Origin of the sequence: Belnapia mucosa, assembly GCF_016775475.1 — a bacterium.
Lineage (GTDB): Bacteria > Pseudomonadota > Alphaproteobacteria > Acetobacterales > Acetobacteraceae > Belnapia > Belnapia mucosa.
The window spans coordinates 1-47534 of record NZ_JAEUXJ010000025.1; the positions used below are offsets into that span (position 1 = coordinate 1).

The 47534-nt window shown below is 66.8% G+C and carries 38 protein-coding genes and 3 pseudogenes; 18 read left to right on the top strand and 23 right to left on the bottom strand.

Translation table 11 applies throughout. The annotated features are described in order from the left end of the window. Both JMJ55_RS27330 and JMJ55_RS27335 read right to left on the bottom strand, forming a co-directional pair. Nucleotides 1-295, bottom strand: a 295-nt coding sequence (locus JMJ55_RS27330) for a transposase (RefSeq protein WP_202828782.1), incomplete at its 3' end; no start/stop codon positions are given. 69 nt (nucleotides 296-364) lie between these two features. After that, nucleotides 365-1321, bottom strand: a complete 957-nt coding sequence (locus tag JMJ55_RS27335) for a LysR family transcriptional regulator (protein WP_202828783.1) — start codon at nucleotides 1319-1321, stop codon at nucleotides 365-367. A 181-nt stretch (nucleotides 1322-1502) separates the two neighbouring features. Between JMJ55_RS27335 and JMJ55_RS27340 the strand changes: the two genes are divergently transcribed. Together JMJ55_RS27340 and JMJ55_RS27345 are read left to right on the top strand one after the other, a co-directional pair. Beyond that, nucleotides 1503-2501, top strand: coding sequence for a TauD/TfdA family dioxygenase (locus JMJ55_RS27340; RefSeq protein WP_236034125.1), 999 nt, complete (start codon nucleotides 1503-1505; stop codon nucleotides 2499-2501). Continuing rightward, nucleotides 2498-3511: a Bug family tripartite tricarboxylate transporter substrate binding protein gene (locus tag JMJ55_RS27345; RefSeq protein WP_202828784.1), complete on the top strand. Its 1014-nt coding sequence runs from the start codon at nucleotides 2498-2500 to the stop codon at nucleotides 3509-3511. Before JMJ55_RS27340 ends, JMJ55_RS27345 begins: the two co-directional genes overlap by 4 nt. A 219-nt stretch (nucleotides 3512-3730) precedes the next feature. Here the strand turns inward: JMJ55_RS27345 and JMJ55_RS27350 are convergent. After that, nucleotides 3731-4639, bottom strand: a pseudogene (locus tag JMJ55_RS27350) (integrase core domain-containing protein). Between the two features lie 81 nt (nucleotides 4640-4720). Here JMJ55_RS27350 and JMJ55_RS27355 point away from each other — a divergent pair. From JMJ55_RS27355 to JMJ55_RS27365, 3 genes and pseudogenes are all read left to right on the top strand, one after another. After that, nucleotides 4721-5299 (top strand): annotated as a pseudogene (locus JMJ55_RS27355) (IS630 family transposase); the annotation flags it as partial. Between the two features lie 97 nt (nucleotides 5300-5396). Next, nucleotides 5397-6164: an SDR family oxidoreductase gene (locus tag JMJ55_RS27360; protein WP_202828786.1), complete on the top strand. Its 768-nt coding sequence runs from the start codon at nucleotides 5397-5399 to the stop codon at nucleotides 6162-6164. 346 nt (nucleotides 6165-6510) lie between these two features. Then, a complete protein-coding gene (locus tag JMJ55_RS27365; protein ID WP_202828787.1) occupies nucleotides 6511-7482 on the top strand; it encodes a YihY/virulence factor BrkB family protein in 972 nt (323 codons plus the stop codon). A gap of 301 nt (nucleotides 7483-7783) precedes the next feature. On the opposite strand, the gene JMJ55_RS27370 is transcribed toward JMJ55_RS27365, so the two are convergent. From JMJ55_RS27370 to JMJ55_RS27395, 6 genes are all read right to left on the bottom strand, one after another. Continuing rightward, nucleotides 7784-8041 carry a GlsB/YeaQ/YmgE family stress response membrane protein gene (locus JMJ55_RS27370; protein ID WP_202828788.1) on the bottom strand — a complete coding sequence of 86 codons (258 nt, stop codon included), beginning with the start codon at nucleotides 8039-8041 and terminating at the stop codon, nucleotides 7784-7786. A 146-nt stretch (nucleotides 8042-8187) separates the two neighbouring features. Further along, on the bottom strand, nucleotides 8188-9207 hold the full coding sequence (locus JMJ55_RS27375) for a YsnF/AvaK domain-containing protein (RefSeq protein ID WP_202828789.1): 1020 nt from the start codon (nucleotides 9205-9207) through the stop codon (nucleotides 8188-8190). A 25-nt stretch (nucleotides 9208-9232) separates the two neighbouring features. Continuing rightward, nucleotides 9233-9709 carry a YsnF/AvaK domain-containing protein gene (locus tag JMJ55_RS27380; protein WP_202828790.1) on the bottom strand — a complete coding sequence of 159 codons (477 nt, stop codon included), beginning with the start codon at nucleotides 9707-9709 and terminating at the stop codon, nucleotides 9233-9235. After that, nucleotides 9699-10649, bottom strand: coding sequence for a hypothetical protein (locus JMJ55_RS27385; RefSeq protein ID WP_236034126.1), 951 nt, complete (start codon nucleotides 10647-10649; stop codon nucleotides 9699-9701). Before JMJ55_RS27385 ends, JMJ55_RS27380 begins: the two co-directional genes overlap by 11 nt. 146 nt (nucleotides 10650-10795) lie before the next feature. Continuing rightward, nucleotides 10796-10978 (bottom strand): CsbD family protein, encoded by a 183-nt coding sequence (locus JMJ55_RS27390; RefSeq protein WP_202828791.1) that lies wholly within the window; start codon nucleotides 10976-10978, stop codon nucleotides 10796-10798. A gap of 222 nt (nucleotides 10979-11200) precedes the next feature. Continuing rightward, a complete protein-coding gene (locus tag JMJ55_RS27395) occupies nucleotides 11201-12712 on the bottom strand; it encodes a helix-turn-helix transcriptional regulator (RefSeq protein ID WP_202828792.1) in 1512 nt (503 codons plus the stop codon). Between the two features lie 823 nt (nucleotides 12713-13535). Between JMJ55_RS27395 and JMJ55_RS27400 the strand changes: the two genes are divergently transcribed. Then, nucleotides 13536-14294, top strand: a complete 759-nt coding sequence (locus JMJ55_RS27400; RefSeq protein ID WP_202828793.1) for a bestrophin-like domain — start codon at nucleotides 13536-13538, stop codon at nucleotides 14292-14294. A 129-nt stretch (nucleotides 14295-14423) separates the two neighbouring features. Here the strand turns inward: JMJ55_RS27400 and JMJ55_RS27405 are convergent, their stop codons facing one another. Together JMJ55_RS27405 and JMJ55_RS27410 are read right to left on the bottom strand one after the other, a co-directional pair. Then, the gene (locus tag JMJ55_RS27405; RefSeq protein WP_202828794.1) at nucleotides 14424-15212 is read right to left on the bottom strand and encodes an IclR family transcriptional regulator; all 789 of its coding nucleotides are present in this window, start codon (nucleotides 15210-15212) and stop codon (nucleotides 14424-14426) included. Between the two features lie 57 nt (nucleotides 15213-15269). Continuing rightward, nucleotides 15270-16196, bottom strand: coding sequence for an NAD(P)-dependent oxidoreductase (locus JMJ55_RS27410; protein ID WP_202828795.1), 927 nt, complete (start codon nucleotides 16194-16196; stop codon nucleotides 15270-15272). A gap of 476 nt (nucleotides 16197-16672) precedes the next feature. Between JMJ55_RS27410 and JMJ55_RS27415 the strand changes: the two genes are divergently transcribed. The 7 genes and pseudogenes from JMJ55_RS27415 to JMJ55_RS31280 all read left to right on the top strand — a co-directional run bounded on the left by JMJ55_RS27415 (nucleotide 16673) and on the right by JMJ55_RS31280 (nucleotide 24678). After that, nucleotides 16673-18628, top strand: a complete 1956-nt coding sequence (locus JMJ55_RS27415) for an AMP-binding protein (RefSeq protein WP_202828796.1) — start codon at nucleotides 16673-16675, stop codon at nucleotides 18626-18628. Between the two features lie 63 nt (nucleotides 18629-18691). Then, complete coding sequence (locus JMJ55_RS27420; RefSeq protein ID WP_202828797.1) at nucleotides 18692-19906, top strand: ABC transporter substrate-binding protein; 1215 nt, start codon at nucleotides 18692-18694, stop codon at nucleotides 19904-19906. Next, nucleotides 19906-20691, top strand: coding sequence for a short-chain dehydrogenase/reductase (locus JMJ55_RS27425; protein ID WP_202828798.1), 786 nt, complete (start codon nucleotides 19906-19908; stop codon nucleotides 20689-20691). Before JMJ55_RS27420 ends, JMJ55_RS27425 begins: the two co-directional genes overlap by 1 nt. Nucleotides 20692-20723: 32 nt before the next feature. Beyond that, nucleotides 20724-22673, top strand: a complete 1950-nt coding sequence (locus tag JMJ55_RS27430) for an AMP-binding protein (protein ID WP_202828799.1) — start codon at nucleotides 20724-20726, stop codon at nucleotides 22671-22673. Beyond that, on the top strand, nucleotides 22670-23482 hold the full coding sequence (locus JMJ55_RS27435; RefSeq protein WP_236034127.1) for an enoyl-CoA hydratase/isomerase family protein: 813 nt from the start codon (nucleotides 22670-22672) through the stop codon (nucleotides 23480-23482). The genes JMJ55_RS27430 and JMJ55_RS27435 overlap by 4 nt, the downstream gene beginning before the upstream one ends. 136 nt (nucleotides 23483-23618) lie before the next feature. Continuing rightward, nucleotides 23619-24062 (top strand): annotated as a pseudogene (locus tag JMJ55_RS27440) (integrase core domain-containing protein); the annotation flags it as partial. A 487-nt stretch (nucleotides 24063-24549) separates the two neighbouring features. Continuing rightward, on the top strand, nucleotides 24550-24678 hold the full coding sequence (locus JMJ55_RS31280; RefSeq protein WP_328702787.1) for a hypothetical protein: 129 nt from the start codon (nucleotides 24550-24552) through the stop codon (nucleotides 24676-24678). A gap of 190 nt (nucleotides 24679-24868) precedes the next feature. Here JMJ55_RS31280 and JMJ55_RS27450 read toward each other — a convergent pair whose 3' ends face one another. From JMJ55_RS27450 to JMJ55_RS27470, 5 genes are all read right to left on the bottom strand, one after another. Continuing rightward, entirely contained in the window at nucleotides 24869-25840 is a 972-nt protein-coding gene (locus JMJ55_RS27450) for a lipopolysaccharide biosynthesis protein (protein WP_202828801.1), read from the bottom strand. Beyond that, nucleotides 25783-26178 (bottom strand): hypothetical protein, encoded by a 396-nt coding sequence (locus JMJ55_RS27455; RefSeq protein WP_202828802.1) that lies wholly within the window; start codon nucleotides 26176-26178, stop codon nucleotides 25783-25785. The genes JMJ55_RS27450 and JMJ55_RS27455 overlap by 58 nt, the downstream gene beginning before the upstream one ends. Nucleotides 26179-26300: 122 nt before the next feature. Further along, nucleotides 26301-27821: an O-antigen ligase family protein gene (locus JMJ55_RS27460; protein ID WP_202828803.1), complete on the bottom strand. Its 1521-nt coding sequence runs from the start codon at nucleotides 27819-27821 to the stop codon at nucleotides 26301-26303. Further along, the gene (locus JMJ55_RS27465) at nucleotides 27821-28990 is read right to left on the bottom strand and encodes a glycosyltransferase family 4 protein (RefSeq protein WP_202828804.1); all 1170 of its coding nucleotides are present in this window, start codon (nucleotides 28988-28990) and stop codon (nucleotides 27821-27823) included. Before JMJ55_RS27465 ends, JMJ55_RS27460 begins: the two co-directional genes overlap by 1 nt. Before the next feature lie 25 nt (nucleotides 28991-29015). Further along, nucleotides 29016-31160: a GumC family protein gene (locus tag JMJ55_RS27470; RefSeq protein WP_202828805.1), complete on the bottom strand. Its 2145-nt coding sequence runs from the start codon at nucleotides 31158-31160 to the stop codon at nucleotides 29016-29018. Between the two features lie 322 nt (nucleotides 31161-31482). Between JMJ55_RS27470 and JMJ55_RS27475 the strand changes: the two genes are divergently transcribed. Genes JMJ55_RS27475 through JMJ55_RS27490 form a run of 4 tightly spaced genes read left to right on the top strand, consistent with a single transcriptional unit; the run spans nucleotide 31483 to nucleotide 35476 of the window. After that, nucleotides 31483-32211 carry a nucleotidyltransferase family protein gene (locus tag JMJ55_RS27475; RefSeq protein ID WP_202828806.1) on the top strand — a complete coding sequence of 243 codons (729 nt, stop codon included), beginning with the start codon at nucleotides 31483-31485 and terminating at the stop codon, nucleotides 32209-32211. Nucleotides 32212-32214: 3 nt separating this feature from the next. Further along, on the top strand, nucleotides 32215-33384 hold the full coding sequence (locus tag JMJ55_RS27480; protein WP_202828807.1) for a DegT/DnrJ/EryC1/StrS family aminotransferase: 1170 nt from the start codon (nucleotides 32215-32217) through the stop codon (nucleotides 33382-33384). Between the two features lie 44 nt (nucleotides 33385-33428). Next, nucleotides 33429-34163, top strand: coding sequence for a sugar transferase (locus tag JMJ55_RS27485; RefSeq protein ID WP_268885435.1), 735 nt, complete (start codon nucleotides 33429-33431; stop codon nucleotides 34161-34163). 44 nt (nucleotides 34164-34207) lie between these two features. Then, nucleotides 34208-35476 (top strand): polysaccharide biosynthesis/export family protein, encoded by a 1269-nt coding sequence (locus JMJ55_RS27490; RefSeq protein WP_202828809.1) that lies wholly within the window; start codon nucleotides 34208-34210, stop codon nucleotides 35474-35476. Between the two features lie 37 nt (nucleotides 35477-35513). Here JMJ55_RS27490 and JMJ55_RS27495 read toward each other — a convergent pair whose 3' ends face one another. Next, a complete protein-coding gene (locus JMJ55_RS27495; RefSeq protein WP_202828810.1) occupies nucleotides 35514-36179 on the bottom strand; it encodes a helix-turn-helix transcriptional regulator in 666 nt (221 codons plus the stop codon). A gap of 56 nt (nucleotides 36180-36235) precedes the next feature. Here JMJ55_RS27495 and JMJ55_RS27500 point away from each other — a divergent pair, with 56 nt between their 5' ends. Then, complete coding sequence (locus JMJ55_RS27500; protein ID WP_202828811.1) at nucleotides 36236-36715, top strand: hypothetical protein; 480 nt, start codon at nucleotides 36236-36238, stop codon at nucleotides 36713-36715. Between the two features lie 664 nt (nucleotides 36716-37379). On the opposite strand, the gene JMJ55_RS27505 is transcribed toward JMJ55_RS27500, so the two are convergent. From JMJ55_RS27505 to JMJ55_RS27530, 6 genes are all read right to left on the bottom strand, one after another. Further along, a complete protein-coding gene (locus JMJ55_RS27505) occupies nucleotides 37380-38387 on the bottom strand; it encodes an SDR family NAD(P)-dependent oxidoreductase (protein WP_202828812.1) in 1008 nt (335 codons plus the stop codon). Then, nucleotides 38384-41047 (bottom strand): glycosyltransferase, encoded by a 2664-nt coding sequence (locus JMJ55_RS27510; RefSeq protein ID WP_202828813.1) that lies wholly within the window; start codon nucleotides 41045-41047, stop codon nucleotides 38384-38386. The genes JMJ55_RS27505 and JMJ55_RS27510 overlap by 4 nt, the downstream gene beginning before the upstream one ends. Next, a complete protein-coding gene (locus JMJ55_RS31995) occupies nucleotides 41022-42101 on the bottom strand; it encodes a glycosyltransferase (RefSeq protein WP_202828814.1) in 1080 nt (359 codons plus the stop codon). The genes JMJ55_RS27510 and JMJ55_RS31995 overlap by 26 nt, the downstream gene beginning before the upstream one ends. A gap of 34 nt (nucleotides 42102-42135) precedes the next feature. Continuing rightward, the gene (locus JMJ55_RS27520) at nucleotides 42136-43329 is read right to left on the bottom strand and encodes a glycosyltransferase (RefSeq protein WP_202828815.1); all 1194 of its coding nucleotides are present in this window, start codon (nucleotides 43327-43329) and stop codon (nucleotides 42136-42138) included. Continuing rightward, a complete protein-coding gene (gene asnB, locus JMJ55_RS27525; RefSeq protein WP_202828816.1) occupies nucleotides 43329-45299 on the bottom strand; it encodes an asparagine synthase (glutamine-hydrolyzing) in 1971 nt (656 codons plus the stop codon). Before asnB ends, JMJ55_RS27520 begins: the two co-directional genes overlap by 1 nt. A gap of 354 nt (nucleotides 45300-45653) precedes the next feature. Further along, complete coding sequence (locus tag JMJ55_RS27530; protein ID WP_202828817.1) at nucleotides 45654-47267, bottom strand: right-handed parallel beta-helix repeat-containing protein; 1614 nt, start codon at nucleotides 47265-47267, stop codon at nucleotides 45654-45656. Nucleotides 47268-47534 lie beyond the last annotated feature (267 nt).

Below are 47534 nucleotides of genomic sequence, written 5' to 3' on the forward strand. Positions count from 1 at the left end.
GGCCTTCGGCTGCGCGCGCGAGGGCGCGAAGCCGGTCGTGCAGGCATCGGAGCGTTCCGTCCAGCCGCCAGCGCCGGCAATGCGCGAAGACCGTCGGCCAGGGCGGGAATGGGGATGGGAGCATGCGCCAGGCACAGCCAGAGCGGACCAGATAGAAGATCGCCTCGAGCATCAGCCGGCGAGGCCATTGGAGCGGCCGTCCTCCCGTCGCCGGCGGTGGAAGCAGAGGCTCCAAGGCTGCCCACTCGGCGTCAGAGAGGTCCGTCGGATACCGGTGCTGACGGTGTTCGCGCATGGCTGCCTCGGGCTGGAAGATGAGCCACAGCAACGCGTTAGACCGCGATCCGCATTTCCATACAGTCAGTTAGCCTGGCAAGTTGTCGAACTCAGCCTCCCCCATCAAAATCTCGACATCATCGTTGCGCAGACGCCTGAGCTGCCGAAGCGCGGCAAGCAGAACCTCCCGCGCCGCTGGGGTGAAAGATCGCTCGGGGCGATAGGCCAGAGAGACGACGCGGTAAACCGTTGGCGCCAGAGGCAGGAACACCATCGGCATGCGCATCATCGGCATCGCCGCCAAGGCCGGGATGGCGGTAACGCCGACCCGGCTCTCCACCAAGCTCTGCAACGCGCCCACGGAGGAGACCTCATAGCGAAGTCCATGCAGGGCGTGAACGCCATGGGCGTCCTGCTCCAGCAGGCGGCGGATGCCGTTCTGTGCGCTCAGCCCCACCAGCGGGACGTCCCGCAGCACCTCCCAGGCCAGAGGGATGGCTTCTCGCGCCAGCCGATGCTCCTTCGGGCAAAGCAGTCCGAAGCGATCCCTCAGCAAGGGGCGGGTGGCAATGCCGGGGGCAGGCGCGGGCAGCGTGGTAATGGCAAAGTCGAGCTCGGCCGCCTGGAGCCTGCGGGCGGCCCCTTCCGTGTTTTCCTCATGGAGCTGCACGGAAATTCCTGGAAAGCGCCGCGCCAGTTCATGCAGCGCCGGCGCAAGCACATGGCTGATGAAGGAGGCAGTCGCGGCAGCGACCACATGGCCCCGCTGACGGTCAGCAATGGCGCGCAGGTCGTCGAAGCCGCGGTCCAGATCGTCGAGCAGCCGCTCGGCAAGTTGCAGGAGGCGCTCGCCATGCGGGGTCGGCTGCAGGCTGCGGGTGGTGCGGTCGAGCATGCGCAGGCCAAGCTCCGTTTCCAGGCTGCGAATGGCAACCGTGACGGCGGACTGCGTGACGTTCAGCACTTCGGCGGCGCGGGTGAAGCTGCGGGCATGGGCGACGGCGCAGAAGGCCCTAAGCTGGCGGAGGGTGACGTTGCGGCTCATTCATAAACATTATGAATGGTGTGGAAAAATGAAATAGACTTTTCGCGGACCGGCTTCGAACCTTCCTTGCAAGAGAGCTTCGGAGGAAAACATGTCCAGTTCCGTGCTGCGGGAGCCGCCCGCTACCATGGCTTTGCCGCCAGGACCTATCGGTGGCGCGGCGGCCTGGAAAGGCGCTGAGATGGCGCGCCGGACCGAATGGCTGCACCATTTCACTCCGGAGGAACTTCGCGAGCTGGATGCCGCCATACGCGCCCATGTAGCCTCCGGCGCGGAGATGGGCGCGATCACCAGGGCAGGCTTCCACATGCCTGTCCTCGCCGCCACCTTGCGCGGCGTCCTGCAGGATCTGCTGCACGGCCGAGGCTTCGTGCAGCTTCGTGGATTCCCGATCGAGAAATACTCCACCTCGGAGGCGGCCATCGCATACCTCATCATCGGGGCCCATCTCGGCAGCTTCCGCAGTCAGAACGCGAAGGGCCATCTCTTGGGCCACGTGTGCGACCTCGGCCTCGACATCCGCAAGCCGACGGTGCGCTATTACCAGACTAACAAGGAGCTGGAATTCCACACCGACAGCTCCGACCTCGTCGGCCTGCTCTGCCTCAAGACCTCAAAGTCCGGCGGCGAAAGCATGATCGTCAGCTCCGTCACCTTACATGACGAGATACGCCGCCGCCGTCCCGATCTCTACCCAGCCCTTTTCGATGCCTTCCCAACGGATCGGCGCGGCGAGATCCCGCCCGGCATGGAACCGTGGTTCGAGGTGCCAGTGTTCAACTGGCATGCGGGGGAGCTGACGACGATCTATTCCGGGCAGTATATTCGCTCGGCGCAGCAGAACTTCCCGCAGGCGCGCCGCCTGACGGCGCAGGAGCGTGAGGCGCTCGACCTGCTCGACAGCCTCACGCGCGACCCGGAGCTGCATCTGAAGATCGAGTTCCGGCCGGGCGACATGCAGTTCCTGCACAATCACCAGATCCTGCACAGCCGCACCGATTTTGAGGATTGGCCCGAGCCGGAGCGGCGCCGGCACCTGTTCCGCCTCTGGCTCGCGCCCGAAGGCGGCCGTGACCTACCACCCTCCTTCGCGCAGCGCTACGGTTCCCTCACGCCAGGCGACCGCGGCGGGATCATCACCCGCGACACCACGCTCAAATTCGTCCTTGAGCCGCAATGAGCACGCAAGCCACGCGACGGGCGTTGTTCGCCGGGCTCAGCACATTGCCGCTTGCCGATCGCGCATGGGCCGAAGCGCCCTGGCCTAACAGACCGGTGCGGCTGGTCGTGACCTTCTTGCCTGGCGGCATCCTGGATACCTTGGCTCGGCTGATCGCGCCCCCGCTGCAGCGGCGCCTCGGCCAGCCCTTCGTGGTCGAGAACCGCCCGGGCGCCGGAGGCAATGTCGGCACCGCGCTGGCGGCGCGGGCCAAGGGCGACTCCTACACCCTGCTGGTCGGCAGCAGCGGCCCGCTTGCGATCAGCCCGAGCATCGAGAGCAATCTCGGCTACAGCCCGCTTACCGATTTCACCCCTATCACTCTCCTCGCATCGACACCGCTGGTGCTGGTGGTGCCGGCGAACTCTCCCTGGCATAGCTTGCGGGACATGATCGCAGCGGTGAAGTCGTCGCAGGGCGAGTTCCTGTATCCCACCCCTGGCATAGGCTCGCCGCAGCTTCTGGCTGGGGAGGCACTCCGCCAGCGCGTGGGCTTCCGCGCGACGCCCGTGAGCTACAATGGCAGCGCGCCGGCCGTGCTCGCCATCATCGCGGGCGAGATGCCCTACACCTTCGAGAATCTCGTCCTCGTGGCACCGCATCTGGCGAAGGGGACGCTGCGGGCGCTGGCCGTGACAAGCGCCCAGCGGTCGCACATGTTGCCCGAGGTGCCAACGATGGAAGAGGCCGGCCTGCCCGGCTTCCAGGCCGGCGGGTGGTATGGCCTGCTGGCGCCCGCCGGCGTGTCGCAGGAGGTTGTCGATCGGTTGCACGCAGCGACGGTGGCTGTCCTGCACGAGCCCGATGTTGCGCCACGCATCCTCGAGATGGGCTCCCTCAACATCAGCAGCACGCCGGATCAGTTTCGGGAACACATACGCCAGGAAACGGAAAGATGGCGCCATGTGATGCTCGCTGCGAACGCTCCCCTGGATAGGGAGCCAGCCAACCGGCAATCCACCGGCCGGTGAAGACTTGTTGAAAGACCAAGGCTTATGCAGCCGGCCGAAGGGTGCAGCCACACTAGGTGAGTGACTGACCTGCCCCTGATCGGGTATCCAAGGGCCATGAAAGATCTGGCCCATGTGGTCCGACCCCCAGCTCTGGTCCGGGGTCTATGCAAGTTCTCAGGCCCGTGAGCTTGCCCCGACCTTGGACCAGCCGGCGTGGGAAAATCCGGCTTTGTTGTCTCAGGGCGGGTGAGCCCATCCTGCGGCGTTGGCCAGCTCCATCGGGGCTCTGTGGCCGATCGAGCTGTGTGGCCGGACCTCGTTGTGATCCACCCGCCACGCCTCACACTTCAGCCTGGCATCAGCCAAGCTGACGAACCAGTTGGCATTCAGGCATTCCACCTGGACCTTGCCACTGAAGCTCTCCGCAAAGGCGTTGTCGGTCGGCTTGCCCGGCCGGCTGAAGTCCAGCACCACGCCCCTGACATAGAGCCAGAGGTCGAGGTCGCGGCTGATGAACTCCGGGCCGTTATCGAGGCGGATCTGCCGCGGCAGCCCGTAGCGCGCCACCACCCGCTCGAGCGTCTCGACCACATCGGCGCCGCGGTAGCTCCGTCGCACGTCGATCGCTGGCGAGATCCGGCTGCCGTCGAATAGCTGGTCCGACAGGAAGTTCATCGCCCGGATCTTGTTCGGGGCACCGGCCACCGCCGGTCCTGCCGCAGCTTGGCCGAGACCTTCCGCCGTAGCTCCGCCTGCGTGCCCCGCCTGGAGCGGTGATGGCACGACGAACGCGGTGCTTTCAGCACCGCGCAGGCCCGTCGCGCGCTCACCTCCAGGCGCCCCGGAGATGGTCCACCGTCCTCCGGCAGCGCGCAGGCTTCATAGTTTGCGGTGGACGACGTCCTGCAGCATCTCCTTGTCGAGCGACAGATCCACCACCAGCCGCCGCAGCCGCTGGTTCTCCTCTTCGAGCTACTTCAGCCGCCGCATCTCGGACGGCATCAACCCGCCGCACTTCTTGCGCCAACGGTAGTAGGTCTGGATCGAAATCCCCGCTTTGCGGCATACCTCCTCCACCGCTGTCCTTTCCTCAGCCTGCCCCAAAATGAAAGCGATGTGCTGGTCGGTGAACTGGGACCGCTTCATGGCCTGTCTCCTCAGTCAGCGCCGCAGAACCTAACCAGGAATTTCTCCGCTCTCACCGGTCCAGGAATTTGGAGGCAGATCATCTATGTCGACCCACCCACCCATGCGGCCGTGCTGTCCATCGACGAAAAGAGCCAGATACAGACGCTCGACCGCACCCAGCCCGGCCTGCCGCTCAAGCCCGGCCGCTGCGGCACCATGACCCACGACTGCGTCCGGCACGGCACGACCACGCTGTTCGCCGCGCTGAACGTGCTCGACGGCACGGTGGGCAACCGCTGCGTGCAGTTCCATCGCCGCGAAGAATTCATCCACTTCCTCGATGCGGCCAAGCGCGAAATCCCGGCGGGGAAGCTGGTCCATGCTGTGGTCGACAACTACGCCACCCACAAGCATCCAAAGGTGAAGGCGTGGCTGGAGCGGCACCCGCGCTGGACGTTCCATGTCACCCCCACCTCCGGGTCGTGACTGAATGCGGTCGAGACCTTCTTCTCAGCGGTGACCCGCAAGCGCATTCGGCGCGGCAGCTTCCACTTGCTGGTCGACCTGCAGGCCGCCATTAAGCGCTACCTCGCCGAGCACAACGCCGATCCAAAGTCCTTCGTCTGGACCGTCACCCCCGCCGCCATCATCGGCAAGCTGGATGCATGCTCCGTGTGAGTCGCTGCACTAGCGGTGCCGGGTGGAACACAGGCAGGCTGCCATTGTGACTCACCGTTGACAAGGCTTACGGTGCTGTATTGGACGGGAGTGAGCCATGGCACAGGCAATGTTCGACCTTACCGGACGGCTTGCTTTGGTGACCGGCGCAAGCCGAGGCCTTGGTCTGGCAATGGCGCGCGGGTTAGCCGAAGCCGGCGCCAGAGTGGTGCTGAATGGCCGCGATGTTGGCCGCCTCACTGCGGCGGTAGCAGAACTGGCGACAGCAGGAATCGCTGTGGAGGCACTTGCCTTTGACGTGTGTGACCCGACGGCGGTCGAAGACGCGGTGGCCGACATTGAAGCACGCCTCGGCCCCATCCACATTCTGGTCAACAATGCCGGTATCAGCCGTCCCGGTCCGGCAGCTGCTCAGCTCGATGCGGCATGGCGCGAGGTCATAGCCACCAACCTCGACGCAGTGTTCTTCATGGCGCGAGCAGTAGGGCGGCGCATGGTCGAGCGCAGGGTAGGTAAGATCATCAATATCGGTTCGATGCTGGGCCTCACGGCGCGCCCAGGTACAGCACCCTACACGACCAGCAAGGCCGCCGTGCACGGGCTCACACGTGCACTTTGTGCCGACTGGGCAGGCTGCGGCGTGCAGGTCAACTGCATTGCTCCGGGCGCCTTCGAGACGGAAATGACCCGGCCCTTATATGAGAGCCCTGAGGTATCAGCCTACGTGCGTAGCCGAACTCCTGCCGGGCGCTGGGGCAGGCCCGCCGATTTGGTCGGCACGGCCGTGTTTCTTGCCGCACCGGCTTCCGATTTCGTCAACGGCCAAGTGATTGTCGTAGATGGTGGCATTCTCAGCGTCATTTGAAAGCATGCCATGACACCCTGAGACCGGACACCTAACACTACCTGGCAGTCTGAAGTCAGGCGGTGGCCTGAGCTTGCGTCTGCAGTGCGGGCATCAGATCGGGGTGACGAGGTCGGCGAACAGCCACGCCATGATGGCGCGGCGCAAAGCCGGCAGGCTCGGCGATGGTGGCGGTCCCGGAACCTGACCCGGCATTTTTCCCCGCCCCCGCCGGGCGTTGCTCGGCGAGGCGGAGATGCTGCAGCCAGGCAAAGGCGATACAGGTCCGAGCCGCTTACCCTGATGCCTGAGGCCCGATGCTGACGACCGCAACAGCTCATTCCGCCTATCATCCGTGTCAACCTGCATGCTGCTGCGTTCGGGCTGCATGGCAGAAGCTGTTGAGCGAAGCGTCGTGTCCTCCGCATCCATGATTCAGGTGCGGCAAGGCGACGGACATGGAGCGGCCACCCCCGCCTGCATCCCAGCCCGGGGCTGGCGGCAGGTGTTGCTCCGCTGCGTCCGGCGTGTGTTCGGGGGTCGCTTACTCGGCGAGGCGGCAGCGGTCGCGTTCTATACACTCCTAGCGGTGTTTCCTGCCCTCGCCGCGCTGGTGGCGCTATGCGGCCTTTTCGTGGATCCGGAACTCGTCGCACAAAAGCTCCAGGCTTTGGCTGGCATGCTGCCAGCCGGATCCGCAGAAGTGGCGCGGGACGCCTTGGGGCGGATGGCAACCGTGGGCGGTGGCAAGGCCGGCCTTGCCATTACCTTACTCGCTGCCGCGCTTTGGAGCGCCTCGGCCGCGGCAATGCAATTGTTTGGGGCACTGAACGTTGCTTATGGCGAGCGCGAGGATCGCGGCTTCATCCGGCTTGTTGGCATCGCGCTGCTGTTCGCGCTTGGGGCTGTGGCTTTCACCGCATTGGCTCTCGGCGGCGTCCTGGGCGTGCCGCTTGCGCTCGCCGCTAAGGCCGGGCCAGGCGGTGCCATGGACTGGCTGCTCCGCTTCCTGCGCTGGCCACTGCTACTTGTCGCGGTCTCGGTCGTCCTGGCGTTCGTCTATCGCCACGGTCCTTGCCGTGTTTGCCCTCGTTGGCACTGGGCTAGCTGGGGCAGTGCGTTGGCCGCGTTAGTATGGCTGCTTGGGTCAGCCGTGGTGTCATGGTACATGCAACAGGTTGGCCGTTACGATTGGCTTTACGGCTCGGTCGGGGCCGTACTCGGCTTCATGCTGTGGGCCTGGGTTTCCACCGCGGCTGTGCTGGTGGGCGCTGTGCTCAACGTTGAGCTCGAGCGGCAAGCCATGCCGGAGGCGGAGCCCAGGCCGCTGGTGTCGTAGGGTGGCCTGAGCGGCGGAGGATTTCTAGTGAACACGGCCAATTCCGTAACCGCTGAAGCTGAAAGGCTTGAGCGCGGTTGGATGGCGCTTGGGGCGCTATGACCCCCTTGCAGTTCTTTCTGGACGGTCTGCCTGTCGGGTGTGCTGCAAGCAATCCTTCCCGGAACTTAGATAGTAGTTCCGAGACGACAGCGCCGGCCCACACACGCCCGACGCAAATCCTATCGAGCGTGTGAGAGAACATACAGCCTTGGGCACACATACGTCACCTCAGGCTCTGACGAGGGTCCCGGACAGCCTGTCAGACGCTCCGCCGGCCGGTGACGGCATGGTAGACCCACAGCACAACAACTGCGCCGATCACCGCGACGATCATGCTATACAGGTTGAAGCCGGTGACGCCGGCGCCGCCGAACATGTTGAACAGGAAGCCGCCAACGAAGGCGCCAACGATGCCGAGCACGATATCAATGACGGCTCCTTGGCCACTACCAGCATACAGCTTGCTGGCCACGAAGCCGGCGATCAGTCCCAGAATAAGCCAACCGATGATAGACATTGACATTTCTCTCCGAGAAAATTTGGGAAAGGACGCATGGTCTCCGGGCGATGGGCTTGCGCTCGTTGCCCATGCGGGCGATGGCTTCGGAAGTTAACACGCGGAGTAGGGACGGCTCGCTCCGCCCCTACCCCATTCAGCATTCGTCAGCGCTTGCCGGGGTTGGCGCCGCTGACATTGGTGCCGAGCGTCTTGTCCACCGCACGGCTGGCCATCGTGCCGGGCGGATTGCCCGGCGCGTCATCGGGAGCGGCACCGACGACGCCGGCACCGCTTGCCACGCGGGCCGCGTCGGTGGTTGTGTCATCGATGTCGACTTCGGTCCGGCGGACGGTGTCCTGCACGGTCTCAGTTCGCTCACTGGCATCCTTGCGGATGACGACCTCGCCGGTGACGCGAGCCTCCTTGGCGATCACGGCCTCCTCGGCGGTCTCAGTGGCCTCGATGGTGCGGTCCTGGAACACGGCCTCGGCGCCGGTCACCGGCCGGTCGACCACGCGGCGCTCCACGTCCACATGCTCCTGGTGCAGCATCACCTGCTCGCTCACCGGCGTCTCAACCACATAGGAGCGCACCCGAACCCGGCCGCGCTCGACGTCGCGCTTGCCCACCCGCAGGCTTTCCTCGACGATCGGGATCGCCTCCTCGCCACCGACGCGGACGGTGCTGGCATCGGCGGCGGCTGTTGAAGTGGAAGCGGCAGTGGGCGTGGCGGAACCCGCGGCCATACCCGTGGCGGCGACACCGAGACCGCTTGCGGCCGGTATGCTGGCCACCCCGGCGTCTGAGGTGACGGCCTGGGGCCCGGTCCAACCTTCCTGGCGCCACTCGGCCTCACGGGTGTCGAGATCCACTGCGCCGTGGCTCTCCAGGACGTCCATGGCCTGCTCGAAGGTGCTGTCGTCAACCCTCGCCGACACCATGACAGCACCGCGGCGCACTCCCTCCGCGTAGGTCGTCCGGTCCTCGTCTGGGATAAAGAACTCCTTCAGCGAGGCCCAGAAGCCGGTGTTGTCGGACACGGCAGCGGTGCCGCCGGTCGTGGAGGCCGCCTCAGCGGCATGCATCTGAATGTCGGTGCTGGCGATGTTGAGCTGCTGCAGCTGCTGGACGGCAGCATCTCCGTGGGCGCGATCGTCGAACATGGCGGTAATGGTTCGCGACATGATGGTTTCTCCTCGGGCTGTTGCTTTACTGGTCTGTCCCGGCGGTCGGGGGCGCTGCCCCTGCCGTTGGCACCCTTTCGATCGTGGCGTGCTGGACCCGCCGTTCGACCAGCTGCTCAACGATTTCCTCATCGTCGACGAAACGCAGGTGGATCTCTTCCTTGAGGACGAGGCGCCGTTCGACGACCAGAATTTGCTCCACCACGGGGACGATGAGCACGTCGCCCTCCTGGCGGGTCTGAGGCGGCTCGCTCACCTCGTGGCCGATCTGCACGCGCTCGACTTCGGCGCGCCGTGTGCCGAGAGTGCTCCGCACTCGCTCTTCGACCGCTTCAGTGCGCAGCGAAACGCGCACCCGTCCGTTTTCGACCGAGCGCTTGCCGACGCGCAGAACCTCCTCGATGAGGGGCGCGACCTGCTCGATCGCGGCCCCGAGGGCAGAATCATCCGAGGGTGCAGCGGCGTCGCCGTTGCACCCCGGGATAATGTGCTCAGGCGACACGCCGGGTGTTCCGGAACGTCAGCAGGTCGCGGGTGCCACGACGGGCGCCGAGGACCGCAGCGATGGCACCCAGCAGCATGATGCCAAAGACCGAGAAGGCGGCGATCGACGTGCCAGAGGCAGCAGTGTCGGCGGCACGACGGGCCGTCTCCTCGGCCTGGCGCGCGGCTTGGGTTGCCTGCTGCTCGGCCTGTGCGACGCGTGCCTGAGCGTCTTGCGGGCTGATGTTGTATTCGGCTGCCACAAGCTGGTTCAGACGTTCACGATCCGCTTGCGACAGCTGCCCGTCGGTCACACGCCGGGTGGCGAGCTGTCCCATCTCGGCCTTGCGCTGGTCGGAGGTCATTGCGGCTGGATTGCCACCGGTTCCGCTCAACGCGCTCTGCACCCGGTCGGTCACGCTCTGGGCCATCGACTGGAGCGTCCCGGTGCTTGTGCGGCTGGCGGCTTGCTGGCCTGCCGCCGAGGCTGCAGAGCCAGCACCCGATGCCACGCTGCCCAGCAGGCTGGAGGCTCCAGAAGTGGCGGTGGAGGCGATGCCGGAAACGAGGTTGCCCAGCAACACGGCGGAGATCAGAAAGGTGGTGCCCCAGACGGCCAAGCCGTGCAGCGTGCCATCGGTGTTGTCGGCGGTGCCGGACAGGCGTGCGGCGACGTAACCGCCAACCGCGAGGCCGATCAGGTTGGACACCAGCAGCCAGATGGCTGCACCGATGCCGAAGGACGATGCGGAAGGTGTTTCACGTGCCGTGGCATCAACCGTTGTGGCGCCCACGCCGGCGCCCAGGGCGTTCAGCATCAGGCCAATGGTGAGCGCTACAACGGCGCCGGCGATTATCGCGCCCCATGAAATGCGCGAGGGCAGCGACGGTGCGCCCTCTGGAAGAAGCGCGGCGGTGGCCGCGTCGTCGTAGGCGCCTGTTGTGGTGCGGGCTTGCATGGGCGAAGTTCCTTTGTTCTAAAGTTTGGGACGAAGAGGTCACCGGCGTTCAGCGCCGCATCGTGGACCTCGACAAGACGCGCATATGGGATCGGTCCGGCAAACACCGGACCGCTTAATGATTTTACTGTATCGACTTCTAAGTTCTACTGGTCGTCGGCGCCCCGTAAGGCATCCTTGGCGCCGCCTGCAGTGTTCTGGACCTTTCCCTCGACTTTCTCCGTGGCGCCCTCGGCCTGGGTCTTGGTGTCGCCGGTCAGCTTACCGATGGCCTCCTTGATGGAGCCCTTTGCCTGCTTGGCCGCGCCCGCGATGCGATCGCTGTCCATCTCGCCGTTCCCCGATGCGCGCTTGGCTGAAGCCATGATCGGTGGCCATGGCGCTGCCGACATAACTGCGCTCCGTCGCCAGGAGTTCGGCGAGCGGCCGGGCAATCGGCAGAGCCGGCTGGTATGCCTGCACTACCCGGATAGGTGGGCAGTACTAGTGCCCAGCGATGAAGCCGCCCTACGGAGCTCGCCACATGCCGGGTTCGATACGATCCGCTGCTCTTAACCCGCCATACTGGTTGGTTGCGGGGTCTTGCGCGGCGGACCGCCGTCAAAGCCACGCTCGCGGGCCCAGATGACCAGGGCCGTCCGGCTGTTTACCCCGGTGCGGCGATAGAGCGAGGCCACGTGGTTGCGGACGGTATTGGGAGAGATCCGGAGCTTGCGCGCGATGGAGGGGTCCGCCATCCCGCGGCACACCAAGGTCAGCACCTCCCGCGCCCGCTGCGGCAGGTCGACCAGCTCGGCTGCGGCACCACTGGGCGCATCAAAGCGCCGCAGCTTGGCCAGCTTTTCCAGCACGACCTGGCTGAACCAGGAGGTGTCCTGCATCACTGCCTCGATGGCTGCGACGACCTCAGCCTCCGTGCGGCGGCGCTCGCCGGCATCCTGTGCGACAACCAAGACACAGGGTTGGTTTCCGAGGGTCACCGCAGCGGCCGATACGAGGCAGTCGAACACACCACCCTCCTTGGTCCGCAGCTTCACGTCGAGGTTTTGCACCGAGCCGTTTTGGTGAAGCTGCCGCTCCAGCTCCTTCCCCGCCACCTTGTCAAACCACAGCCCAATCTCGCCCGCCGTCTTCCCAACCAATTCCGGCTCCGCATAGCCGCTCTCCCGGGTAAAGGCGTCGTTGGCCAGCATGACGCGGCAGCCGGCGCGCGCGGCGATGAAAGTCGGCACGGGCGCCAGGCGGAATGCCGTGGCAAAGCTGGCCTCGCTCTGCGACAGGGCATCCTCGGTCAGCTTATGGCGTTCCAGGTCGACAAAGCTGAACAGCATGCAGGCTGCATCGCCCACCTCGATCGGCTGCCCGGCAACGATGACCCGCTTTTCGCCACCGCCGGACAGCTGCAGCACTGCTTCCATTTGCGGAATAGTGCGCCCGCTCTGCAGGCGCTCGATGGCAAGCTCGCGCCGGGCAGCACCTTCGAGCACGTCGATCTCATAGACCGAGCGGCCAAGCACCTGCTCCTCTGAGTAACCGGTCATTTCCAGGAAGCCACGGTTGACTTTGACGTGGCGGTGATCCGACAGGCGGAGGATTATGGCGGGCGCTGGATTGGCGGCGAAGGTCGTCTCGAAGCGATCCTCAGCATCGAAGCGCTCGCTTTCGTCATTCAGAATCAGCACCAAGCAGTCTGGCATCCCAGCGGTGTCGTTGAGCACCAGGCTGCGGATGCGGTGCGTCCACTGGGCCTCGTCCTGTCCGGCAGGCGCCACCTCGACGACCACCTCGTCGAAGGCTTCGCCGGCCAGCACCCGCTCCATCGGGTAATGACCATTCGGCAGATGGTGCCGGTTGCGGTAGCGCAGTTCGAACCGCTCGCGGTATTCCGAGACGGTGGCACCAAGCTCCGCGATCTCGCGCACGCCGTGCATTTTCAGGGCAGCTTTGTTGGCCCAGGCAATGTGCTGGTTGGGTTCGATAAGAATAACCCCGTCCTGAAGCGCTGCCAGGATAAGCCGCAGTTGTTGCTGGTCGGCGTGATCGTGTGCGGGCAGGTCTGACATGGAATCACTCCGAGCGTGCAGCGCTGTCGTTCGTGCCAAAGTCTCCGCATTGGCATGGTATTCGAGCGTCTGACTTCAGATACCGTTCTCCGTTAGCAAGGCTTGTTGCGCTATGAGGCTAAACATCGGTGATAGGAGGTCGCCGCCGGGGACTGGCTCGAACAAGCCACGGCGCGGGCCAGCGCCAGCTCTGCGACACAGACCAGCCCTCCCGCCCCCCAGGACAGGCGCGCGGCGCCGCCCAACTGGCTGCGCAGCGTCGCCTCGATAATGCGGGTGCCGAAGCCGCGCCGGCGGGCCGGCGAGGGCTGGGCCGCCACGTTCCTGCCAGCGCAGCCGCAGCAGCCCGGCCGCGGCATCCAGCGCCTAGGAGAGCGAGACCTTGCCGTCCGGGGTCGAGAGGGCGCCGTATTTATGCGATCGCGGTCTGGCGCGCGTTGCTGGCAGACCGTGATCCGCGCAGTATGGCGGTGTTCGGCAGTTCAGTGAGTGGCGGTTTGACCTCGGCATGACAGGGCAATCGGCAAGAACCACCCGAAGGGTGCTGCGCCGCGCGCGCCCGCGGTCGGTGTCGCCGGCATCGGAGAGGGGGGCGGCGGCCTGGGGCCGACCGGGATCCCCGGTGTGGAACACGGCGTCGACGGATTGGCCGGGTTCTCTGTGGCACAATGTGCCGAGGCGCCAGGACGGATCCGGCACCCGCCTGGCCATGCATTTTGTCAAAAGGTTCGGTTGCGAAGGCAAGGTGAGGAGCGTCGGTTCGGAGCCCGATTTCCAGACGGGTCCGCTGTTCAACCATCAATAGAGAGGGCCGCACCTTCCCATGCTTTCCAGCCTGATCGCGTCGGCGGTGTCGCTGTGCGTCCTCACCGGCGGGATCGCCGGACTGCTGCTGAGCCGCGTCCTCCCCGAGCATCACCTGTCCAAGGAAACTACCGACACGGTGCGGCTTGGCGCCGGCATGCTCTCCGTTCTAGCCGCACTTGTCCTGGGGCTGCTGGTGGCGACCGCAAGAGACTCTCTGGACGCCGCAGACCGGCTTGTCCGCGGCCTGTCTGCGGACCTGATCGAGACCGACCAGGCATTGGGTGCGTACGGCGCTGAGACAGCCCCGATCCGCGACCTGCTGCGCCGCTACGCCGCGGCTATGTTGAGGGACGGCTGGGCGCAGTCGGCCCGGGACCTGCTCGACGAGGGACAGCCGGCCGGCGCCGCGTTGCAACAGGTCCGCCGTGCGGTGCTCGCCCTGGAACCGCCGGACGCCGCGCGCGCCTGGCTTCGGGACCAGGCATTGGCTGGGAGCGGTGCGCTGCTGAAGGCCCGCTGGGAGTTGCTCGAGCGGCAGGACTTGCCAATACGACCGGCCTTCCTCGTGGTCTTAACGTTGTGGATCGCGTGCATCTTCGTCAGCTTCGGCCTGGGCGCGCCGTGCAATGCCACCGTGGTCGTCACCTTCGCCGTGTGCGCGGCGGCCATCGGCGCGTCGGTGTTTCTCGTCCTGGAAATGGAGGCGCCGTTTGACGGTCTCATCCAGGCCGCCAGGCACCCGGTGGAGGTCGCGCTCGCCCGCATCGGCCAGTAGGGGGAGCACGTTATCGTCCCGGTGTGCGCTTGGATTACGTTTCTTGGGCTTGATAACAAGGGCGCTAACTTGGAAGCACTACAGGAAAATAGAATGCATTTATACACCCGCATAAAGTACGATTATACATCACTGCTTGGTCTTCGGATAAAGGGACTTACTAGCAATGCTAGCAACCTCGAGCAAGTCCTGTCCGAAGCTATGCAATGTTTCCTCTGAGTATTGCCCAGCTATGCAAACGCCGCTCAGGCCAAACCGTGGTGCGCCGCTTGCGTCACAGATAACCGTTCCGATGCTGATGATTCCGTTATATAAATTGCTCTTGTCGATTGCCCATCCGCAATTGCGCGCGGCAGCCACCTCCGACCGATAGGTGTCGAAGCCAGGGCTGGATTGCCAGCGCAGAGGCTTGAACCGGCGGGACAGTTCGGCGGCCGGCAAGTCCAGGGCCGCGGCGATGCTCCGGCCAACTGCCCCGGCCAAGGCGGGCATGCGAAACCCGATGCTGATTTCCACGCGGATGGCGCTCTGGCTGTGCGCGCGGTCCACCAGGATGACGTGGTCATCCTCGGTGATGCGCCAGAGCAGGACGAGCATGCCATGCTTCAGGGCCAACCGTTCCATCTCTGGCCGGATCAGCGCGGTGGGGCTGGTACCGATCAGGCCCGCGGCCAGTTCTGCAATGGCCAGTCCGAGGGAATAGGTCTTTTCCGCATGGTGAAAGGCGACGTAACGCGCGCGGGTAAGGGTGCGCAGGATATTGAAGCATGTGCTGGTGCTCACCCCGCTGGCCCGTGCGACGGCGGCGACGCCCATCGGCTTCGTCGAGGCGGCGAGGCAGGCCAGAATCTGGACGGCATTGAAGACCGCACCGACATCCTTCGGCGATGCCTTCGAGGTATCCGACTCGTCGTCCATGGGGTTGGCTTCAGGCTTTCGAGCAGAGCTGTTCAATGAGGTCACTTGCCGCGGCTTTCACGCGTCACGGCTATCATGAGGCGCCGTTGGGCGACCGATCTCGGTACCGGCCCAGCCTTCCATCAGCCGCACGAGTTCGGTGATGTCGCTGGCGGCCATGCCGTGGCTTGCCGCGAAGCGCCAGACCCGTCCCACCTGCTCGATCGCCCACATCGGCACGCCGAGCGCCCGTGCCTCCTCCAACCCCAGCGCGACATCCTTGTCCATCACGGTCACCGTGGCGCCGAAGTCGAAGCGGCGGCTGATGGCGACAGGCAGCATGTCGCTGGTGACGAAGGATCGCCCGGTGCCGGCATTCACGACCGCGGCCAATGCCATGGGGTCGAGCCCGGCCTTCGTGCCCAGGGACATGGCCTCGAACACCGTGACCAGGTTGGACGCCGCCAGCAGGTTGTTCACCAGCTTCGCCACCTGTCCCTGGCCCGGCCGCTCACCCAGCACGAACAGCTCGCGCCCCATGCGGGCCAGCACCGGCTGCAGGGCCGCCACCGCCTCGCCGGGGCCGGCCAGCATGATGGCCAACGTGCCGGCCCGTGCCCCAGCGAGGCCGCCGGAGATCGGTGCGTCCAGCGGGAGGATGCCCTTCGCCGCCAGCCCCGCGGCAATGCGTTCCATCGCCGGGCGCCCGATGGTGGACATCTCGACGTAGTGGCGCACGGCCTTTCCCTCCGCGACGCCGTCGTGGCCCAAGGCGGCCGCCTCGCTCACCGTGCCGCCAGGTAGGCAGGCGAGCACGATCGTGGCGGCGTCCGCCACCTCTCGGGGGGAGTGGCATGCCCGTGCGCCGCGGGCGACGAAGGGCGCCATCGCCTCCGGCCGCGGATCGTGGACGAAGAGTTCGGTGCCGGGGCCGAGCAGGCGCTCCGCCAACGGCGCGCCCATCTGCCCAAGGCCAAGGAAGCCGAGCCTGGTCACCACGTCCATCGCCGCCTCACATCATCACCATGTTGCCGTCTACCGGCAGGATCTTGCCCCCTGCCGCCCAGGGGAGGTGGGCCGTCTTGCCTCCGTTCGGTCACCCAGGCGTCGTTCCGCGCAGGCAGCTCGGCCGTGTTCCGGCCGCTGCCGGTCATGGCTGCATCCTTGCTGACCGGCCTGCCTCTCGCTGTCTCTACCACGACCGCTGAACTCCTCTCCTTGCAACCAGCCGCCACGGCGAACCGCCGGCCGAAGTGGTGGAGCCGCCCGGGCATCCGCCGGACAGCGGATCGCCAATGGGCTTGCATCCAGCCGGCAGAATGGTATCCACTATTCTGAAAGGTGGCCAGCCTTGACTGCAGGCGAGCCGACCGATGCCGGGGGAGGACAACCAGTTGCGCACCTTGCTGTCCCAGCGCCTGAGCGGCGTCAGCCGCCGGCAAGACCCCAGCCACATCCTTGCGACGGGGAGGCGCTGAGCGATGGATGAGACGCACGCGCCCATCTGGCATCCCGGCCCAAGGGAGGCTTCCGGCTCTCATCTGGCCAGGCTCATCGCCAGCCTTGGGCTGACCTCGCTCGAGGAGCTGCTGGACCACGCCAACCGGCACCCGGATCGCTACTGGCGCAGCGCCATCGATGCCCTGGGCATCCGGTGGCGGCGGGATTACGCGGTCTTTCTCGACCTGGCCGACGGGGTGCAATTCCCCCGCTGGTTCGTGGGCGGCGAGCTGAACTGGCTGGACACGATATTTGCCCATGGCACGGCGGATGGGGCCGGCAGGCCTGCCGTCATTGCCACGGACGAAGCGGGCGGGACACGCCAGCTCTCCTATGCGGAGTTGCGGGCGCAGGTGGCACGCTTCGCCGCCGGGCTGGCCCGGCGCGGCGTGGGGCGCGGCGATCGTGTCGGCCTTCTGATGGAGAGCGGCATCGAGGCGGTCGTCTCCCTCCTGGCCCTGTCCTGGCTGGGCGCGGTCGCGGTGCCGCTGTTCAGCGGCTTCGGCGTCGATGCCATCGTCTCGCGGCTGTCGGCCTGCGAGGCGCGGGCGCTGATCGCCACGAGCGGCTTCGACCGCCGCGGACGTAGGATCGATGTCAGACCCCTGCTGCGGGAGGCGCAATCCCATCTGCCGCTCCTCGATCTGCTGATCCTCAAGGGATCGCTGCAGGAGGTGGAGGCCATGCCGCGGGCCATCGGCTGGAGCGAGGTCGGCGGTGATGCCGCGGAGGGAGGCATGGCCGGCGAGGAGCCCGCCGGCATGGCGCCGGATGACCCGATGATGGTGATCTACACCTCGGGCACGACCGGCAAGCCGAAGGGGGCGGTCCATACCCATGGCGGCTTCCCGCTCAAGATCGCGCATGACGCCGCGGTGCACTTCGATATCGGCACCGGGGACGTGTTCTTCTGGCCGGCCGATATGGGCTGGGTCGCCGGGCCGCTGACGATCGCCGCGGCGCTCATGCGCGGCGCGACGCTGGTCTGCTACGACGGGGCGCCCGACTTTCCGGACTGGTCGCGCCTGTCGCGCCTCGTCGCGGCCCATGGGGTAACGCATCTCGGTACATCGCCCACCCTGATCCGCGGTTTGGCGGGGAATGTGGCGCTGGCGACCGCGGCCCCGCTCGATACGGTGCGGCTGCTGATCACGGCGGGCGAGGTCATCGCGCCCGAGCACATGGTCTGGTACCAGCGCCATATGGGCCGCGGCATCTGCCCCGTCATCAACTACTCCGGCGGCACGGAAGTCTCCGGCGCCCTCGTCGCCAATGTCCTGCTGCGTCCCATCGTCCCGGCCGGCTTCAACTGCATCTCGCCCGGCATGCAGGTCGATGTGGTGGACGATGCGGGGCAGCCGGTCCGCGACCGGGTCGGCGAGCTGGCGATCCTGCAGCCCTTCGTCGGCATGACGCAATCCTTCTGGAAGGACCGCGAGCGGTATCTGGAGACCTATTGGGCGCAGGTGCCCGGGATCTGGATGCATGGCGACCTCGCCATGCGGACCGGCGAGGACATGGTCTTCCTGCTAGGGCGCTCGGACGACACGCTGAAGGTGGCAGGCAAACGGCTCGGCCCCGCCGAGGTCGAGGACGTGCTGCTGGAATTGCCCGAGATCGGCGAGGCCGCGGCCATTGGCGTCGAGGATGCGGCGAAGGGCCAGAAGCTCGTAGTCTTCATCGTCCCTGCGCCGGGCCAGCCATCCAGCCCGGCCCTGGCCGCCAAGGCGGCGGCGGCGGTGGAGAGCCGGCTGGGGCGGCCATTCAGGCCGGCCAGAGTGCACATCGTCGCCGACCTTCCCAAGACCAGAAGCCAGAAGGTCATGCGGCGCGTCATCCGGCGGATCTATTCGGGGGAAAGCCCGGGCGATCTCGGCTCGCTCGACAACCCACCCGCCATCGACCGGATCCGCGCCGCCGCGCAGGAGACCGGCTGACGCCCAGCGCCGACCCCGGTACCACGCACGACACGAACCAAGACGAAGAACGGGAGGAATGCCTTGAACCATCTGATGACCGGCGCCCTGGCGCGCCGTACCTTGCTGGGCACGGCCATGGCAGGCCTCGCGGCGCCGCCCGTGCTGCGGGCCCAGGCGCCGTCCGTCAAGCTCGGCATCCTGACCGATATGAGTTCGGTCTATGCGGACTACGCGGGCATCGGCTCGGTCGAGGCGGCGCGCCTCGCGGCTGCGGATTCGGGGTTCGGCGACCGCGTGCAGATCGTCTCCGCCGATCACCAGAACAAGCCGGATGTCGGCTCCAACACCGCGCGGTCCTGGTATGACAACCAGGGCGTCGATGCGATCTTCGACTGCCCGACCGGGTCGGTCGCCCTGGCGGTGAACTCCGTGGCCGGCCAGTCGCGCAAGCTCTGCATCTTCAGCACCGCCATCATCGACCGGCTGACGGAGGAGGACTGCAACGGGTACGGCCTGTCCTGGACCTGGGACATCTACTCGGTGGCGCGCAGCAGCGTGCAGCTCCAGATGAAGCGCGGCCTCGATACCTGGTTCATCATCCACCAGGACTACGCCTCGGGCCATGCGCTGGCCGCCACGGCCAGGGAGACGCTGCAGGCTGCGGGGGGAAAGGTGGTTGGGCAGGTGGCGCACCCGCTCGGCACGACGGATTTCTCCGCCTTCCTGCTGCAGGCCCAGGCCAGCCGCGCGAAATTCGTCATGTTCACCGCCGGCGGCTCGGACCTGATCAATGCGCTGAAGCAGGTGCGCGAGTTCGGGCTGGTCCAGCGCGGCCAGCAGATCGGCACCATGTTCACCGTGGTCACCGATGTGCACGGCATCGGCCTGGAGGCGCTGCAGGGCCTCAACTTCGTCACCGCCTTCTACTGGGACCGCGACGAGCAGACCCGCGCCTGGGCCAAGCGGTTCTTCGCGGTGCGCCAGAAGCAGCCCACCATGTTCCAGGCCGGCGTCTATTCCGCCGTTCTCCAGTACCTCAACGCGGTGAAGGCGACCGGCAGCACCAAGGCGGAGGATGTCCGCAGCCACTTGCGGGACAACCCGTTCGAGGACGTCTTCGCCCGCAATGCCCGCCTGCTGCCCAATGGCCGCATGGTCCACGACATGCTGACCGCCCGAATCAAGGCGCCCGCGGAGCAGCGCCACCCCTGGGACTACTACGAGATCCTGGGCGTCGTCCCCGGCGCGGAGGCCTTCCGCACCCTCGAACAGAGCGCGTGCCGGAAGACCTTCTGATGGATCTCGGACTGCGCGGCCGCCGCGCCCTGGTCACCGGCGCCTCCAAGGGCATCGGCTTCGCCTGCGCGGAGGTCCTGGCCGCCGAAGGCTGCGACATCACCCTGGTGGCCCGCAGCGCCGGCGACCTCAACGCCGCCGCTACGCGCCTGCGCGGCGCCGGCAATGTGGCGGTGAGCACCCGGGCGCTCGACCTCAGCGACAGCCGCAGCATCGATGCGCTGGCCGCCGAGTTCCCGGACACCGACATCCTCGTCAACAACGCAGGCGCGATCCCCGGCGGCACGCTCGACGAGGTCGACGAGGCGCGCTGGCGCGCGGCCTGGGACCTGAAGGTGTTCGGCTACATCCATATGTGCCGACGCTTCTATGCGGCGATGCGCGACCGCAGAACGGGCAGCGTGATCGTCAACGTCATCGGGGCCGCCGGCGAGAGCCCCGATGCCGATTACATCGCGGGCAGTGCGGGCAATGCCTCGCTCATGGCCTTCACCCGCGCCCTCGGCGGCAGGGCACCGGCGGACGGGCTGCGGGTGGTCGGCATCAACCCAGGCCCAATCCTCACGGACCGGCTGGAGGCCCTGCTGCGGCGTCGCGCGGCGGAGACGCTCGGTGACCCCGGCCGCTGGCGCGAGACCATGGCCGATATGCCCTTCGGCCGCGCCGGCCGGGTGGAGGAGGTCGCGGCCCTCGCCGCCTTCCTGGCCAGCGACCTGTCCGGCTACACGAGTGGTACCGTCGTCACCGTCGATGGCGGCATGGCAAGCCGCAGGAAGGCTTTCTGACGTGCCTTGTGCCGGAGCAGGAGGGTGCGCCCATGGATGAGACGGAAATCGCCTGGACTCCCTCCGAGGCGACATGCCGGGACGCCAACTGGACGGCGTTCATCGCCTATTGCGGCCTCCCGGACTATGCGGCGCTCCTTGCCCGCAGCTCGGCCGACCCGGAGTGGTACTGGCGGGCGCTGGCCGACTGGCTGGAATTCCGGTTCCGCCGCCCGGCCAGCCGCATGCTCGACCTGGCCGAGGGAATCGCGCATCCCCGCTGGTTCCTGGATGGTACAGCCAATCTTTACGACAGCGCCGTGACCGCGACGCTGGAGCGGGACCCTGACCGCCCAGCCGTCATCTGGCAGGCCGAGGCCGGCCAGGAGCAGGCGCGCAGCTACGCCGAGCTGGACCGCGACGCTTCGCGCCTCGCGGCGGGGCTGCGAGGCCTCGGCCTCGGCCCCGGCGACGTAGTCGCCATCTACCTGCCGATGCTGCCGGAGACCGCCGCCGCCTTCCTGGCCTGCGCTCGGCTCGGCTGCATCGCGCTGCCGCTCTTCTCCGGCTTCGGGCCCGAGGCCGTGGCACAGCGCCTGCGCCTCGGCGGGGCGCGCGCCGTGATCACTGCGGACGGCACGCAGCGGCGTGGCGAGCGGGTGGCCATGAAGCCGGTGATCGACGCGGCGCTGCACGGCGATGAGACAGTGCGGCATGTCGTCGTGCTGCAGCACACCGGCGCCGAGGTGGCGATGCAGGCGCCGCGCGACCGCTGGTGGCATGACCTCGCCTGCGACGAGGAGGCGCCGCCGCTGGAGCTGCCGGCGGAGCATCCGGTGCTGCTGATGTACACCTCCGGCACGACGGGCCTGCCGAAGGGCACGGTCCACACCCATGGCGGGCTCGGCATCAAGATCGGGCAGGATGCGCGCCTGACGCTGGACCTCAAACCGGGCGACCGGCTGCTCTGGCCTACGGATTTCGGCTGGTTCGGCGGCACGGTCACCATCCTTGGCAGCCTGATGGCGGGCGCGACGCTGGTGATCGCCGAAGGCAACCCGACCCATCCCGCGCCCGACCGGCTGTGGCGGCTGATCGACCGGCATCGCATCACCCATTTCGGCACGGCGCCGACCCTGGCGCGCATGCTGCGGCGGGATGCGGACGCCCTGCTGGAGCGGCACGACCTGTCCTCGCTCCGGGCCTTCCCCTCGAGCGGCGAGGCTTGGGACAAGGAATCCTGGCGATGGGTGATGGAGTGCGTCGGCGGCGGCCGCGCGCCGATCCTGAATTTCTCAGGTGGGACCGAGATGTGCGCCATCGTCGCCTCCAACATCCTGTTTCCGCAGAAGCCGGCGAGCTTCAACGGCCCCGTGCCGGGCACCGGCGGCGACATCGTGGGCCCCGACGGCCGGAGCCTGCCGCCGGGCGAGATCGGCGAGCTGGTGATGCGGGAAGCCTGCATCGGCACCACGCGGGGCCTGTGGCACGATCAGGAGCGTTTCCACGAGAGCTACTGGTCGCAGATCCCGGGCCTGTGGGTGCAGGGGGATCTGGCATCGCGCGATGCGGACGGGTTCTGGTTCCTGCATGGCCGATCCGACGACACGCTGAAGGTCGCGGGCAAGCGCATCGGCCCGACCGAGATCGAGGAGGCGCTGCTGGCCACCGGCACGGTGACGGAGGTGGCGGCGGTGGCCCTGCATGACGCGGTCACCGGGAATGCCGTGGTGTGCGTGGCCGTGCCGGCGCCAGGTCAGGCCGGGGATGCGGTGCAGGCGCGCCTCCTGGCCGAGGCTGTATCGGCCGCGCTGGGCCGGGCCTTCCGGCCGAAGCGCGTGCTGTTCATGCGGGAGCTGCCCCGCACACGCTCGATGAAGGTGCTGCGGCGCGTCGTGCGCGCAACGCTGGCGGGCCAGCCGCCGGGCGACCTGTCCAGCCTGGTGAACCCGGAGACGGTCGAGGAGCTGGCGCGCCACGCCGCAACAGGGACGGAGGGATGACGATGACCGTGACCTACGAGAATTACCAGCGGCTGCGGTTCGACCGTCCGCATCCGCGCGTGCTGCGCATCACGATGGACAATGGCCGCATGAACACGGCCGATTCCGTCATGCATGGCGAGCTGGTGCGGATCTGGCGTGACATCGATGCCGATGACAGCGTGAGCTGCGCCATCATCACCGGGGCGGGCAAGACCTTCTCCGCTGGTGGCGACTTCGAGATGGTGCGGGCGATCTCGGAGGATTTCGAGACCAGGACCCGGGTTTGGCGGGAAGCACGCGACATCGTCTACAACCTGATCAACTGCCGAAAACCCGTCGTCAGCGCCATGCGCGGCGTGGCGGTCGGCGCGGGGCTCGTCTGCGGCATCCTGGCCGATGTCTCGATCGCGACGAAGGACTGCCGGATCACCGACGGGCACACGCGGCTCGGCGTCGCCGCGGGCGACCATGCCGCGATCATCTGGCCGTTGCTCTGCGGCATGGCCAAGGCGAAATACTACCTGCTGACCTGCGATCTTCTTCAGGGGGAGGAGGCGGAGCGTATCGGCCTGATCTCTCTGGCCGTGGAGGATGCTGACCTCGACGGCAGGGCGGTGGAGGTCGCGTCGCGCCTGGCGGAGGGCGCGCAGGGAGCGATACGCTGGACCAAATACGCCCTGAACAACTGGCTCCGCATGGCGGGCCCAAGCTTCGATGCCTCGCTGGCCATGGAGTTCATGGGCTTCAGTGGGCCGGAGGTCAGAGAGGGCCTCTCTTCGCATATGGAAAAGCGGAAGCCGAGCTTTCCGACAGGGTCTGAAGTTTGATCACCGAAATCGGCTCAATCGGGGCTCTGCAACGATGTCTGAGTTGAACCGGTCTGGGTTCACAGGTCTTGTTTGGAACGAGCCTGGCACTACCTGGGCAGTCTGAAGCCAGGCGGTGGCCTGAGCTTGCGTCTGCACGCATGACGGGCGTCGGTTCCGCATGCTGACAGTGATCGACGAATACTTGCGGGAGTGCCTGGCGATCGTGGTGGCGCGGCGGCTCAGCTCGGATGACGTGCTGCAGGCATTGACGGATTTGTTCGCTGAGCGCGCCGCTCGGACACATCCGCTCCGACAACGGCCGGAGTTCATGGCGAAGGAAGTGTGCGGCTGGCTTGGTCGGATTGGCGTGAAGACACTGTTCATCGAACCTGGCAGCCCCTGGGAAAGCGGCTACAATGAATCCTTCAACGGCAAGCTGCGGGATGAGCTGCTGGACCGGGAGATATTCTATTCGCTGCGGGAGGCCGAGGTGCTGATCGAGCGCTGGCGGCGGCATTACAATACGATCAGGCCGCACAGCGCGCTGGGCTATCGGCCGCCGGCACCGGAAGCGGTGCTACCTTGGCCTATGGCCCCGCCTACGCTCCGGCGTGGCCAGGCGGCCGGGCCGGACCATGCGCTGGTCAACCCAAATTCGAGGCCATCATCACTTTATCCGCGGGACAAGGCTCAAGATCGAGCTGACCGACGATGAACTCACGGCCACTGGAATTGGCAACGCCCCGAATGATGCCAGGGCCTTTCTGCTGTGATGAAGTTGGATGCGGGAACACGCAGCCGACGACGCCATTACATTACGGTGATCGTTCGACCGCGGCGCACCATTGGCCTCTACGGGTTGAGGCCACTGTTCAAGTCTCCACCGCCGCTCCAGTCGTCGCCCCGCCCCCCCCTTCCGCCATGGTTGCCGCCGCGCTGAACCGGAGGAGGTTAGCAGTGGACTGGAGGCGTAGGACGCCGGTGCTGCTGCGCCCGGAGGGGCTTTACGGCACCAAACCGGCCACCGGCGGCAATAAGGCCCCAAGCTGAAGGCGATCCGCGATGCCCTACGGACGGCGAAGCAGGTGTGGCTCGCCACCGATTGCGACCGCGAGGGGCAGCAGATCGGTCAGGATACTCGCCGCCGCGGACCTGGGTTCGCAGGGCACGAGCTCCGGCCGTACCTGCGCCGCTGGGCCGCCGCCGGACGCTAGCGACAGCCCTCGCCCACTCGGGCGACACGGCGCGGCTCGGTCCTCCGTCGGCGCAGGGGATGGGCGACGCCGGAGCGTGACCTGCCTCAACCGGGCACGCCCTCGCGCATCCGCCAGAGGGCGCCGCGGACGAAGCGCCGTTCCGAGGGACCCAAGGCCAGGGCATAAGCCGCCACCAGATAAGCCAGGGTCACCAACGCGGCCGCCCCGGCGAGACCCATCCAGTTTGACGGGTGCAGGAGCCTGTCCACCACCGCGCTGGCGAGCCCCACGCCAGCGGTGCAGCCGGCAATGATGGCCAGCGACGCGAGGAAGCTCGTCGCCCGCAGCCCCAGGGTCCTGGCCGCGCAGGGCGCGAGGAACAGGACGTTCTGGGCACCCACATTGCGGTGGTTGCCGCCACCACCCCGGCGATGCCCCAATCGGCCCACGAGGTCAGCTCCACCGCCAGGGAAATGGCGAGGATGCCGGCGGCCAGTGTCACGACGTTCTGCAGCCTGACGCGGTTATGCGCCATCAGGACATAGGACAACGGTCGGCAGGCAAGGCTTACCGCGAGATGTCCCACAAGCAGGTTCAGCAAAAGGTCGAGGCTGGCGAATTCCGGCCCGAGCCACAGCCGGAGCATGGGCGAGCCAAGGCCGCACAGCAGTCCTATCGGCAAGGCGAGTGCGACACCGAGCAGCCGCACCGAACGGGCAACGAAGCGCTGCAAGGCCGCCTGGTCGCCCTCAATGTAGCGTGCCATGATAAGCGGACTGAGCACCGTCACGACCGTCTCGGTCATGCTGTTGATGACGACCAGGAGCAGCAAGGCCCCGAGCCGACCGGTGGCCTCCGCACCGAACAGCAGGTTCACCAGCAACAGATTGAGCTGAAGCATCAGCAGGTTGCCGGCCTGGTTCACGCTGGACCAGCCGCTGAACCCCGTCATTGCCACGACCTGCCGCCGATCCGCAAACCGAAGGCCGAAGCGCAGGCCTGGCGCCAGCCGCCACGCGACCAGAATGTCACTGGCGAGCTGCATGACCGCCGATACCACGAAGCCGAGCGCGACGTGCCAAAAGCTCGGCGACCAGAGGGCGAAGCAGAGGGCAACCACGCCTACCCGGCTGAGCGCCGTGAGCGCGCGGACCAGGTTGCGCAGTTCGAACCGGTGCATGACAAGGCTGATGGCACGAAGCTGCAGCCCAGGATACCGGTTAGCATGGTCGTTGCAACGCCACCGAAGACATACCGGGTCCCGGTTTCGAGGCCCGCCGGAAGATTGAAGAGGGCCGGCAGCAGGCCGGCGATGGCTAGGCACAGCAGCAGCAGCGCGGCCGAGGATACCAACGATAGGATGATGGCCGCGTTGAAGGTGCGATTGGCAGCGGCTCCGTCGCTGCGGTTCAGGTCCATCGCCAGGAAGCGGGTCACCGACGTATCCAGGCTCGCCGAGAGGATGGTCGTGTACATGACCAGCGTATTCGTCAGCGGGATCACATCGAAGGCTTCCAAGCCGAGATGCTGCAGCAGAAAGGGGGATGTATCAGAGCATCAGCGCCACGTTCATGACGGCAAAGCCAATGTCGAGGCGACGTTGAGGGCGAAGCGCCCGGACTCGCCCCCGCTCGCACGCCTTATCGGGAGGGGCGGCGCCTTGCAGCAGTCCGACCGAGGCCGGGCAGGCCATGGCCGGCCACGGCTGGCCAGGCGCTGGCAGGCGGTCGCGCGGGCGGGATCGCTGCCGGGTGGCGCCCGGGTTCCCAGGGGTCCTTCCGCGCCTTGCCAGACGGCGTCGGGGTGCGAGGTGCGGCGGCAGGTGCCGGCCCGAGCTGCGAAGGCATGATCAGCAGAGCAAGTATGGTGAAGAAGGTGAGATCGCTCTGCAGGCCACCACCCTTGATCCAGACCGTGAAGTATCCGATCGCGGCCACCAGGACCAACGGGTAGTAGCCGGCAAGGCCCTGGCCCGCGGCGGCCAGCCGGCCCCTGGCTGCGACGAATTGCAGCACCGCGCTGACGACGGTCGCGCCATAGAGCAGGATGCCGAGCAGCCCGGTATCCAGGCCCACTTCCAGGAATGGGTTGTGGCTCGGCAGGTCTACCCGATAGCGGAAGTCGCTGGTCACCGCAGCGATATAGGCATTCAACCTGGCCGGGCCGTTGCCCGTGCCCACGCCGGTCCAGAGGACCTCTTGCAGTATTCGGAAGCTGGCCTGCCAGATCGCGCCTCTGCCGCCAAGGTCGCCGGTTTCAAACCGCGTCATAACCGAGTCCAGCACGAAGGGAGCCACGGCGGCCAGGCCGCAGAGCAGCACCGACCCGACTATGCCCCAGGGGCGCACCGGCTTCCAGAACCAGAACAGGAAGAGGACCAGCAGCAGGGACAGCGAGCTTCCCCGCGACCCTGTGAGCGCCACCAGCACGAGCATGCTGACGATGAAGATCACGCTAAGGCCAAGGTAGTGGGTATACCCGGTACCGGACCGCCGCAGAACCGGCCAGATGACGCCCGGCAGCATGGCAATCAGGATTACTCCATACTGGTTCTCGTTGACGTTGTGGACCTTCAGCCGCTCACCGAATTCGAAGGTGGAGAAGAGCGCGGCGTAGAGGCCGCCGCCGATCATGATCCAGCCGACCAGGCGCAGCGCCCGCATGACCGAATCTAGCGAGCGGACGGTCCGCACCTCGTTGGTCAGGAGGAAGAGCAGGAGCCAGCCCGCGCTGTAGGCGACCAAGCTGCGCCGCGCCGCGACGGGGTCGGCCGCCCAGGCCACGGTAACGGCGCACCAGGCGATGTGGCAGCCTAGCAGGACACAGGTTGGATTCCAGATCACCGGCTCGCGCCTGCTCAGCGCCCGGAGCACCCAGGCTCCGAGCGCCAGCGCCAGCAGGCCGTTGACCACGATTGTGAACAGCAGGTCGAGTTCTGGGGCATAGAGGCCGTTCGGCAGGAGGCGCAGCATCAGCGCCAACTCGAGCGCCAGGATCGGCTGCGCCAGCAGAACGAGGCTGGCGGTGGCGCCACAGGCGAGCCCAATCAGCAGCAGCGGGCCGCGGGGTTCGTTCAGCATGAGCAGAGCGACGCCGGCCATGACGAGGCAGAGCGAGCCCAGCGCGATCGTGCCGACCTGCCGGGCGACCGGGCCCGTCATCAGGCGGTCCATCGGCCGCCGAGGTGCCCGCCGGCAGCCTCCAGCGCCAGGCGCAGGGCTTGGTGCACGGCACCTATGCTATGGCTGCTCCTTACATAGGCCAGCCCACGTTCCGCGAAGTCCCGTGCGGTCCCGGGCTCCGTAAGGCTCAGCACATCCTGCCGCAGTGCCGCCGCGCTGCCGCTTACCAGGCCGAGTTGCCAGTCGCGGATGACGGAGCCCGGGTCCACGTCCACCGACACGACGGGGATGCCCAGGCTCCACGCCTCCAACATCGTATTGGGAAAACCCTCGGCCTCCGAGGTATTCACGAGCACCTTGCTCGCAAGCATCAATTTGCCGACCTCCGCCGCATCCTGCGCGCCGAAATAGGTCAGGTTCGGCGCACGGCGCAGGCGGGTCTCAAGTTGCTGCCGCTGCCCGGCGCCCAGGGTCGCGTCGAAACCGCCGACGACGGCGAAGCTGTGGTCGGGAAGGGACTCTGCTAGGTCGAGGAACCGCTCCAGCCGCTTCTCCGGACGGATCTGGGCCACCCAGATGGCGTCGAAGAGCTTTGGCACCGCGGCATCCGGCAAACCCGGGCTTCGCCGGATCAGGTTCGGCACATACACAATGCGCCCGCGCAGGCCATGCCGGACTGCCTCCGACTGGTGGCGATGCTGCGCGGCGATGACATGCGCGCTGGCCAGCCCCAGGGCATAGAGTGGGCCATGGAACCAGGGCTTGTAGTCGTAGGTCCGCCAGGGCACGCAATGGCGATCATGGGCCAGGGCATAGATGAAGCGGGCCCCTGCCCGCTGCCGCCGCGCATGGAGGCCGATCACCCAGAGGAAGTCGTCGGGCAGCCGCGCGTAGCATATATCGGGGCGCAGCCGGCCCAGCAGGCGCCAGAATAGCGGGATGCTGCGCGGGTGGCGCCAGGCCGGCGCGGCATCCAGGCAGGTGACGCCGCCGACCATGCGCGGCCCGGGCGCATCCTCGCCGCGGCCGGTGCCATAGATGAGGGTGACCCGGTGGCCCAGTTGCGCCAGGGAGGCGGCGAGATGCGCGACCTGCGCCTCGGCGCCGCCGGAAGCATGCGTGCTGCCGCCAAGCACATCGAGGGCACGGCGCCCCGGGGCGTAGAAGCACCAGTGAAGCGCCCCCCGGTGCGACGGCTCGCCGTTCATCGCAGTGGACAGCCGGCACGGCCGATCATGCCGGAGTCCTGCCGCCGGTGAAGACGGGCGGTTCGTGCGGGATTTCCGGCGCCTCGGCCATGGACGCGGCATGTCGCTCCGCATCCGCGGACCACCCCGGCAGTGCCGCGCCGGAAGGGCGTGCCGCAGCGTGCCCACCCTGCCGCGCCAGGAATTCGCCGGCATCGCCGAAGCGGTAGAGCGCATACTTGCGCAGATCCACCCGCGTCAGCACCGTCCTGAGCTTCGTCTGCGTCGCACCGCCACGCCCGAGGAGCAGGAGCGTGTTCTCCACCACCTCGCGCCGGGTATGGCCCCAGCGGATCGCCAGCAGCACCTCGTCAACGAGCGCCGCCAGGAGCTGCGCCTCCGGCACCGTGAGGGCTGCAGGACCGTCGATGATGATGCAGCCATAGCTGGCGCGCAGCGGCTGGAGGAACTGGTCGCCCCGCCCACCGGCCAGGACGGCCAGCAGGTCCATGCCGTCCTTGCCGGGCGACAGGACGTCGAAGCCGAATTCCGGGTTGCGCCGGATCCTGTGGCCGGCGCCCTCCCTGGCCACTACGGCGTCGCAGCCACCGCAGTCGAGGTCGATCATTAATACGCGCTGGCCGAGCCGGGCAGCGCAGGCCGCGAGGGAGGTGGCGAGCAAGGTCCGGCCCTCGCCGGGAAGACTTGAGGTGACGAGCACCACCTTTGAACCATGATCGGCATGCGGCATCGGCAGCATGCCGACAAGGACCGAGCGGATCGCCCGCATGGTAGAGGGACGGGCAAGTCCCTGGGCAGGATCCGCCCCGCGGGTCCGCGGCATCTCCGGTACCAGTCCGACGCATTCGATGCCGCAGCTCTGCTCGACCTCACGGCAGCTGCGGAAGCTGCGGTCCATCCGCTCTCTCACCGCGGCGATGGCTGCACCAAGAAAAGCGAATGCCACGGTGCCGGGCACCAGCAGGAGGATGGGACTGATGGAGCTTGGCTGCCGCGGCGGCCGCGCGAGCGCGACGATGGTCACGGGCGGCGCCGTCAACTGCTGCTGCTCCTTCGCCTCAAGCTGGCCACGCAGAAGCTGCTCGGACCGTCTCAGCTCCCGCGCGATCCGCTGCTCCAGCGTATTCTGCGCTGTCAGCTCGTCCGACCGCCGCTCGAGGGCCTGCTGCAGCACGTCAAGCTGCGCCTCGATGGCCTCCGCCTGAAGCCGGCTGACCTCGGCCTCCTGATCGAGACGGCCGATCGCATCGGCGATGTCGGCCGCCAGCTGGGGCTCCGTGCGCCCCTCGACCGCGATGCCGAGTGCCTCGGCAAAGGACCGGGTGTCGCCGCCACTGCGTTGCAAGCCGCGTGCCCGGTCGAGTGCCGCCCGCCGGCGCGCGCTTTCGGATTGCGCCAGGTCCCGCTGCTGGCGCGCATCAGCGAGGGCCTCGAGTTCGTCGCTGCCGGAGGCGCCGCCGTTCCTAACCCGCTCCCGCTGCAACGTCTCCTGCATCGTCGCAAGCGACAGGTCGGTCGCCGAAAGCTGTTGGGCGAACCAGTCGATGCGCTGCCCGGACTGCTCGCGCAGCAGATCCCGCTGCCCGTTCACGTAGTCGTTAACGATCGCATTGACGACGACCGAAGCCTGTCGTGGATCCCGGTCGGTATAGCTTACGGCAATGACCGGGGAGGTGCGGCGCGGGAAGATGAGCAGCCGGCGCTTCAGCTGCTCCAGGCTCGGCAGGCCTGCGATACTGTGCGAGCAGGAGTCCGCTGGCTGGGCGGATTCGGTCTTGTTCGGCGCCGCCTGGAAGCCCAGAAGGTGCCGAAGTGCCGCGAGCCTGGCCGTCACCCAGGCGCGGGCCACCTCCGGCCAGTCGGGCTGCACATCCTGCGCCGGGCCGGATGACACGGCGAGCTTGTCGAGCACGCGGCAGAGATTCGCCTCGGAGCCAAGCATCGCCAGGTGGGCATCGATCACCGTGGCCTCCGGCGGTGTGGCATTCGCGGAAGATTGCATGCCGCGCGAGGCGACGGCGCCGTGGGTGATGATGATTTCCGCCGTGGCCGTGAAGCTCGGGGGGACGGCGAACGCCGCCAGCCCGACCAACAGCCCACCGAAGCAAGCCGTCACCAGGATCAGGCCCTTGCGCCGGCGCAAAATGCTCAGCAACTGCAGGTGGTTCACGCCGCGGGAGGGCTCGGCCGAGAGCATCGCGGCGCCGTCGAGCGGATCCCAGGTGTGGCCGGCAGGCCAGCGCGCGGCGGGTTGCTGCTTCATGGTCCAAGGTTCGTTCGGGATGGAGCCGGGTCCCGCAGTCTCGGTTGTCCCGTCCATTCGCCTAGGGTGCGCATTCACCGGGCCCTGTCTTGCCTGACAGAGGGACCATAGGCAGCGATTTTGGCAGTGTCGTCATGCGTTCGAATGATGCGACCTGGCGCCCTCAGCAGCATGATCGACTCGCGATGCGTCCAGACAAAGCGGCATGGCATGGGTTGAGGAGGAGCGCATGAAGGCGGTGATCCAATGCGGAGGCAAAGGGACTCGGCTACGCCCTTATACCTCCGTGCTACCGAAGCCATTGATGCCGATCGGGTCGCGGCCTGTCCTCGAGCTATTGCTGAAGTGGGTGCGTCGAAACGGCATCAGGGAAGTCTACATCACGACGGGCTACCTGGGGCATCTCATCCGGAGCTTCTGCGGCGACGGCCGCCAGTGGGACCTGCGGATCGTCTATACGCAGGAAATCGAGCCGCTCGGGACGATCGGTCCACTCGACCTGCTGCGCGACGAGCTTGATTGCACCTTCCTCGTGCTCAACGGCGACGTCCTGACCGACCTCAGCCTGAATGACTTCAGTGCCTCGCACCGCAACCATGGCGGCCTGCTGACGATCGCTACGACGACGCGTGAGACCAAGACCGATTACGGCCTGATCGAGGACCACCAGAACCGGGTCACCCAGTTCCGGGAGAAACCGACCCTGTTCCACTCGGTCAGCATGGGCGCCTATTGCATGGAGCCGGAGGCCCTGCGCTTCGTCCCCGGCGGGGTGCCGTTCGGCTTCGACGACCTGGTCTTCGCCATGATGAGCGAAGGTACGCCGGTGCATGCCTTTCGCCATCACGGCCTCTGGCTCGACATCGGCCGGGTGGAGGATTTCCATCGGGCGCAGGAGATCGACTGGGACGAGCAGGCGCCGTCTATTCAAATGACTGTCGACTCAATCAAGGCCTGACCGATGAGCCCGACCTTGTTGGAACGCATGTCGAATCGGGCGATGCTCGCGGTGGCGGAGCCGCAGCTCGGCGCTGAGGAGAAGGCGGCGCTGGCGGATGTCATCGACGCCGGCTGGATCACCATGGGCGAGCGCGTCTTCGCTTTCGAGCGCGCCTTCGCCCAGGCGCATGATGCCGCCGACGCGGTTGCGGTCAGCTCCTGCACCGGTGGCCTCCACCTCGCGTTGCAGGCACTGGGCCTCGGGCCGGGGGACGAGGTGCTGGTTCCGGCCCTCACCTTCGCCGCCACGGCCAACTGCGTGCTTTATGTCGGCGCCACGCCGGTCCTCGTCGATATCGAGTCGCTCGAGACTCCGCTGATGTCGATCGAGGATGCCAGGTTCCGCTGCACGCCCCGGACGCGGGCGGTGATCCTCGTGCATTATGCCGGTTATCTGGCCGACCGCGCCGCCTGGCAGGATTTCGCCACGGCGCGGGGACTGCTGCTAATCGAGGATGCAGCCCATGCCGCCGGCCTGCCTGAGGCGGGCACTTATGGAGCGGCCGCGGTCTTCAGCTTCTACGGCAACAAGAATATGACCACCGCCGAAGGCGGCATGGTTTTGGCCGCGGACGAAGAGCTGCGCGAGCGGATGCGGCAGATGCGCGGCCATGGCCTGACCAGCGGCACCTTCCAGCGGCACTCGGCGGCGCAGCCGGGATACGACGTCACCATGCTCGGCTTCAACTACCGCATGGACGAGCTTCGCGCCGCCATCGGCCTGGTCCAGCTCGGCAAGCTGCCGGCGTGGAACGAGCGGCGCCGGACGCTGACTGAAGTCTACCGGGCGCTCCTTGCGCGGCAGCTGCCGGAGGTGACGGTGCCCTTCGCGCAAGGCGGGATTTCCAGCCACCACATCATGCCGGTGCTGCTGCCCCGCGGCGTCGACCGGCCTCAGGTGATCGAAAGGCTGCGGGCCATGGGCGTACAGACCTCGATGCACTACCCTCCCCTGCACCGCCTCGCGCTCTACCGGGAGCGGTTTCCCGATCTCGCCCTGCCGATCGTCGAGGACTTCGCTGCGCGCGAATTGACGCTGCCACTGCACCCCGGATTGGACGAGGACGACCTTCGCTTCGTCACGGAGGCCTTGACCGAGGCGGTGCGCGGGGCCGCCAGGGGGGCCTCATGAGCGCGGCCCTGCGGCAGCAGGCACTGCCGCAGCCGCAGGCACGCATGGGGGATGTCCTGCGGCGTCTGCTGGATGTCACGCTCGGCAGCTTGGCGGTGCTGGTGCTGCTCCCAGTCTTTCTTCTGGTTGCCCTGGCCATCCTCGTCGAGGGAGGAAGGCCGGTGTTCTTTTCGCAGGTCAGGCTGGGCCAGTATGGCCGGCCCTTCCGGATGTTCAAGTTCCGAAAATTCCGCAACGACCTGGGCAGCGGCGGTGCGCCGCTGACACAGGAGAACGATCCCCGGCTGACCCATATCGGACGCGCGCTCCGGGCGACCAAGCTGGATGAGCTGCCGCAGCTTTGGAACGTGATACGCGGGGACATGTCGATCGTCGGCCCGCGGCCCGAAGTGCCGGACTTCGTCGATTGCTTCAGCGGGGAGCTGCTCCGGATCCTCAACCACCGTCCCGGCATCCTCGGGCCGAGCCAATACGTCCTGAGGAACGAAGCCAGCTTCTTCCCGGGGGAGGGCGACCTGCTCGCGCATTACCGGGCGGTGCTTTTCCCGATCAAGGGCCATATCGATCTGCAGTACTACGAGCAACGGACCTTCCTCCAGGATCTGCGCTGGATGGTGCTGACCGTCATCGGAGTGGTGCACTACGAACAGAGCCTGCCGGCGCGGCTGACGCATATCGATGGCGGCCCGAAGGAATTGCTGGGACGGCTCGACGCCAGCCTGCGGCACCGGACCGACGAGGGCGACCGGGCCGCTCTGGGCAATGGCGTGCGGATATGAGGGGCAGCCGCGGCCTGCCCGCCCTCTCCTCCCGATGCCTGGCCTTGGCCCTGGCGCTGACCTGCGGCATCGCGCCGGTTTCGGCGCAGGCGGAATACATGGTCGGGGTGGGCGATGTCCTCGATCTGCGGGTGACCGGCGTTCCGGATCTGTCGCGTCGCATGGCGGTCGACCCGGATGGCAGCGTCTTGCTGCCGGGTGCCGGCAGGATCCAGGTCGCCGGCCTGACGGCCATGGCCATGCGCTCCAGGATCGAGTTGGCGATGGCATCCCAGGTGTTCCGGCAGAAGGACCGCAATGACCGCCTTCGCCTGGTGGCGCTGAAGCCGGGCGACGTCGTCGTCGGCGTCGTCGAGTATCGTCCGGTCTATGTGGATGGCGACGTCCTCACCACCGGCCAGTATGCCTACCGCCCGTCAATGACCGTACGCCAGGTCGTGGCCCTTTCCGGCGGCTACAGCCTGCTGCGCGGCCGCCAGTCCGACCTGTTCCGCGACCGCTTCGAGCTGTTGAGCCATTATCGTGGCGTGGGTGCACAACTCGCGAAGGAACAGGTTCGCGCCGCGCGGCTGCAGGCGGAGCTGGAGAACCGCGAGGAGTTGCCGACGATCCACTTCGACGAACTGCCGATCTCTGAGGCCGACGGGCGGGAGATGGTGCGGGACGAGCTTGAGGCCCTGCGGGTGAGCCAGGCGGAATACCGGCAGGCCCAGGCGGTCCTCACCAGTGCCATCGACCGCATCACTGCCCATACCCGCGTCCTCGCCGATGCGCAGCAGCGGGAGGAGCAGGAGGTTCGCGCTAACCAAGCCGATTTCGAGCGCACTACGAAGCTGTTCGGTTCGGGCAGCCTGCCGAGCCAGCGCGTGACCGAGACACGCCATGCAGTCATGGAGGCCGCGGCCCGGCGCTTGGGGCTGCTGACCGAAATGATCAAGGCCCAGGCCGATGGCGACGAACTGCAGCGAAAGCTCGAGAAATTGGCCAACGACCGGCGCGTGCGGCTGCTCGAGGATATCGGCGCTTCCCGGGTGCGATTGGTCGAGTTCCGGGCGAAGCTGGAGGCGACCGGAGCGCACCTCGGCCGGGGCGCGGAAGCGCGGCAGTTCCAGCGGCTTGGCCAGACCGTGCAGCCCGAGCTCAGCGTCGTCCGCCAGAACGGGGCCCAGACGCTGCGTATCGAGGTGACCGAGGACACCGACCTGGAACCGGGCGACGTGCTCGATGTCCGCTTCCCGACCGCGCAGGCCCTGCTGCTGACGCCCACCGCGGCAGGTCAACGGAGCCTGCCCACGGGCGCCCCGACACCATGAGGCACGCGCCCCCACGCCCCAGCCTGAATTTGGCGCCTCAGCGCACCAGGGCGGCCCGGGCGAGCAGGGCGACCAGTTCCGGCTGACGGTGTGTCTGTGTCTTGCTGAACAGTGAGGCCAGCTGGGATCGGACTGTCGTGCGGCTGATCCGGGTCAGCGATGCAAGTTCGGCTGGCGCCGAGCCCTTGGCGATCCCCCTGGCAAGGAGGATTTCGGCCGGCGTGAGGTCGAAGAGCAGCTTCAGAACCTGCGGCTGCGGCAGCATTCTGCGGTTCATATCCATGATGGCGAGCAGGGTCCGGCCGGCAGGTAGATCGACCGGGAAGCGGTAGATGATCAGGAAACGCGTCTCGTCCTGATAGATCCGGTGCGGCGTATTCTGGCCCATCGGCTGGACGACCTCACGGGATCGGCCGATGAGAAATTGCAGTTTTTCGGAAACTGGTGCGGTGAGCTCGGGAGTCGCCTCGTCGCCCCGATGCTGTTCGGACTCATCGGTAAGGATGAATAAGGCGGCCTCATTTACCGCGGTGACTGCGCCACGAGCATCGAATATAACTCCACCGCAATGGAAATGTTGCAGAAGTGCGAGTACTATCTTGTCTGAGCAGCCTCCATCCATGTCGTGGTCGGAACTAGCCAGGTCCGCAACTGCCAACGGCGAGGGATTCGTCAGCGTCCTACCGAGATCGATACTGTTCATTAGTGCCCCCTCCCTGGCTTGCAGAGTTTTCATACGTTCGGAAGGTTATTCTAATTTTGCGAAAAACCCAATATTTAGCAAACCCATCCCAAGTACGTGATTTAATTACGCACAAAATGCTTACGGAGTATTTAATTCGACCTGTGATAGAATTTATCTTACAAATTACTCTCTCGTCGGCTCATATTTTATTGATGTGTCGTGTGAGATTAAATCCTGCGTTGCATCTGGACTGGGGCGGCAAACCGGCGTGCGATGATGAAGGTCACCGCAATTCAGATGTGCCCGGCAAAGAGATCCGGGGTGCGGTCGTAGACGATGTTGAGGGGCTGATGACGGCTGAGAACCACCTGATGCCGTTCGGCAGGAAGTGCCCCTCTCGCGTGCCGCCAGGCGAGACCGAGAAACGAATTATGCTAAAGCGCTACCGCGGCGAAGGGCTCGGCCTTAAGACAGCTGCCGCGGAAGAGATCCCCTTGGAAGCCAAGCATAGCGAGCTGTGCTTGTCGCAGACCGCAAACAGCTTCACGCCTTGACCAACTTGCCTCCATCAATGCCGCGCGTTCAAGCCATGGGGCCGAGCGGAGTAAACGGCTGTCCGTCACCGCTGCGGAGGGCAGCACCTCGTGGCCGCGGGCCAGTCGAGAGCGAGGCGCTGGCCGAGCCGCCGCCACAGCCCCAGCCGGGTCCGGCGCGCGAAGGTGCTGTGCAGGGTGGTGAAAGGAACGCCGGAGAGCCAGCCGGCGATGCGTCAATGCAGGCCGCCGAAGGTCAGGATCCGGATCAGTCCGATCAAGCGCCGCCGCAGGGTCAGGTCCGGCTTGCGGCCGCGGCGCTGCATGCCCACCCGCTCGCGACCCATGGCCTCCACTCGGTCTCAACCGCAAAGACGAAGACCTCGATGTCGGCCAGAGCGTTCCAGCCGTCCCCACGGCTGAAGTGGGGAACACGGTGGCCGGAAGGCGGAGGCAGGTCGGTTCTGCTGCATAGGCTGTTGCGTGACGTCGACCGAACCTGGTGACCCTCGGCCGGGATGGTGCAGCGTGGCCACCTTGCCGATGCGCCCCTGGCCTGCAAAGCCCCGTATATGCCCTGGCCGGATGACGCTCTGTTCTCTCGCTTTGGCGAACCGGGCGGACACGCACCACGTGCCATTTCCCGCGCCCGGCGTCTCTGGTGCGGCTCCGGCCTGGACAGGGCTCAGGTCATGAACTGGATTGTCGGACGGACGCGACCACGCTCCAGGCGGAGCCTCCACCACGCTACGGTCCGCTGCAGTCCCTCCTCCAGTGAGACGCGTGGTTGCCAAGCCGTGGCCAGGCGCAACCGCGACGCATCGGCCAGCAGGGCCCGGACCTCGGAATTTGCTGGCCGCATGCGCTGCGGATCTTGTACCAGCGGTTTCTCGCTACCGACCGTCCGCAGGATTGCGCGGATCAACTCGGCGACGGAAATCGTCTGCCCGCTGCCGGCATTGTAGGCCGTCCCGTAATTGACCTCGCCCTCGCGGCCCAAAGCCAGGAAAGCCGCCACTGTGTCGGCGACGAAGGTAAGATCCCGCCGCGGCGTTGTGTCGCCGACGAGGATGGCGTCGCATCGCGGGTCGAGCGCCTGCCGGATGATGCTGGGGATGATAGCGCGTTCGCTCTGCCGCGGGCCGAATGTGTTGAAGGGCCGCAGGGTGACGATCGGCAGGTCGAAGGATCGCGCGAAAGCTTCCGCCATCATGTCCGCTCCGATTTTGGAAGCCGAATACGGCGACTGGCCCTGCAAGGGGTGGGACTCCTCGATGGGAATAGTGATGGCCGTGCCGTAGACTTCGCTGGTGGAGGTATGGACGACGCGTTGGGTCTCCAGTTCGCGCGCGGCCTCCAGCACGTTGAGCGTGCCGAGGACATTGGTCTCCACATAGGATTGCGGCGTGGCGTAGGAGTGTGGGATGGCTATGAGGGCGGCCAGGTGGAAAACGATCGCCTGGCCCTTCATGATGCGGCGGACGAAGGCCGGGTCGCGGATGTCGCCGCGCAGGATTGTCATCCTGGCGCGGGTTTCGGCCGGCAGTTCATCCAACCAGCCCGCATTGTCCAGCGAGTAGTAGGCGCTGAGCGCCGTCACCCGGGCACCCTTCTCTACCAGCGCTTCCGCGAGGTGCGACCCGATGAAGCCATCGGCTCCTGTCACCAGGACGTCGATGTTCTCGTAGCTCATGGTACCGATTCCCCTGTCCGGCAAACCAATTCCCCCTTGGCAATGCGATCGAGGAGGCTGCCGAGTGTGCGGCGTTGCCCCTCGAGCACGGATTGGTCCTTGGTCCAGTTCCGCCAGGAGACGGCGACCGGGGCGACCGCCGCCGCTGCTTGGCCGATGCAGCCGGCCTGCCTAAGGAGGTGGATGTAGTCGTAGTCGTCCACACCGTCGCGCAGCCATTTCAATCGCATCGACGGCACCACACCGGTTTCGCCCGCCCGCCGGTCGGGATACAGCAGCATGCCTTCGCCCGGGAAATCATAACCATCCCGGTTGCGGTAGGTCTGCACGTCCTCCCAGGCATCGCTGGTCCAGCGGTCCACGCTCCAGTAGAGCAGGCCGGTCAGGTGCATCGACGCACTCATGAAGCCAGGCATGATCCGGTAATTGATTGGGGCAAAGTCAATCTGCCACTTCGGCGAATAGTCGTCCTGGACCAGGGCGTTGTAAGACCAGACGCGGTCGCCGCGCCGCATTACCTCGGCAACGCGGGCTTGCGCCGCGTCATACATCGTCGGCAGCAGGACCCAGATATCCACAGCGGAGCGCCCCTGGCCGCTGCCGTCGTCGTACAGTTCCGGCACCGGCGTCACAGTGACGAGGTTCAGCACGCCGGCGGCGTGAAGCGTGCGTGCCCAGGCCTTCAACGGCTCGCGGGCGGCAGGGCAGCGGTCGATCTCGTCGGCCGTGAAGTTGTAGAGTTGCAGGCCGGGCGCCCGCGCGGCCACTGCCTCCCGGACCGTTGCTGCGGATGGTGGTGGCGCCATGGCGCAGTCTTCGGCTGTCGCGCCGCTCCAGAGGCCGATGCTGGTCGACTTCAGCCCCCATCTTGCCATGAGCGTGGGCTGCTGGTGCGGGTCCACATCCAGCGAAACCAAGGGGTGCGGCATCAGCCGATGCTTCAGCAATTCCGTCGTTGCCTGCGGGTTGTTCCGCCGCAGGGCGATGAACAGGCTATCGAGCGCCGGGGACGCCGGGAGAGCGAATGCCCAAACGACCAGCGTCACCTCGCCGGCAACCCGCCCCTGATCGCTTGCTACGACGATCTCTGCCCGGTAGCGCCCGGGCCGCGCGGTCCGCGGCACCTGGATATCGGCCCAGACCGGCTGTGTAAGCGAGGCTGGCACGACGAAGCTCGCATCGCCGGAAGGGCTGGCCAGAGGCGTCAGCGGGTCGGGATAGCGGCCGGGTCCGAGCGGGCGATTGCTGCCGCGCCAGTTGGGACTGCCTCGGCGGACGGTGACGTAGTCCACCCGGAAGAACTCGACCTGGCGCGCAGCGATCCGCGCACCCTCCTCACTCACTAGGTCGCCGATGCGCACCGTCACGTTGGTCAGGCCGCTTTGGGGTGCACGAATGGCGAGCTGGAAAGACTCGGTCTCGCCCCGTGCCGAGAAGAGTTCCATCGATGCTTTCGTCGCGGCCAAACCGTCGCGGGCAATACGGTCCATGCTGGGCGCGAACCATATGGCGACCTGGGCAGAGGCGACCTCGCCGGGCGAGCCGAAGGCGAGGCCAAGCAGCACGACGCCGGCGATCCGGGAAGCCCGCTCGGCGGGAGGTCGCACAAGCCGGACCCGGGCCTGCGCGGCCAGCCCCCGCAGGAAGCCGATGCCATAGGCGAAGTGCAGCGTGGCTAGGGCGGCCGGCAGCGACAGCACGGGCAAGCCCGGAACCGTACGTAGCCCCTCGAAGGTCGCCACGAGGAGCACCAGGAGATAGAGGCCTGTCACGCCGACCGAGACGAGCGCTGCCGGCGGCCAGAAGAGCGCCACTGGCAATGGCGCCAGGATGCCCATGACCAGCGCGAAGGGAATGAAGTGCCGCAGGCCGAAGGCGCGGAAGTTCTCGAAGGCCGCCCTGGCCACGCCGGCCCCGTTACCCATGTACTGCCGCCAGAGCGCGCCGAGCGACTGGCGCGGCTGGTAGTAGGCATGGGCCTCTGGGCAGAGGTAGAGTCCGTAACCCTGCCGGCAGACGCGCTCGTTGAAGTCGTTGTCCTCAGCGCGCCACAAATCCTCGCGGAGGGGGCCGGTCCGCTCCACCACATGCCGCCAGTAGCCGCCGTTCCAGACCGACTCCACCCAGCCCGAGGCGCCTTCGTCGCGGAACTTCGCCCCACCGAGGCCGAAGCGGCTCCGGTGCGCCGCGACGATGCCGCGGCCTGTATCCGTGCTCGCCTCCATCGGGCGCGCGATCGCACCCACCCCGCCCGCCCCTGTCGCCAGCAGCGCCGCGACGTAGCAGCGGGCCACATCGGGTGCGTAGCGGGCATGCGCGTCAAAGCGGATCAGGATGTCGCTCCGCATGCCTGCGAAGGCCAGGTTCAGCGCCGCAGCCGTGCCGCGGCGCTCGTTGTGCACCACCTTGACCCGGTCATCGCTGCGGGCGATCTCGGCCAGGATGGGGATTGTGCCATCCGTCGAGCCGCCATCGACGAACCAGACTTCCCGGAGGCCCGGGTAATCCTGCGCCAGGATGTCTGCGGCGACCTGGGCAATATGGGCAGCCTCGTCCAGGACCGGAACCGCGATGCCGACCGTGGGCTGCTCCGGTACCGCGGGTGCCGGATAATCGGCGAGTGCGGATCGGTGTTCAGGCGCGGGCTGCAAGGACTTCATGACGAATTGCTCCCATCACCTTCGACCGGTTGGCTTCCAGCGTATTGGCACTCATCAGCGCCCTGCCCCGCTCCCGTAGGCCCTGCCGCAGGACCTGATCGTTGATAGCCCGCTCGAGGGCGGCCGCCAGGGCAGCGGAATCCCGCGGCGGCACCAGCAGGGCTGTCTGGCCATCCGCCAGGAAGGCCGGGATCCCGCCAACGGTCGTCGCCACGGTGGGTATTCCGATCGAGAGGGACTCATTGATCACCTGGGGAAAGCCTTCGGTGAGCGACGAGAGCACCATCACGCCAGCCTGCTGGTACAGCTGCAGGAGCTCCGGGCCATAAGGCACGTAGCCGTGGAAGGTGACGGCGTCCTCGAGGCCCATGGCCCGTGCCCTGCTCTTCAGTTCCGCCTCCAGCGCCCCGGTCCCGACTAGGTCGAGGTGGAATGCGACGCCCCGCTCCCGCAGCCGGGCCAATGCGTCGAACAAAAAGACATGGCCCTTCTCGGGCGCGAGCCGGCAGACACAGAGCAGCCGTGCCGGGTCGGCACCGGCCGGCATCGCCGAGAAGGCGCGGAACTGCCCGTCATCCACCAGGCAGGGAAAATGGTTGTGCACGCGGCCCGTGAAGCGGGCATACTCCTCCGCCATTTCCGTTCCCACCGTGAACACCGTCCGACCGCGGGCCAGCCGCTTGAAGTCCCATTCCAGAAGCGTCGCGGCAGCCAGTGCTGCCAGCCGCTTCAGGCCACGATGCGCATTCATCTGCTGGATCAAGTTCTGGCGTACGATCAGCGCCACCGGGATGCCGAAGCGGCTGCACTGTCGCGCGATCAGTTGCCCGAGGGGATGCGGCCCGCAGACCAGCAACGCATCCCATTGCCCGGCCGCCTCCCGCCGTACCGTGGCGAGGGCGCGCCGGTAGATCCCCGGGCCATGCCTCCAGAGCTCATAGAGGTTCGGGTAGTAGGGCAGCGGACAGAGGCGGATCGCCGGGTTTCCCAGCAGGTAAGGCGCGCGGCCCGGCTCCGGCGCCAGCCGGCCGATGAGCACGATCTCATCGACCACGTCGAGAAAGCTGGCGAGGAAGAGGACGTAAGACTCATCGGTCGACATCATGTCGCCGTCGCGCCAGAAGACTTGGTCGACGAAGATCGCTAGCCGCACTGGCATCTCCCTTGATGGGCTTGGCTTGCGCCTCGCAGAGCACCCAGAGTCCGCGAACGATCCGATCCGGCTGGTGGTTGGTGGCGATCAAGGCGCGGCCGCGCGCCCCCATGGCCTGGCGCAGCCCTGGATCGGCCGCGAGCCTGGCAACATGCCGCGCAAGGTCGGACGCATCGGCCTCCGCCACGACGCCGCTCGCTCCGGACTCGATCACGCCGCCCAGGCCGTTGACCGGGGTGGCGACGCAGGGAACGCCGGCTGCCATCGCCTCCAGCACGACATTCGGCATGCCTTCGTAGTCCGACGACAGGAGGAAGATATCGGCGGCCGCCATCAACTCGCGGGCGTCCGGAACCGCGCCCAGAAACTCGATCCGGCCTTCCAGCCCAAGCTGCGCCACATGCGCCTGCAGGGCAGCCAGGCAGCCGTAGTCCTCGCCGGCGATGACCGCGTGCACCGCTTGCCCATGCCGTTGGAGGACCTGGGCGATAACGTCGATGAAACGCGAGAAACATTTCTGCGGCACAAGCCGCCCGGCCCCCAGCACCAGGACCGTATCTGGACTCAGCCCAAGCCGCTTGCGCCAGTGGTCGCGCCAGGCCGCCACCACCTCGGATGTGGGGACTTCGATTGCATTCGGGACGAAGACCACCGGCAGGCGGCGGCTGCATCGCCGTGCCACCTGCGCCTGCGTCTCCGCTGAGTTGCAGACCACGGCGGTGAGGCCGGCGAGACTCATCCAGATCCAGAGGCGGCGCAGCCGGTGGGGTAGGTCGGCGAAATGGGCGTTCCGGAAAGAACCGATGCAATGGCTGCCGGTCCCGGCCAGTGCCAGGGCATAGCCATTCGTATAGGAGGACCAGGAGAAGAAGCACCGGATTCCCGCGGCCACCACGGCAGTGCGGAACTGGCGCATCTTGGCCAGCGGGTTGCCCTGCAGGAGCACCACCGGAATGCCAAGGGCGCGGATCGGCGCCTCCCAGAAGCCCAGGGCGCCGGATGCGAATACCAGCGGCTCCCACCGGCGCCGGTCGCAACCGGCGAGGAAGCTGTACAGCTGCCGCTCGCTGCCGCCTTGGCCAAGGCCCCCGATTATGACCGCAACCGGTGCGGGCCATGGCGGAGGCATTAGGAGGCGGCCTCTGCCTTCGCGCGGCGATCGGCATGGGCCGGCCAGGCCGGGCCTCCCGCCATGCTTCGCGCCCTGAGCGGTACCGGCATCCCGGCGCCTTCTCCGTAATGCCCTGCCCAAGCGTCAAGCATCAGGAGCCGCCAGAGCAGCAGCCCGAAGCCCCGCCCCCGTCCGGCGCGGTGGTGTGCCAGCAGCTTGGCCACGCCGACGCTGTCCCAAAGGCCGTCCCGGCGCGCGTTGGCTGAGATCAGGCGCTCCTGCACCAGCGTGACGCCATCCGGCGCGCGGAACCAGTCGTCGAGCGGCACGTCGAAGCCGCGCTTCCGCCCCTGCGCCACGGCCGGCGGCAGCAATTGCGCCGCGAGGTTACGCAGCGGCAGCTTGCCGTTCTGCGTATTGAGCAACGTGCCGCGCGGCAGGCGGGCCGCCCATTCGACCAGCCTGTAATCGAGGAACGGCGCGCGGACCTCGATGGAATGGGCCATCGACGCACGGTCCACCTTGGTGAGCACGTCGCCGGGCAGGTACATCGCATAGTCCAGAGCCTGCTGCCGGGCGGTGAGCGAGGCCGTGCCGCGGCTGCGCGCCCAGCCCTGCCACAGTGTCCGGCCTGCAACATCGACTGCCGGGCGCAGGTCGGGATGCAGCACAGCGGCGATGGCGGGGTCCAGCGGCAGCGCATCGAAGACCGCCGCCGCGCCATCGTCGGGTAGGCCGAGCTTAAGGAGACGTAAACGGGCGACCGACAGTGCCGGCGCCAGGCGGGACAGCGCGCGGAGCATCCCGGACGATGCGCCGGCCGCGCCTATCAGCTGCCGCAGCCGCAGGCTTTCGGTATAGCGCCGGTAGCCGCCGAAAGCTTCGTCGCCACCATCGCCGCCAAGGAAGACGGTGGCGTGCTGCGCTGCCATCCTGCTCAGGGCGAAGGTGGGGAGAGCTGAGGGGTCGCCGAAGGGTTCATCGTAGAACCAAGCCAGCTCATCCACATCGGCCAGGGTACCGGCATCCTGGCGGATGACGTGGTGCGCCAGCCCGGCATGGCGCGCCGTCGCGCGAGCCAATTCGGTCTCGTCAGCATCCGCCTCGGCGAAGCCGACGGTTAGCGCCACGGGACGCGCACCCGTGAAATCCCGGGCCAGGGCGGCGATCAGGCCGCTGTCGATACCTCCCGACAGGAAGATGCCGACCGGCACGTCGCTGCGCAGGCGGATGCGGACCGCGTCGGACAGCAGCGCCTGCATTTCCTGCAGCTCATCGGCGCGCAGCGAACGGTGGCTGGGGTCTCCGTTCAGCGACAGCTGCCAGTAGCGCTGCGGCATGGCCTCGGCGGGTGCGTCGAGCGAACCGCTCAGCACATGGCCCGGTGGAAGCTTGGCATACCCGGCGTAGATGCAGGTCTCCTCTGGCAAGTAGCCCAGGGCCAGGTATTCGGGCAGGGCCGATCGGTCGACCTGCCGCCGCGCATCAGGCCAGGCCAGCAGGGCCTTCAGCTCCGAGGCGAAACGGAGATCGGCCGCCTTGAGCGTGTAGTAGAGCGGCTTCACCCCGGCCCGGTCGCGCGCCAGCAGGAACCGCCGCTCGACGGTATCCACTAGGGCGAGGGCGAACATGCCATTGAGCAGGTTGAGGCCCGGGAGACCGTGGCGTGCCAGCACGCGCAGCAGCACTTCGGTGTCGGACCCGCTCCGGAACCGCTCGCCGAGCCGTTCCAGGTCGTGCCGCAATTCGACGTAGTTGTAGATCTCGCCGTTGAAGGCAAGCCACCAGCGACCGTCGGGGCTGCGCATGGGCTGGTGCCCGAGCGGGCTCAGGTCCAGGATGCTGAGGCGCCGGAAGCCGAGACCCCAGCCGACACCCTGCTCATACCCGCTGTCGTCGGGTCCGCGATGGTGGAGCAGGTCCCCCATTCGCTCGATGGTCCCGTCTACGGGAGGGGTGGTTCCGAACCAGCCAAAGATGCCGCACATGAGGACCTCTCAGTGCAAGCTACAGGGCCAGGCCGATCCGTCATCGTTCATATGGATGACGCCAGGCCGGTTTCCGCTGCCGGCCGGCGCAGGTGGCGTGGCGCGGCAGATCAGAGGCGCGGCCGGCTTGTGCGGGATGTCTTGGCTGCGGCGCGGTTCAGGGCATGATGCGCAGGCTGGTCACCCGGGCGGCGTGGCGGATCGGCGGTGCCGCGTGGGGTGCGGCTGCGGGAATGCCGTTCGCAGCCGCTTTCGACAGCCTCGACAGCCAACCGCGCCGCGCCCAGCACATCGCAACCATCGGCAGCGCGCCATACCGTCCAGATCGACGCTGATGCGCCAGTCAAGCTGTCGCTACAGGAGGTAATCCTGCAAAGCCGGCAGATGAGGATCGGCAGGGGCAGCGATGCTGCCGGCATGGAGGTGGCTCGACATGGCCTCCTGCATCGCCGTGACGGCGTCTGCTCCGTACCGGGCGGCGTGCAAGCCGGCGTGCCGCAGAGAGGCCGTGTCTTCGACAGCCTGGAACGCCCCGTCATGGCCTGATGGGTCGTGAGCGCCCATCCCCGGCAGGCAGGCGCGGAGGCTGTCCGGATGACCCAGAATCATCTGATGGCCCGTGTCCATCGCCGTCAGGAAGCTAAATCTCTCGTAGAGCGCGCCGCCCTGCTGGATCGCAGCGATGCCCCCGCCATCGGCCGCGTCGGTACCCGCCGGTTGCGCGGAGGATGTGGTGCCATCGACCGCCTGGACGCCGTCGACCGGCTGCGCCAGCGTCATAGCAGGCATCTTGGCCAGGCTTGCGCTGACGGCCGGGCTCGTCATCGCCGCGGTTTCGAAGGCGCCGAGGTCCGGTGCCGTGCCGGCGTATTTGATGCCGACGGAGATGCCCTTGTCGATGAGGTCCGATCCGGCGGCGAGATGCAGGAAGCTGCCGGCATTCACCGTGCCATCCGCCGCGCGCGGGCCGCTAACGGTCGCGGACGCGGTAGACTGGAAGTCGGCCGCATTTGCCGTGACGCCGCCATTCCACGAATTATGGTCGCCGGTGCCCCACAATTTGCCCCCAACGGCGAGGTTGTTCCGCAGTACGTGCAAATCCGTATAGAACTCGAAGGAGTAGCCGTTCGCGTATGATGTGTTGTTGTAGAGCTTCAGCGGGACCTGGGCGCTGTTCTCGCTGAAGCCGGCATAGGGATTGTCGAAGGCCACGTTGTCGATCAGCATGTGACCGCCGGAGGTTCCGGTCGTGCCGGAGCGGGTGCCGCCGAGCTTGAATCCATTGCCGTCACCCGACCAGTTTCCGGCGGTATCGTAGCCATTGTGCCAAGCGTAGTTGCCCTCGAGGGTGACCGCACCGGCCCTGGTGTTGTTCTGCACGTTGAACAGGTCGAAGCCGTCATCAGCGTTGTTCCAGGCGCGGCAGCCGCGCACCACGTTGCCCACCCCGGTGGTGGCGATCTGGAAGCCGTCGGCGTTGTCGCCCGCGAGGTCGTGGTTGTCGTGCGAATCCACGTTCAAGATCAGGTTGTTCTCCGACGAGCCGTACACCACGAAGCCCTTGCCGTCGTACTGCGACGTCCGGCCATTGTGGTGGATATTGAGCAGTTCAAGCTGGTTGCCGTTCGATGCCCCGGTGACGCAGACTCCACCCTCACCGCCGTTTTTGATCTCGAGCCCCTTGATGTGGTTGTAGGAGGCCGAGTTGAGCGTGAGGGCGAAGCCCCCCGTCGTCTTGCCCGCGTCGATGACGACCTTTTCGCCGTTATAGTTTTCAATCGTGATCGGCTTGTCAGCCGTGCCGTCACTCGTGAACTTGAGGGGCTGGGCCAAGTAATAGGTGCCGCCGCGCACTTCGATTGTATCGCCCGGTTTGGCGAGATCATGGGCTTTCTGCAGGGAGCTGAATGGGTTGCTCAGCGTCCCTGTGCCGCCGCTGGCTTTAGATGCAGAAACATAATAGATCATTGGCCATCCTCATTTTCGTTTATTTATCATAATAGATCTTGGGAAACCTTCCGCCGGCGCTTCACGGCGCTCGGGCGGGCAGCGTTAAATTAGGGTCGATTTTTACTCCATAGCTAAACGACCAGAGGTTGTGTCTGGTGTCATACAGATCTCAATTGAAAATGAATGACTCCAACCGAAGCGGGATGTGTGAGGTGACACGGCGAAAGTGGTCCAGCTCTGGTGTTAGCTTTTCGGCGGATTTCCTCATGACGGATGTGGAGATTG

Excerpts from the sequence above, each read along its gene's own strand:
- JMJ55_RS27360 (WP_202828786.1), top strand. The coding sequence starts at position 5,397 with ATGGCACAGGCAATGTTCGACCTTACCGGACGGCTTGCTTTGGTGACC.
- JMJ55_RS27485 (WP_268885435.1), top strand. The coding sequence starts at position 33,429 with ATGGGGGATGTCCTGCGGCGTCTGCTGGATGTCACGCTCGGCAGCTTG.
- JMJ55_RS27450 (WP_202828801.1), bottom strand. The coding sequence starts at position 25,840 with ATGCACCGGTTCGAACTGCGCAACCTGGTCCGCGCGCTCACGGCGCTC.
- JMJ55_RS27510 (WP_202828813.1), bottom strand. The coding sequence starts at position 41,047 with ATGAAGTCCTTGCAGCCCGCGCCTGAACACCGATCCGCACTCGCCGAT.
- JMJ55_RS27370 (WP_202828788.1), bottom strand. The coding sequence starts at position 8,041 with ATGTCTATCATCGGTTGGCTTATTCTGGGACTGATCGCCGGCTTCGTG.
- JMJ55_RS27410 (WP_202828795.1), bottom strand. The coding sequence starts at position 16,196 with ATGGACGTGGTGACCAGGCTCGGCTTCCTTGGCCTTGGGCAGATGGGC.
- asnB (WP_202828816.1), bottom strand. The coding sequence starts at position 45,299 with ATGTGCGGCATCTTTGGCTGGTTCGGAACCACCCCTCCCGTAGACGGG.
- JMJ55_RS27385 (WP_236034126.1), bottom strand. The coding sequence starts at position 10,649 with ATGCAAGCCCGCACCACAACAGGCGCCTACGACGACGCGGCCACCGCC.
- JMJ55_RS27390 (WP_202828791.1), bottom strand. The coding sequence starts at position 10,978 with ATGGACAGCGATCGCATCGCGGGCGCGGCCAAGCAGGCAAAGGGCTCC.
- JMJ55_RS27480 (WP_202828807.1), top strand. The coding sequence starts at position 32,215 with ATGAGCCCGACCTTGTTGGAACGCATGTCGAATCGGGCGATGCTCGCG.
- JMJ55_RS27395 (WP_202828792.1), bottom strand. The coding sequence starts at position 12,712 with ATGTCAGACCTGCCCGCACACGATCACGCCGACCAGCAACAACTGCGG.
- JMJ55_RS27495 (WP_202828810.1), bottom strand. The coding sequence starts at position 36,179 with ATGAACAGTATCGATCTCGGTAGGACGCTGACGAATCCCTCGCCGTTG.
- JMJ55_RS27400 (WP_202828793.1), top strand. The coding sequence starts at position 13,536 with ATGCTTTCCAGCCTGATCGCGTCGGCGGTGTCGCTGTGCGTCCTCACC.
- JMJ55_RS27335 (WP_202828783.1), bottom strand. The coding sequence starts at position 1,321 with ATGAGCCGCAACGTCACCCTCCGCCAGCTTAGGGCCTTCTGCGCCGTC.
- JMJ55_RS27520 (WP_202828815.1), bottom strand. The coding sequence starts at position 43,329 with ATGCCTCCGCCATGGCCCGCACCGGTTGCGGTCATAATCGGGGGCCTT.
- JMJ55_RS27415 (WP_202828796.1), top strand. The coding sequence starts at position 16,673 with ATGGATGAGACGCACGCGCCCATCTGGCATCCCGGCCCAAGGGAGGCT.
- JMJ55_RS27460 (WP_202828803.1), bottom strand. The coding sequence starts at position 27,821 with ATGACGGGCCCGGTCGCCCGGCAGGTCGGCACGATCGCGCTGGGCTCG.
- JMJ55_RS27430 (WP_202828799.1), top strand. The coding sequence starts at position 20,724 with ATGGATGAGACGGAAATCGCCTGGACTCCCTCCGAGGCGACATGCCGG.
- JMJ55_RS27365 (WP_202828787.1), top strand. The coding sequence starts at position 6,511 with ATGCTGCTGCGTTCGGGCTGCATGGCAGAAGCTGTTGAGCGAAGCGTC.
- JMJ55_RS27530 (WP_202828817.1), bottom strand. The coding sequence starts at position 47,267 with ATGATCTATTATGTTTCTGCATCTAAAGCCAGCGGCGGCACAGGGACG.
- JMJ55_RS27475 (WP_202828806.1), top strand. The coding sequence starts at position 31,483 with ATGAAGGCGGTGATCCAATGCGGAGGCAAAGGGACTCGGCTACGCCCT.
- JMJ55_RS27340 (WP_236034125.1), top strand. The coding sequence starts at position 1,503 with ATGGCGCGCCGGACCGAATGGCTGCACCATTTCACTCCGGAGGAACTT.
- JMJ55_RS27425 (WP_202828798.1), top strand. The coding sequence starts at position 19,906 with ATGGATCTCGGACTGCGCGGCCGCCGCGCCCTGGTCACCGGCGCCTCC.
- JMJ55_RS27375 (WP_202828789.1), bottom strand. The coding sequence starts at position 9,207 with ATGTCGCGAACCATTACCGCCATGTTCGACGATCGCGCCCACGGAGAT.
- JMJ55_RS27465 (WP_202828804.1), bottom strand. The coding sequence starts at position 28,990 with ATGAACGGCGAGCCGTCGCACCGGGGGGCGCTTCACTGGTGCTTCTAC.
- JMJ55_RS27405 (WP_202828794.1), bottom strand. The coding sequence starts at position 15,212 with ATGGACGACGAGTCGGATACCTCGAAGGCATCGCCGAAGGATGTCGGT.
- JMJ55_RS27435 (WP_236034127.1), top strand. The coding sequence starts at position 22,670 with ATGACGATGACCGTGACCTACGAGAATTACCAGCGGCTGCGGTTCGAC.
- JMJ55_RS27505 (WP_202828812.1), bottom strand. The coding sequence starts at position 38,387 with ATGAGCTACGAGAACATCGACGTCCTGGTGACAGGAGCCGATGGCTTC.
- JMJ55_RS27345 (WP_202828784.1), top strand. The coding sequence starts at position 2,498 with ATGAGCACGCAAGCCACGCGACGGGCGTTGTTCGCCGGGCTCAGCACA.